The following is a 48,687-nucleotide window of genomic DNA, read 5'->3' on the forward strand; positions in this document are numbered from 1 at the left end:
ACCCAGAGCGGCGGCAGGAAGGGCAGCACCTGCCAGGGCTCGATCCGCTCGGGGGTGAAGAACAGCAGGATCAGCGCGGGCAGCGGCACCGCGAAGACGTTCACCGCGCTGCTCAGGTAGCCGAGGATGCCGTTCCAGAAGCACAGCCTGGCCCCCTTGGGCAGCGGGCTGCGGTGGAACTCGGGGTCGCGCAGCAGCGCGAGCGAGCCCAGGCACCAGCGGTACTGCTGGCTGATGAAGGCGGACAGCCCGGTCGGCGACAGGCCCTTGGCCAGCAGGGTGGGCAGGTAGCGGGTGCGGAAGCCGTGCCGTCCGAGCGCCAGCCCGGTGTACAGGTCCTCGCTGTGGTCGGCCTCGTAGAAACCGCCCGCGAGTTGCAGGGCGCTGCGCCGGTAGAGCGCGTTGGTGCCGCAGCAGACGGTGCCGTCCCGGGCGTCCCGGGAGGGCTGGATCCAGCGGTAGAAGATCTCCTGGGTGGCGCCCGCGCCACGTTCCAGCCAGCCCATCGAGGCATCGGTGTCGAAGCACTGCGGGCTCTGCACGATGCCGGTGGCCGGCTCGTCGAAGTACGGCACCAGGTGGTCCAGGAAGTCCGGGCGCGGGCAGAAGTCCGCGTCCAGCACCGCGACCAGGTCGGAATCGCCGTTCGCCAGACCGAAGTTGAGGTTCCCGGCCTTCTTGAACCGGCCCAGGTCGGGGCGGGTGTGGTAGCGGAAGCCGTACGACTCGGCGAGTTCCCGCACCTCGGGGCTGGCCGCGTCGTCGAGCACCCGGACGGTGAGCTCACCGCGCCAGCGCAGCTCGGCCACGTGCCGGTAGGCGTTGGCCAGCACGTCGAGCGGCTCACCGCAGGTCGGCAGCAACAGGTCCACCGAGGGCACCCGTTCGGGCCGCCAAGCGCGGAGCAGCAGCAGGTGGCTGTCCTGCGAGTACCGGCGCTGGCGCTGGCCGTCGCCGATGCCGAGCAGCCAGGTGGCCCCGTTCAGCACTACCAGCAGCAGGAACGGCCAGAGCAGCGGACGGCTGAGCGCGAACAGACCCAGGGTCACGGTGGCCCCGGCGTAGGAGAGCGCGGAGCAGAGCAGCACCCAGCGGCGCTGCGGCCCGAAGTACCAGTAGAGCTCCCGGTCGTCGGGTGGCTCGGGCAGGACGGGCGCGGACGGGTTCAGTTGGCGTGCGGGCATGCGGAAGGAAGCCCCCCTGGGCTCGATGTGAACGAACCGTGCTCGCGCCAGCCTGCCACATTGGTCTGGACCAATCGTGAACGGTGCATGAATCAGGCCAGCGGATACGGCTCTTGACGCCACGTCAGCCAGGGGGGATTGTCCGCTCAGATCCCCTTGATCAGCTTTTCGAACCGCAGATCCGGGCGGCGCGGGACCCCGAACCGCTCGTCCCCGTACGGGAATGGCGAGAACTCGCCGGTCCGCCGGTAGCCCCGCCGCTCGTACCAGGCGATCAGGTCCTCGCGCTGCACGATCACCGTCATCTCCAGCCCGGTCACGCCCCAGCGCTCCCGCGCCACCGCCTCGGCCCGCGTCAGCACCGCCCGCCCCAGTCCACCGCCCTGCCGGTTCGGCCGCACCGAGAACATCCCGAAGTACGCCGTCTCACCCCGGTGCTCCAACTGGCAGCAGGCCAGCAGCTCACCGTCCCGCTCGGCCAGCAGCACCACGCCCGCCGGCGCCGCGATCGCCGCCGCCACCCCCTCGGCGTCGGTGCGCTGCCCGTCCAGCAGATCCGCCTCGGTGGTCCACCCCACCCGGCTGGCGTCACCCCGGTACGCCGACTCCACCAGCTCCACCAGCGCGGCCACATCGTCCGGCCCGGCCGGACGGAAGATCAGCTCGGAGGTATCCGACGTCATCGCCCACTTCTCACTTCCCGGGCCGACCACCGGCCCCGCCCGCATCGTGCCACAGCCCACCACCCGCCCTTCGGCATGGTGTGGGGCCACATCCACTGACCGTTCGTCATGTGTTCTACGCGCCATGGCGACCATGTCCGGTGCATGACTAGGGTCGTGCCCGGCAAGGTTCGCCCCTGGCCTGCTCCTCCACACCGACTCGAAGGAGTGCCCGTGCCCACCTTCCGTCTCCTCCACCGGGCGGCCCTGGCCGCCGCCACCGGCGCGCTGCTGCTGGGCGCCGCCGCCGTCCCGTCCCACGCGGACGCCGGACGGCCGCCCGCCGGCTTCCACCCCGAGCTCGACTTCGCGGGCTCCACCGTCGCGGCCCACGAGGGGAGATCAGGCACTCCCCTCCAGAGCCTGGCCGTCACCCAGACCAAGGGCGCCGACGTCTCCAGCTGGCAGGGGAACGTCAACTGGAGCAACGCCGCCGCCAACGGCGCCCGCTTCGCCTACGTCAAGGCCACCGAGGGGACCGGCTACACCAATCCCTACTTCGCCCAGCAGTACAACGGCTCCTACAACGCCGGGCTGATCCGCGGCGCCTACCACTTCGCCCTGCCCAACGCCTCCACCGGCGCCGCCCAGGCCACCTGGTTCGTCAACCACGGCGGCGGCTGGTCCGCCGACGGCAAGACCCTGCCACCCGCCCTGGACATCGAGTACAACCCGTACGGCGCGACCTGCTACGGCCTCAGTCGGGCCGCCATGGTCAGCTGGATCCGCGACTTCAGCACCACCGTGCACAGCCGCACCGGCCGCTACCCCGTCCTCTACACCACCACCGACTGGTGGACCACCTGCACCGGCAACAGCAGCGCCTTCGGCACCACCAACCCCCTCTGGATCGCCCGCTACGCCTCAGCCGTCGGCACCCTCCCGGCCGGCTGGACCTACCAGACCATCTGGCAGTACGCCGACTCCGGCCCCCTCCCCGGCGACCAGAACTACTTCAACGGCGCCTACGACCGCCTCCAGGCCCTCGCCAAGGGCTGACCCCCCGTCAACAACGGTGCGGGGGCCACCACCAACGGTGCGCCCCGCACCACTCCTCCCCTCCGCACGGCGACATCACCTGCGACCGACTCCGACGCGGCCGTGCACCCGTCCCGCTCCAGCTGCCGGGTGCACTGGCAACCACGCCCACCACCCTGCTCGCCTCCACCCGGACGAAGTAGCGGCCTACGCCACGCAGCCGGCACGGCTGACCATCCACCACACCCAAGGGCGCACTGTCCGCACCGGCCGCTAACCTGCAGCCGTGAACAGGACCGATGAGATCGTGATCGACTTCGCCGACGGCTCCCGGCTGCTCCGACCGGAGCGCGACGAGCTGACCTGGGCCGTCCAGGAGCGGACATCCGAACAGCACCCCTGGCTGTGCATCCTCCGCGACGGGCAGCAGCATGATCCGCAGCTCTACATCCAGGCGTACTCCCACGGTCCGGACACGTGGCAGGTGGAGCACCGTTTCGGGACGTCGAGCGAGCACTACGAGGCCGTCGGCCACCAGAGCTGGGCCGTGACCGAGCAGCTCCTCTGGGGCTGGACGGCAGCCGAGCCGGGCTGGCGGGACCTGGTCACGTGGCAGCAGCTGGATTTCCCCGCCCGCCAGGTCCCCGTCGCGTACGAGCCGCGCGCCCGCACCCGCTGGATCGGCACCTGCGCGGAGGGCCAGTTCTTCGGCGACGTCACCGGAGCACCGAACCTCCCCGGCATCATGGCACTGCTGCACCGCTTCGACCCGGACGGGAACCACCTCGTTACCGACTTCAGCCAGGTCACCGACGTCGACGTGGCCCACGACGAACTGGCGAAGCTGCTGGACACCCTGACCGCCGTGGCACCCGGCCCGATCCGGATCCGCCCGTTCGAGGTCGAGGCGTACGGGGTGCGGTGGGGCCTGATCGACCACACGGTCGATCACGACGGGCGCGAGCACTACGAGCTGCTGCCCCAGTGGCTCGGCTTCGGGGCCCCCTTCGACGGCCTGTACTCCACCTGACCCCCGCGCGACAGGGAACGACCCTCCATGGCCCTCGGCGTTATCGTGCTGGCAGCCGGACTGCTGGCCCTCCTGGCCGTGGTCTGCACGGCCTTCTTCTTCCTGGCCTCGGGCTCCGGCTGGCGACGGGCCTGGGTCAGCCTCGGCGGCGCCTGCGCGGTGATCCTGCTCCCGCTCGCCGTCCTGGTCGTCCCGCTGCTGTTCATGCGCTGACGACGCGACACCCGCCCGGTACGTCTGCGGCCCGACCACCCTGAGAGGGTGGTCGGGCCGCAGACGTACCGGGTCACCGCCCCAGCGAGCGCTCCGCCTCCGCCAGCAGCTCGACCACCCGCAGCCCGAAGGCCGCGTCGCACGGGTGCGCCGTCCCGTCCGCCGCCGAGGCGAGCAGCGCCGAGACCGCCCGGGCGTAGGCGGCCTGCGGGCTCTCGTTGCGGTCCGGCATCACCAACCGGCCCGCCTCGCCGCGCAGTTCGACCACCACCCCGTCGACGGCCGCCGCCACCGGGGTGGTCAGGCTCAGGGTCAGGGTGCTGGAGGCGCCGCCGACGTGCCGCAGCACCAGGTGCACGGTGTCCAGCGGCCCGGCCACCGCGGTGATCTCCGTCGCGTCGCCGAGCACCGGCAGCAGCATCGAGAGCGCGTGCGGGCCGACGTCCCAGAGCGCGCCCTTCTCCCGCCGCCAGGGCGAGTCCGCGTACGGGCTGCCGCTGTCGGCCGCGAAGACCGAGCCGAACCACTCCGCCCGCGCCGTGAACCAGCCGCCCCGGGCGGCCTGTTCGGCCAGCCAGTCGGCCTGGTCCGCACCGAACCGCAGGGTGAAGAACACCACCGAGGCGACCTTCGCCCGCTCGGTCGCCTCGACCACCCCGCGCGCCTGCTCCACCGTCAGCGCCACCGGCTTGTCCAGCAGCAGGTGCTTGCCGGCCCCGGCGGCCCGGACCGCGTACTCTGCCTGCACCGCCGGGGGCAGTGCGATCGAGACCGCGTCCACCTCGGCGAGCAGCCGCTCGACGTCGGCGAACGCGGGCACGCCGAACTCGTCCGCCAGCGCCGCCGCCGCCTCGGGCCTGCGGCCCCACACCCCGGCGAACTCCGCCTCGGGGTGGGCGGCCAGCGCCGGTGCGTGCACCCGCTGCGCCCAGGGGCCGGTGCCCAGCAGTCCGATCCGCATTCCCTGCTCCTTAAGCACTACCGCTGCTCTACCGCTCCACCCGGATCAGGGTGAAGCCGTCGTACCCCTTGGTGCCGACCGTCTGGACCGAGGTCGCCGTCACCCGGTCCGAGGCCGCCAGTTCGTCGTGCAGCCGACGGGTGCCCAGCACGCTCGGGTCGGTGCTGTCCGCATCGGCCACCGCACCGCCGCGCACCACGTTGTCCACCACGATCAGGGTGCCCGGGTGTGCGTGCTCGATCGCCCAGACCACGTAGTCCGGGTTGCTCACCTTGTCGGCGTCGATGAAGTAGAAGTCGAACGGCTCGACCCCCTCGGCGTCGAGCGCCGCCAGCGTGTCGGCGGCCCGCCCGAGCCTGACCTCGGCCTGCTTGCCGAGGCCGGCCAGTTCGAGGTTCTGCCGGGCCACCTCGGCGTGCCGGGGGTCGATCTCCAGCGAGATCAGCCGCCCGTCCGCCGGCAGCGCCCGCCCGAGCCAGATCGTGCTGTACCCGCCGAGCGTGCCGATCTCCAGGATCCGCTTCGCCCCGGCCGTCCTGGCCAGCAGGTGCAGCAGCTTGCCCTGGTTCGGCGCCACCGCGATCTGCGGCAGGCCCGCCCGGTCGGCCGCCGCCAGCGCGGCCGACAGCACCTCGTCCTCGCCGATCAGCTGCGCGCTGAAGTACTCGTCGACCGTCGTCCACTGTTCCTGGCCCACTGTGATCCTCCGGGTCCGTCGGGTCCGCCACATCGGTGATCAGCCACACTTTAGTACTGGAATGCGAACCGCCGGTGACCCGTACGAGGGTCACCGGCGGCTGCAACGCAGCTGACCGGGGCTCAGTCGGCCACCGGGGCGGACGCGGGCTCGGCCTGGCCCGCGACCTTCACGGTGCCCACCGCACCCGACTCGACAACGGCCTCGGACTCGGCCCCGGCCGCGCCCTCGACCGGCTGCCCACCGCTGGTCTCCGGGTGCTCGGCCCGGTGCTTGGCCGCCCGCCGCTTGAGCACCCAGGCGGACCCGGCCCCGAACACGGCGGCCAGGATCAGGCCGACCCAGGAGAAGCTCTTCAGCCACTGCTCGGCGGCCTTGCCCACGGTGTAGATCAGCCAGGTGGTGCCGCCGGCCCAGATCACGCCACCGAGCACGTTGGCGATCAGGAACTTCCAGTACGGCATCCGCAGCGAGCCCGCCAGCGGCCCGGCGAAGATCCGCAGCAGCGCGATGAACCGACCGAAGAAGACCGCCCACATGCCCCACTTCTGGAACGCCCGCTCGGCGGTCGCCAGATGGTCGGGGCCGAAGTGCTTGGGGAACTTCCGGCCGAGTTTCTCGAACAGCGGCTTGCCGCCCTTGCGCCCGATCGAGTAGCCGATCGAGTCGCCGACGATCGCACCGGCGATCGCGCACGCCGCCACCAGCCACGGGTTGACCACGCCGCTGGCGGCCAGCACCGAGGCCGTCACCAACGCGATCTCGCCGGGCAGCGGGATGCCCAGGCTCTCCAGCAGGATGATCGCGCCGACGAGCGCGTACACCGCGTTCGGTGGCACGCTCTCCAGCCATACGTCGATGTGCAAGGTCGGATACCTCCGGGGCAGGACACTCCCGCCGCGAGGTCGGCGAGCGTCGGCAAGGGTCGGTCGGGAAGGACAGGAGAGCCGGGCAACGTCGCGAACGCACCGCAGCGCCTCCGCGACCCGGGACGGCCGAGGGCAGCCTAACCCGCTCGGCCGGCCCGCCCGGTAACACGCCCGGGAGCCCCGGTCAGTTCCCGCCGCCGGCCAGACCCCGGTGCAGCAGGGTGGTCAGGGTGTCGACGATCTGCCCGTCACCGGCTCCCGGGCCCAGCTCACCCGCCGTCAGCAGCGCGTAGCCGGACATCGAGAGCATCCCCCCGATCGCGGCGGCCACCAACTCCGGCTCGCCCGGCAGCCGGTGGCCCTGCTCACGCATGTACTCCAGGTGGTCCCGGAGCACGGCGGTCTCGGCGGTCAGCGCGGCCCAGGCCCGACCGGAGCCGGGCGGCTCGGCCAGCGTCGACTGGGTCAGCGCGATCACCACCGGGAGGTGGTCGCGGAACACCTGCCAGGAGACCGCCACGTGCTCGCGCAGCTGGCCCGCCCGGCTGGCCGACCTGTACCGGCACGAGTCACTCCCGCTCGCCCTGCTCCGGGCCACCACCGAGGTGCACCGCCCGACCCTGAGGCACACCCTGCCCGCCGTCCCCGCCCGGCACGGCCGCCGGACCGTCCTGGTCGGCGACGCCGCCCACCCGGTCGGCGCGGGCCAGGGCGCCTCGATGGCCCTGGAGGACGCGGTGGTGCCGGCCCGGGTCCTGAGCCGGGCCGGCTCGCTCGCCGACTACGAGCAGCTCCGCCGGGCCCGGGTCGGCCGGATGCTCAAGGCCGCCGCCGCCAACCGGGACGCCAAGAAGGCCGGCCCGGTCGGACGCCGGGTCGACGACCTGGTCCTGCCGCTGGTGTTCCGGCACTTCTACCCCCGGTCCACCTCCCGGCTCTACACCCACGAACTCGGCTCGCTGACCTGACCGATCGACTGCCGTTCCCGCCGGTCAGCGGATCAGCGGGTCAGCTGTCGGCCGGACTCCAGGACTGCGGTGAGCAGCGGCAGATACTCGGGCGCGCAGGCGAACAGGACGGTGTCCTCGCCGTCGCGGCACTCGGTCACCTTCCACCCCCTCGGAATGCCGACCGGGTCCGTGCCTTCCCGATCGCGCACACGGACGGGTTCCACCTGCGACAGCGGGATCGGCCGGCTGTTCAGTCCGGGCGCCTCGGTGGGCGAGGTGGCCAGCGTGGTGGGGGAAGCGGTCAGGAAGCCGAGCACGGGGCGGCAGTACGGGCGCATGCCGAAGACGCACCCCGCGAAGGTCACCGCCTCCCCCGCCTCGAACGCCTTGGTCAGCTTCCGCACCTTGCGCTTGGCCGCCCCGAAGCCCGGCGTCAGCACGGAGGACACCAGGATCTGCAGCAGTACGTCCACCATGATTCCGCCCCCGGCACGTCGTGTTTCCAGATGAAGGACGGCCCGCCCGGCTCCCCGGTTCCGGGGCCGGCTCGCCCGTCGCGGCGTGCTCGAACCGGTGCACCGGGCAGTGCTCCCTCCGCAGAGGTGGCAGGTGCGCTTGTACGGCGCTTGAACTTCGCGAGGGAGCGGGACCCTGGGGGCCGGCCTGCGGTGGGAGGATGTGGCCATGGCCGATTTCCGGATTTCCGAGCGTCACGCCCAGCTGCTGGCGTATGCCCAGAGCCTGACCCCGCCATCGGGTTGGAAGATCGAAGTGTCGGGCGACGAGATCATCATGATGGCCGGGCCGTCAGTGATCCACCAGCGCAACCTGCTGGTGGTGCGGGAGCAGTTCGACGCGCACCGGCCGGCCCATCTGATGCCGAGTGAGAACACCGACCTGGCCTCACCGAATGTTGGCAAGCTCCGTAATCCGGACCTGACGTACATTCCGGTCTCCGTGATCGAGCTGGGTGGCAACGACGTCCCGGCGGAGCTGGCGGCGATCGCGGTGGAGATCGTCTCGCCGTCGAACCCCGAGAACGACCTGGTGGGCAAAGTCCGCGACTACCCCATGATGGACATCCCGGTGTACCTGCTGATCGACCCCCGTGAGGGGACGGTGACCCTGTATTCCGAGCCGGGTGGCGGGGTCTACCACCGGCAGTGGAACGGGAAGTTCGGCGACACCGTACCGATCCCGGAACCCTTCACCTTCGACCTGACCACCAAGGACCTGATCCGCTACCCCGCCTGACCACCACCCCACCCAGCAGTCAGCTGGCGTGCTTCACCGCGACGGGGCCCTCCCTGCCCATGCGGGGGCCAACTGGCGGAAGGCGAGCAGCGGCCCCTTCCGGAGACGTCCTCCCCGCACACGCGAGGTCAGGCGAAAGCCGCTGCCGCTGGCGGAAAATCCGGTGCCGCCGCCACCGCGCCCGGGCCATCATGTCCGGATGACCGACGAACCGACCGCGGAGCCCGACCCGGCCCTGCTGGGGATCGGCATCACCGCCAACATCGTCCAGCGGACCGTGCAGGGCCACGGCGGCCTGGAGGTCCGCCGTGGGACGAAGCACTTCGCCCCGGGCGCCAAGGTCTGGTTGGTGCCGCCGCGCTGGGACTGGAGCGAGCGGCTGTACGTGGTGGGGCGGCACCGGGGCCGGTTCAACCGCTACATCGCGGTCGTGATGCGCCGGGACTTCCTGGAGAACCCCCGGATCAAGGGCGTCTACAGCCCCGCCCTGGCGCAGGCGCTCGCCGAGGTCGTCGGCCGCCCGTTCTGGGACGGCGTCGAGGAGGCCCAGCTGATGCCGGACCGGTGGTGATCACCGTCGGCGCAGCGCCTCCGCCAGGCCGACCGTCCCGACGATCCGGGCCCGCTGGTCGGGCAGGTCGAGCGCCAGCACCCGGAACAGCCAGCCGTACCGGGCGGTCAGCGGCACCGTCCGGGCGTCCCGCAGCAGCTCGTGCGAGCCGACGCCCCACGGCATCGGGGGCACCTGGTACCCGCGCCGGGCGGCCCGGCCGGACCTGGTCATGCCGGAGAACCAGCGCGGGACGACGTCGAACAGCAGCGTCCCGCCCGGGAAGCGGTCGGCGCAGCGGGTGAACAGCTCGCGCACCTCGGCGGGCTGAAGGTACATCAGCAGGCCCTGCGCGACGATCAGTACGCCGAGCGCCGGGTCCACCTCCGCCGGCCAGGCCGGATTGGTCGCCGAGCAGGCCAGCAACCGCTGCCGGGGGCCGGGCGGGAGCAGCCGTTCGCGCAGGGCGACGGCCTCCGGCAGGTCGACGGTCAGCCACTGCGCCCGGCCGTTGTCCACCCGCCAGTACTGGGTCTCCAGGCCGTCGCCGAGACAGACCACCGTGCCGCGCGGGCAGCGCAGCAGGAAGTCGGCCACCTCCTGGTCGAACAGTCCGCAACGGGCGCCCTGGAGCCGGCTGCCGAAGCCCTGCCCGCTGCCGAACCGCTCGACGAACGGGTAGTCCAACGCCTCGACCAGCTCGACCGCCTTCGGATCGGGGTACGGGGTCCCGGGCCGCCGGGCCTCCACCGCCCGGTGGTACAGCGTCCACAGCGCTGTTTCGGGAATCGCGGAGAGCTCTTCCACAGCAGGTCCCTTCGCCGAGCCGACCCCCACCGCATTCTGACACCGCGTCGGGTCCCGGGCGCCGAGGCGCAGCGGGCGTTTGCCATCCTGGACCGATGGCAGACTTCCCGCAGCACGGCCCGGTCCGGCACAGCTACGACACGGTGGCCGAGGAGTACCGGAGCCGGATCGGCGACGAACTCACCCACAAACCGCTCGACCGGGCCCTGCTCACCGCCCTGCTGGAGCAGACCGAACCCGGCACCCCGATCGCCGACCTCGGCTGCGGGCCCGGCCACGTCAGCGGCTGGCTGGCCGCCCGGGGCGCCCGCCCGGTCGGCGTCGACCTCTCCCCCGCGATGGTGGCGCTGGCCCGCCGCGACCACCCGGACCTGGACTTCCGCGAGGGCGACCTGCTCCGTCTCCCGGCGGCGGACGGCGAGTTCGGCGCGGCGGTGGCCCTCTACTCGGTGATCCACCTAACGCCCGCCGAACTCCACCCGGCCTTCACCGAGATCCGCCGCACCCTCCGCCCCGGCGGCCTGCTCCTGCTCGCCTTCCACCTCGGCACCGAGGTCCGCCACCTCACCGAATGGTGGGGCCACCAGGTCGAGGTCGACTTCCACTTCCTCGACCTCACCACCGTCGAGGACCTGCTCACCACCACCGGCTTCACCGTCGAGGCCCGCCTGGAGCGCACCCCCTACCCCCAGGAGGCGGACACCCGCCGCGGCTACCTGCTGGCTCGCCGCCAGGACGGCTGAGCCGCAGAGGTCACAGCCCGGCGGTGTCGATCTCCAGCTCGAACGGCGCGGGCAGCCGCATCGGCGTGCCGAACGGGTGCGGCCCGTCCACGCTCTCGTAGCCCAGCCGCCCGGGCTCGGTGAACAGCGTGCACTCGCGCTGCTGACGATCCACCAGCAGGTACACCGGGGCGCCGTACTGCCCGTACCTGCGCCGTTTGACCGTCCGGTCCGTCTCCCCGTTCGACGGCGAGGTCACCTCCACCACCAGCAGGGTCTGGTCCGGCAGCAGCGCCCCCTCGGTCTTCGCGAGCTCCGCCGGTACCACCGCCAGATCCGGGATGTACCAGTTCTCGGAGCCGGGCAGGTCGAGGTTCCCCGACCCGACCACCAGGTTCAGCTCCTGCAGCCTCGGCGAGAGCTGACGACGCACCAGGTCCGACGCGCTCTCGTGCGCCCATGACGGCGACATGGGTGTGATGACTCCTTCGATGATCTCGGCGCGGTCCCCCGCGACGTGCTGGATCGCGTACTTCAGCGCCCGCTCCGGGTCGCTGACGCTGTAGTCCCCGGGGACGTGAGCTGCCGTACTCATGGGCGTACCTCCTCCGCTCTCGGCTGATTCTCCACCAGCCGAGTACATCGGCAACGCCTGCTGTGGAGCAACCGAACGGCTCACCGTCACCCGGCCGAGCGATGACCCATCACTCTCGCCACGGCCACGGCGAATCGGACGGCGGGTGGATCGGTCCGAGGACGGAGGTGCATCAACTCTCCAGGTGTGCGGGCTCGGCGACGTCCCACCCAGCCTGGCTCAGGAAGTGCCCTCCGAGCCATTTGATACATTGAGTCATTCAATCAAATGGTGACTTCATCGATTAAATGAGAGTCGAGATCGTGACCCAGACCTCGCGGCGCGGACGGCCCTGGACTCCGCTGCCGTCCGACCTCGACGCCGACACCACTGAACTCCTGCGGGTGCTGCGCGGGCTCATCGACGAGAGCGGGATCGGCCTCAAGGGACTCAGTCGCGCACTCACCAGCAGCCACTTCAAGGGTGTGGACCCACCCGGCTACAACACAATCTCCCGACGCCTTAGGGGAGAAGGCATCAGCAACGACACCAACCTCATCGAGGCCGTGGTGCAGATCTGCGCGCAGCCGGAGCAGCGCCGGGCCAGAACCACCGAGGTCCGACGGCTTCGGGAAGCGGCCCTGAACTCGTCCGCCCAGGAAGCCCGCCGACGCGCCGACGCAGTCCCGGAGCAGCCGCAGCCGGACGAGCTGGCGCAGGCCCGGCGCCGCATTGCCGAGCTCCAGGACGAGCTGGCGCAGGAACGCCTCCGTGGTGACGAGAGCCGACAGACCATGGCGTTCCTTCTCGGGGTGCTCGGGCGTTCCGCGGTCGGGCTCGCCGCTCCCCTGCAGTCCTTCCTTCCTGCCCCGTCCCGCCCCCCGGCGGATCCCGTCGTGTCGCACCCCTCGCCTCTGCTCTCCCCAGCCGATGCCGGGGGGATCGACGCCGTGGCGGCCCATCTGCGGACGCTCGATCCGACCGGTGAGCGGTTCGCCGGGGCACTACGGACGGCAGTGGACGAGATGCTCGACGGTCAGCGCACCGGCCGCTACGACATCGGGCAACTGCACAAGACCGAAAAGACCCACCTCCGCACCAAGGTCGAGACCGTCCTCTCCTCGGCCCTGGGTCTCGAGCCCGGCAAACAGATGGACCTCTCGATCGCCGACCACGAGGTCGACCTGAAGTTCAGCCTGACCGGCAACTGGATGATCCCGGCCGAATCCGTCGGTCACATCTGCCTCCTCGTCACTCTCGACGATGCCCGCTCGGAGTGGAGCGCAGGACTGTTGCTGGCCGAGGACCACCTGCTGACCCGGGGGGGGAACAAGGACGGGAAGCGAGGCGTCTCCCGCGTCGGCCGGGAGGCCATCCGGTGGCTGTTCCGCAAGGCGCCACTGCCGCGCAACACGCTCCTGGCCCTACCCCGGGAGGACATCACGGCGATCATGTCGCACCGCAGCGCCCAGCAGCGGGTGAACGAGCTGTTCCGACGGGCACAGCGCGTCCGGGTCAGCTCCACCGCAGTGGCCACCGTAGCGATGCAGGGCGACCCGATGAAGCGGCTCCGGGATGCCCGGGCCATGCTCGCCAGGGAAGGTATCGCCGCCCTCACCTGGCAACAGGGCTGGTCCGCCCAGGCGCTCGGTCTTCCCGTCCCCAGGTCCGGCGAGGCCGTCGCGGCCCGGCTCGCTCCGCTCCGGGACGACGAGACCGACACGCCCTTCATCGAGCTCGAAGGTCAACGCTGGGCCGTCGCCCGACCTGGCGATCCCGTCGCGCCGCTACCGGCGCGCCCCTGGCCCGACCGGCCCTGAGAGTAACGGCGGCTACGCCCGCTGCACCAGCTGGATCAGGTTGCCGCAGGTGTCGTCCAGGACGGCCGTGGTGACCGGGCCCATCTCCGTGGGCTCCTGGGTGAAGCGCACGCCGAGCGCCCGCAGCCGCTCGAACTCGGCCGGCACATCGTCCACGGCGAAGGAGGTGGCCGGGATGCCGTCCTCGACCAGTGCCGTCCGGTAGGGGCCCACGGCCCGGTGGCCGGCGGGCTCCAGCAGCAGTTCGGTGCCATCCGGTGCCTCCGGCGAGACGACGGTGAGCCAGCGGTCCGCGCCGCCCAGCGGGACGTCGTGCTTCTTCACGAAGCCCAGCACGTCGGTGTAGAACCGCAGCGCCTTCTCCTGGTCGTCGACGAAGACGCTGGACAGGTGGATCCTCATGAACGGCGCTCCTGGGGTCGGTTCGTGGAAGCTGATCGCCCGGCAGCGACAGTACCGCCCTACCCCTTACCCCACGCTGAACGCGCCCTCCGGCGGTGGCGGCGAGTCGGTGGCGGTCGCGTCGGTCACCAGGGCGGTGCGGCCGACCAGGCGGGTGAGTTCGGCCTCGGCGCAGAGCCGGGCCGGGAAGACGTCACCGGCCAGGCTGCGGGTCAGTTCCGCTTCCGGGAGCGGCCGGTCGGAGCCGATCAGCAGCACGTTGCCGTAGCGGCGGCCGCGCAGCACCGAGGGTTCGGCGGCCAGGCAGACGTAAGGGAAGACCGCCCGGACGGTGGCGGCCTGGGCCTTGGCGAAGGCCAGCGGCGGGCCGTCCGCCAGGTTGGCGGCGTAGCAGCCGCCGGGGCGCAGCGCGGCGGCCACCAAGCCGACGAACTCCACCGAGGTCAGCCGGGCGGGGGTCCGGGAGCCGTGGAAGACGTCGGCGACCACCGCGTCCACCGAACCCGGGGCGACGGCGGCCAGCGCCTCGCGGGCGTCGCCGACCTGCACCGTGATGCCGTCCGGCCACGGCAGTTGATCGGCGATCAGCTCCACCAGCGGGCCGTCCACCTCGACCACCCGCTGCCCGGAACCGGGGCGGGTGGCGGCCAGGTAGCGCGGCACGGTGAGCGCCCCGCCGCCCAGGTGCAGTACGTCCAGCGGCTGCCCGGCGGGGGCCGTCGCGTCCAGCAGGTGGGCGATCCGCCGGGTGTACTCGAACTCGAGGTGGGTCGGATCGTCGAGGTCGACGTACGACTGCGGGGTGCCGTCCAGGGTCAGCAGCCAGCCGCCGTCGCAGTCCAGATCGGGCATCAGCTTCGCCGTACCGAGCCCGACCGTCCGCTCGACCGGCAGCCGGTCCTCGGGGCTCGTCGCGGTTCCTCCGGTCGGGGTGTCTGTGGGCATGGCCGCAGCATAAGCGGAGCGTCGGCTCGGGCCGTGCCGGGCTACCGGCCGGTAGAGTCGGTGGTCGCGGATCGGTGGTCCTGCCACGGCAGGCCGGAGCAGAGGTTGGGTGCGGCAGTGGAGTTCCGAGAAGACATCCTGGGGGCGCCGTACGAGGCGGCCGAGCTGCCGCTGACGCCCGACGAGGAGGGGCCGGTCAGTGCGACCCTGGTCCGGCGGCTGGTCCCGGGGTCCCAGCGGGCGGTGCTGTACCTGCACGGCTACACCGACTACTTCTTCCAGACCAACCTGGCCGACCACTTCGTCGCGGCCGGCTTCTCCTTCTACGCACTGGACCTGCGCAAGTACGGCCGCTCGCTGCGGGACCACCAGTCGCCGAACTTCGTCCGCGACCTGGCCGCCTACGACGAGGAGCTCGACGCCGCGGTCCGGATCATCCGGGAGCAAGACGGCCACACCCGGCTGCTGCTCAACGGCCACTCCACCGGCGGACTGATCGGCGCCCTGTGGGCCTCCCGACGGGCCGGCCGGCAGCTGGTCGACGGGCTCTTCCTGAACAGCCCGTTCCTGGCCATGCCCACCGCCCCCGCGCTGCGCACCCTCGGTGCACCGGCCGTCGAGGCGCTCGGCCGGTTCGCCGCGCTGCGCAAGCTGCCCGCACCGCTCAACCCGCACTACGTGCACAGCCTGCACCGCGACCACCGGGGCAGCTGGGACTTCGACCTGGCGCTCAAGCCCGCCGAGGGCTTCCCGCTGTACGCCGGCTGGCTGGCCGCGATCCAGCGCGGCCACCGCCAGGTCCGGCAGGGCCTGGCGGTGGACTGCCCGGTGCTGATGATGGCCTCCACCGCCTCCACCGTCACCGGCAAGTGGGACCCGGCGCTGCTGCACACCGACGCGGTGCTGCGCGCGGACGACATCGCCGCGCTCGCGCCCCGCCTGGGCCGGCACGTCACCACCGTCCGGATCGACGGCGGCATGCACGACCTGGTGCTCTCCGGCGAGAGCGCCCGCGCCCAGGTCTTCGCCGAGCTCGACCGCTGGATCGGCGCCTACTTCCCCTCCCCCGCCACCGTCGGCTGACCCGGCGCCCGGACCAGCCCGGCGACGTGATCGGTGACCAGGTCGAGCACCTGCACCGCCGCACCTGCGTCGCCGAGCACCAGGTGGTTGACCGTCAGCCCGTCCGTCATCGCCGCCAGGTAGCTCGCCAACACCCCGACCGGGGCCAGGAGTTCGGCGCCGGTCCGGCGGCACAGCTCCTCGATCAGCTCCCGGTAGGTCTCGGTGTACAGCTCGTACTGCCGCCGGGCCAGGTGCTCGAACCCGGGCTGGCGCAGGGCGTACTGGGTCAGTTCGTAGGTCAGCATGTGCTCGGCCGGATTGGCCACCACGTGCTCCCAGTAGGCCCGGAAGCCGGCCCGGACGGTCTCCCGCAGGGTGGCCCGGGGCCGGATCGCGTCCCGCACCATGGTGACCGAGTGCTCGGTGATGGTGGTGATGACGGACTCCAGCAGCGCCTGCTTGGAGTCGAAGCAGTAGTGGAAGACGCTCAGTGACAGACCCGCCTCGGCGGCGATCGAACGGGTCGTGGTCCGGGCCACGCCGTCCCGGGTCATCGCCCGGATCGCGGCCTCGGTGAGCTGCCGACGCCGGTCGGCGGACGGCATCCGTGCCATCGGTAGTGCTCCCTCCGTGCTCCGTGCTCCGTGCCCTGTGCCCTGTACCCCGCAGTCCGTACCCCCGGCCCCGTTCCGGACCGAACGACGTGCGGCCGGACCGGGGTGATCCGGTCCGGCCGCACGCTACCCCGGCCGTCAGGTGCTGTACACGCCCACCTCGTGCAGCGAGTAGCCCCACTGCGTACCGCGCTGCACCCCGTGCACCCTGATCTGACGGGCCGGAACCCCGGCGAACTGCGCGGTGTCCAGGCCGCCGTCACCGGTCGTGGTGGACCAGACGGACCGCCAGGTGGTGCCGTCGGTGGAGACCTCGATCCGGTACGCCTTCCCGTACGCCCGCTCCCAGGCCAGCGTGACCCGCTTGACCAGGTGTTCGGAGCCGAGGTCGATCTGCAGCCACTGGTCGTCGCTCCAGTCGCTGGCCCAGCGGCTGCCCGCGTCACCGTCCACGGCCCGGCCGGGCGCGAAGCTGGTGAACGGGTTCCACTCGGCGGAGCTGGCCGAGGCGGTCGAGCCGGCGGCCAGGTTCACCCCGGCCCGGTGCTGCTCGGCGGCGCCCCAGGTGCGCAGGTAGGACTCGGCGCCCTTGAACAGGTCGTCCACCACGCCCTGGCCGCCGACCAGCCGGATGTCCTCGATCCAGTCCGGCACCAGGCCGTAGTGCGCGGCACCGTCGGTGTTGATGTCCCAGGTGCGCTGCCCCGCCGTCTGACGGTCGATCACCGAGCCGCCGTCGACGCTCCGGAACGGGTACCGCACCGGGTTGGCCGTGTCGGCTCCGCGCGGGCCCGGCCAGCCGCCGACCCCGTTCATGTCGGTGCCGTAGCCGTAGCCGACGTTGTACTTGTCCCGCAGCGCGTCGGTCCGCTTGGCCTCCGCACTGAACGCCTCGGCGCCGTTCATGTACTGGGCGACGAAGCCGCCGAGCTTGTAGACCCGCTCGATCCAGTCCAGGTCCATCCAGCTGTGCGAGGAGAGCGCACCCGGGTAGGACTGGGACTCCATCAGGTCGAACGCCTGCCCGGCCGCCTTGACGCTCATGTGGTCGAGTTCCAGCATCATCTTGCGTTTCATCATGCCGCGCACCGCGTACTCACCCAGCTCGGTCAGGCCACGGGTGTTGCACTGCGCGTCGGCCGCGTAGGAGGGGACGGCCACCCCGGCCGGCAGCTCCTGCTGGGCGACCGGCGCCGGCGCCAGGCCGATCGGGTTGTCGTGCTGCGGGCCGGCGCACTTCTCGGTCTGCCAGAAGGTGCCGGTGGACAGGAACTGCCCGACGTTGATCGCGGTGCCGAGCGCGCCCTCGTCGAACCGGACCCCGCACAGCGCGTTGTCCAGCTTGTGGCAGAGGAACATGCTGCGCACCCCGAGCCCGTACAGCTCGTCCAGGCCCCGGTCGATGTCCGCCTTGCTGCACTGGGCGACGTCCAGGATCTGCTTGCAGCCGAACGGCTCGGAGGTCTCGACCCCCAGCACCACCGCCAACTTGCCCTGCTGGACCACCTGTCGGGCCTGCGCGGTGTCGGTGACGATCCGGAACCAGCCCTTGCCCGGGCCGCCGTACATGGTGTCGATGTACGCCTGCATCTCGTACGTCTTCTGCGCCTGCAGCCGGATCGAGGTCATCTCGTCGCAGCTGCGGTCCTTGAAGAAGTACACCGAGCAGATCACGCCGTTGGTGACCAGGTCGTTGACCAGCACCCGCTCGCCGCCGCGCCAGGCCCGCTCGACCCAGGCGTAGTAGTTCTGCTGGTGGGTCATCGAGTCGTGTGCGGGCCAGTCCTTGAAGGTCGGCCAACCGACCGGGTCGTGCCGGCCGTCACCGCCCTTGGTGATCATGTCGAAGACCGCCAGCGAGCCGTCCGGGTAGTGCTCCGGACAGTCCTTCAGCGCGTCGGCGACGCCGAGTTGGGAGAACGGCTTGCCGCAGATCAGCCGGCCGCCGAACGCCTCGTTGGACATCAGGTGGTCGTGCGCGTCGACGAATCCCCGGACCTGTCCGTTGGCGTCCGTGCCCTGGAAGGGCGCGCCGGTGACGTTGATCCCGGAGTCGGGGGCCGGACGTGCGGTCGGGGTCCACCAGTCGGACTGGGCCGCCGCCCCGGGGACCGGGACCAGCGCCATCGCAACCAAGGCGAGGAGCAGCGAGAGGACCGCCAGGAGTCTGTGCCTGCTGTGCGCGTGTCTAGTCATGATCACCACTCAGTCGGGTTCCGCGTGCACGGTGTGACGAGAATCCCGGCTGTTGGACTCCGAGTCAACAGTCCGGGACAACTGACCTGATAACTCGTCACCAACCCCAACTCGGCTGCGGTCAGGCCCTGCTGGGAACCCCTACCGCTCGGCCCCTACCCGGCGCGGGTGGCCGTCGGTGCCCCGGAGGACCGACACGATGCCCAGCGCCGCCGCGCTGACCGGCACGGCCAGCAGGGCGCCGATGATGCCCGCCACCCCGGAGCCCGCGACCACCGCGAACATGATGGTGGCCGGGTGCAGCTCCACCGTCCGGCTCTGGATCACCGGCTGCAGGATGTTGCCCTCGATCATCTGCACCGCCAGCACCACGCCCAGCGCCCAGAGCGCGGTGGCCAGTCCGCCGTCGGCCAGCGCGACCAGCACCGCGACGGTGCCGGAGAGGAAGGCGCCGATGAACGGGATGTAGGCACCCATGAAGACCAGCGCGCCCAGACCGGGCGCCCCCGGCACCCCGAGGATCAGCAGGCCGATGGTGATGAAGGTGGCGTCGATCAGGGCGATCAGCGTGGTGCCGCGCATGAAGCCGGCCGTCGCCTTGAACGCCTGCTGCCCACAGGCGATCACCGTCTCGGCCTTCGGGCCCGGCACGATCGAGCGGACCAGGTCGGGGCTGCGGTGGCCGTCCCGGAGGAAGAAGAACACCAGGGCGAGCGACAGCACCGCGCCGGTGATCGCCTGGGTGGCGAGGCCGAGCCCGGAGAGCACCCCGCTGGCCACCGAGCCGGCCAGCGAACTGCCGCTGCCAGCCGACTGGGAGAGCGCGAACTGGAGCTTCTCGCCGACCGGGCCGAGCCAGTCGGCCAGCTGGTCGCCCGCGTCGCGCAGCGCCGCCGCGATCTGCGGGGCGCTGTGCACCAGCGAGTTGGTCAGGATGCCCAGCACCCCGCAGACCACCAGCACCAGTACCACGCAGGTCAGCCCGGCCGCCGGGCCCCGCTTGACGCCGTGCCGGACCAGCCAGGGCATCACGGGATAGAGCAGCGCGGTGGCCAGCAGCGAGAGGATCATCGGGATGGTGGCGGCGCGCAGCGCGACGAAGGCGTACACCACCAGGGTCGCCACCGCGATGAACAGGATCACCGCGAGCGACCAGGCGGCGGTGGCCCGGACCACCGGGGGGAGCATCAGGTGCCCCGGGCGGCGGTCCTCGGGACGGGCCTCCGTCGGTTGCGCCGCCTGCCCGGGCTCCGCTGACATGCCGTCTCCGTCCTGGCGCTGCTGATGATCAGCTCATCTCAGCACAGGATCTGATGAAATGTCCGTTTCGACGCGGCTACGCCCGGCCGTCCAGCACCCGGCGCAGCAGGGCGACCCGGTTGCTGGTCACCGAGGCCACCCCGGCCCGCAGCAGCCGGGTCATGGTGCGGCGCCGGTCCGCCGTCCAGGCGCTGACGGCCAGTCCGGCCGCCGCGGCCTCGGCCACGTACTCCGCGTCCACCAGGCCGAACGGCGGGTTGAGGTAGCGCGGCCCGAGGTCGGCCAGCAGGGCCGGGACGGGCATCCTCGGCAGCTTCCAGGTGAGCGACAGCTCGGCCGCCGGGTCGAGCGCCCGGACCGCGAGCATCGCGCCGACCGGGCCGCAGTAGCCGACCAGCCGCTCGGCACCCAGCCCGGCCACCACGGCGTGCGCGGCGGCCGCCGGCCCCGGCTCGTCCAGGTCCACCAGCAGCCGGGCACCCGACCGTTCGGCCACCGCCTTGACCGCCTCGGCCAGGGTCGGCACCCGCAGCCCCGGCCGGCCGACCTGCTCCAGCTCGGCCAGGGTGACCCGGCCGACCGGGCGCGGGTCGTCCCAGAGCCGCTGCAGCGTCAGGTCGTGCAGCAGCACCGGGACGCCGTCCCGGGTGAGCTGGACGTCCACCTCGACGGCGTCGGCCCCGGCGGCGAGCGCGGACTCGACCGAGGCCAGGGTGTTCTCCCGGTGGCGGTACGGGTCGCCCCGGTGGGCGACCGCGAGCACGTGCTTCGGCATGGCGCTCCGTCAGCTCCGCTCGACCACGACGTTGGTGGACTTGATCACCGCGGTGGCCGCGGCGCCCGGCACCAGGTTCAGCTCCTCGGCCGACTCCCGGCTGATCAGCGAGACCACCCGGAACGGGCCGGCCTGGATCTCCACCTGGGCGGCGACGTCGCCGAGCACCACGTTGGTGACGATGCCGGGGAAGCGGTTCCTGGCCGACGAGGGACGCCCCTCCGCCTCGGCGTTCTCCGGCTTGGCCAGCTCGCGCGCGAAGGCGGCCAGCTCGGCCCCGGCGACGATCCGGTGCCCGTGCTCGTCCCGCTCGGCGACCAGCCGGCCGGCGTCCACCCAGCGCCGCACCGTGTCCGCGCTGACGCCCAGCATCGCGGCGGCCTCGCCGATTCGGTACGGATTGACCGGCCGGTCCGCCTGGCCCATGAGCTGCTCCTGTGCTGGGACTGTGCGCTGCTGCTGTCGCGGCCATCCTGCCGTATCGGGGGGTCGGCCAGCTAACGGCCGGTCAGCCATTTTTCGGCATTAAACTGAACGAATCGGGCATGCTGCGATAGGTCGGGCCACGGCCCGAACCGACCGGCGCCGACCGGTACCGACCCCAGGAGGAGCAGCCCCATGGCACCCGAGCCCGTCCCGTTCTCGTTCATCGCCGAGGCGGAGCGGTACCAGAGCAACGTCGCCCCGCCCCGGCGGGAGCGCCGCTCGGTCAGGGCGGTCTGCGGCGGGGTGCTGGTCACCGTGGTCCTGATCGCCGGCCTGGTGGCCGCCGTGGCGCTCGGCATGCCCGCCCTCCGGCCGCCCAGCAGCTGACCGGCCGTCAAGCCCGGCGCCGTCCTAGGGCCTGTCGTCAGGCTCCCGCCTGCCCCACGACGCCTGGCACGCACTCGCACCGCACCGGACGAAAGCCCGAGGACGACCCAGTACGCGGGCTCCCGCCCGGCACGCCGAGAGCACGCACCGGACGCCGCAGGGCCGCCCTCCGGGCGACGACCGGAGTTCGACCACAGGCCCTACGGCTCGCCGAACAGGTCCCGCCGGACGGCGTCGCCCGCCGTCAGCACCGCGCCCGCGAGCACCGCACCGCCGCCGGCCGACCCGGCCCGCACCTCGGTCAGGAACGGCGACAGCTCGGCCAGCCGGCGCTCCACCAGCGCGGCCAGCGCGGCACCGCCGGCCCGGCCGATCTCGCCGCCGAGCACCACGCAGCCCGGGTCGATCACCACGCAGACGGCGGCCACCCCGATCGCGATCCGGTCGGCCAGTTCCGCCAGGAAGGCGGTCGCGCCGGTGGCCAGCGCCGACCGCAGCACCTCCTCGGCCTGCTCGACCGGGCCGCCGTCGGCGACGGTCAGTCCGTGCGCCCGGGCCAGCTCGCAGACCGCCGCGCTGGCCACCAGCGAGTGGAAGCCGCCGTCGCAGCCGATCGCGTTGGGCAGCGTGCCGGTGCCGGGCACCGGCAGGAAGCCGATCTCCCCGGTCCCGCCGGACGCCCCCCGGCGCAGCCGCCCGTTCAGCACCACCGAGGCGCCGACGCCGTGGCCGAGCCAGAGCAGCACGAAGTCCTCCCGGCCCTGCGCGGCGCCGATCCGGTGCTCCGCGATGCCCGCCAGGTTGACCTCGTTCTCCAGGATCACCTCGGTCTCCGGCTGGGCCCGCAGCGCCGCCAGCAGTTCGGCGTGCCAGCGCGGCAGCCGGCCGGAGTTGTTCAGGACGCCGGTGGCCGGGTCGACCACCCCGGGGGCACCCACCGCGACGGTGTGCAGGTGCCGGACCCCGACCTGCTCGGCGGTGCTCAGCAGTGTCCGCACCGTCCGCTCCGCCAGGTCATCGCCGTGCTCGGGGCCGGCCGGGATCTCGGCGGTGGCCAGCGTCCGGCCGGTCAGGTCGGCGATCACCAGCGAGACCCCGGTGGAGCGGACGTCGATGGCGCCCAGGTGTGCCCGGTCGGCCACCAGGGCGTACAGCCGGGCGTTCGGACCACGGCGCTGCTCGCCGCTCTCGCCGACCACGGCCACCAGGCCGCCGCGCTGGAGGCGTTCCAGCAGGTCCGCCACGGTGGGGCGGGACAGGCCGGTCAGGTTCCGCAGTTCGGGTGCGGTGAGCGGGCCGTGGGCGAGCAGCAGTTCCAGCGCCAGGCGATCGTTGATGGCGCGGGCGGTGCTCGGTGTGGCCGTGCGCGCGATGGTCATGGAGCAGCATCCTTCCAGAGCTATCTATCAGGGTACCTGCCTGATAGTTTGTCCGGCAGTCCGCCGGAAGGGGAATCCACGTCATGGACAGTGACCAGCAGGCCCGCCGGGCCAGGGTGCGGATCGCCCTGGTCTTCGCCGTGCACGGGTCGGTCACCGGCAGCTTCGTCACCCGGATCCCGTGGATCCAGGACCACCTGGACCTGAGCGCGGGTCAGCTCGGCCTGGCCCTGGTCGCCCCGGCGATCGGCGCCTCGCTGGCGATGCCGCTGGCCGGGCGGGTGGTCCACCGCTACGGCGAGCGGGCGGCCGTCCGGGGGCTGCTGACGCTCTGGTGCCTGGCGCTCGCCCTGCCCGCGCTCGCCCCGAACCTCGCCGTGCTCTGGCTCAGCCTGCTCGCCTACGGGGCCGCCGCCGGCATGGCCGACGTGGCGATGAACGCCCAGGGCGTGGAGGTCGAGCAGCGACTCGGCCGCTCGATCATGTCGGGCCTGCACGGCATGTGGAGCGCGGGCGGGTTGATCGCCTCCGGCTTCGGCGTGCTGGCGGCCCATCAACAGCTGGACGCCCGCGCCCAGTTGGCCGCCACGGCGGCGGTCCTCACGGTGCTCGGCTGGTCGGTCTGCGGCGGGCTGATCGACATCCGGCCGGCCGAGGACGAGGATGCGCCGCCGCGCTTCGCCCTGCCGCCGCGCTCGGCGCTGGCGATCGGCCTGGTCGGCTTCTGCGCGGTCTTCGCCGAGGGGGCCAGCATGGACTGGGGCGGCGTCTACCTGCGGGACGTCACCGGCGCCTCGCCGACCGTCGCGGCGGCCAGCTTCACCGCCTTCGCCGCCACCATGACCGCGGCCCGGCTGGCGGGCGACCTGGTGGTCCGTCGGCTCGGCCCGGTCCGCGCCGTCCGGGTCAGCGGCGGGGTCGCCACCCTGGGCGGGCTGCTGGTGGTCCTCGCCGACTCGCCCCACCTGGCCATCCCCGGCTTCGCGCTGATCGGCATCGGCATCGCCGTGGTCGTCCCGCTCGCCTTCGCGGCAGCCGGACGCACCGGCAGCAACCCCAGCCGCTCGATCGCGGGCGTCGCCACCATCACCTATACCTCGGGCCTGATCGCCCCCGCCGTGATCGGCCTGATCGCCCAGACCACCTCACTGACCGGCTCCTTCACCGTGGTCACCGCCCTGACCGCCGCCCTGGTCCTCAGCGCGGGCGCCCTCCGGCAGACCACCTCCACCTCCGCCTCCACCTCCACCTCCGCACCGAGCGAGGAGCCCGCGACCAGCGGAGCGTGAACACGGCGCAGTGCACGGGCGCGGGGCCTCGGCCCCACGCCCTCTGTGTTTCCGGCACCGGACTCCCCGCCCGGCACCGCTCCCGGCTACCGCATCCCCCGGTCCAGCCGCAGCCGTTCGCCGTCACCGGCCCGGATCGGGCAGTCCGGCATCGGGCAGCCGCACTCGCCGAAGGAGAGCGCCGAGCCGGAGACGTACTCGGCCCGGTCGAATCCCCGCCGCTCGCCCGCCGTCCGGCCGGGCCGGGCCCGCTCCTCGATCCGTTCCGCCAACTCGCTCATCGCCGTCCTCCGCTGTCGCGCTTTGCCTCGTTGCCCCGCCGACCGTGATCCCGATCGACTAGCTTGGTAACAGGATCGACACGGAGAGCGACCGCGAACAGAGTTGACGGTCCAACAGTCCAGCCGACAGACCCGGCCGCCCTCACCGGCCGGGCCAGCCGACCCGGGGGAACCACGGACAGATGCCCAACCCACGCGAACTCGACCCGTCCGAGTCCATGCTCGCCCTCTTCGGCTGCGAGCTGCGCGAACACCGCTCCCGGGCCCGGCTCAGCCAGGAGAACCTGGGCGAGGTGCTCGGCTACACCGGATCACTGGTCGGCCAGATAGAGACCGGCCGCCGCACCCCGACCCGGGAGTTCGCCGAGCGGCTGGACGGGGCGCTGGAGACCGGCGGGATCTTCTCCAAGCTCTGGCCGCACATCACCCGCGGCCAGTTCCCCGGCTTCTTCAAGTCGTACGCCGAACTGGAGCCCCGGGCCTGCCAGATGCTGGAGTACGGCGGCGAGCTGATCCCCGGCCTCGGGCAGACCGAGGGGTACATGCGGGCGGTCTTCGAGGCCGGGCTGCCGCTGGCCCCGCCGGAGACCATCGAGGAGAAGGTGGCCGCCCGACTCGGCCGCCAGGAGCTGCTCCGTGGTCCAACACGTCCCTTGTTGTGGTGGCTTCTGGCGGAAAATGCCATTCGTCGCCCGGTGGGCGGATTCGGCACGATGGCTGATCAGTTGGGGCACCTTGTTGATCTCGTCCGGTCGCGGATGGTTGTGATCCAGGTGCTGGAGACCTCCCGGGGTGCCCACGCGTTGCTGGAGGGGTCCATGACGCTAATGTCCTTTGCGGACGGGATCCCCGACACGGGGTACGTCGAGGCGCCGCACGCCGGTGTGCTGATCGAACACCCGGACACGGTAAGAGAGTTGAGGCTCTCCTATGACCTGGCACGGGCTGACGCCCTGTCACCGGAAGCGTCGCTGAACCTCGTTGAAAAGGTAGCGAAGGAGCACCAACACCATGCTGACGAGCACCGAGCTGAACCGGGCTGACTGGCAGTCGTCCAGCTACAGCGGGGCCTCCGGAGGCAACTGCGTCCAGCCGGCCCTGAACCTCGCCGCCGCGCACGGCGTCGTGCCGGTCCGTGACTCCAAGAACCCGACCGGCCCGCACCTGGAGTTCCCGGTCGGCGCCTGGGCCGCGTTCGCGAGCTGGGCCGCCGGCCAGCAGGTCTGACCCGGCAGGTCCGGCCTCCCCGGCCGGCCTCCGCCGGACGGCCACGACGGTTCCCCCGCTACCCTCGTGGCCATGAACACCGCAGCTCAGCCGCCCGTTCCCGCCACCCGCAACCCCGTCGGCGCCCATGTGCCGGTGGCCGGTCGCGGGCTGGTCGGCACCGGCCTGGCCTACGCGGAGCGGGTCGGCGCGGAGGCCGTCCAGGTCTTCGTCGCCAACCCGCGCGGCTGGGCCACCCCCGCCGGGACACCCTCCCGGGACGCGGAGTTCCGGGAGGCGTGCGCGACCTCCGGCATCCCGGCGTACGTGCACGCACCCTATCTGATCAACTTCGGCTCCGACTCCCCCGCCACCCGCGAGCGCTCCGCCGAATCGCTCTGGCACTCCCTGGCGCGCGGGCACGAGATCGGCGCGCTCGGCGTGGTGGTGCACACCGGCTCCGCCGTCGGCCGGTCCGCCGACGGCGGCTCCCGCTACGCCGAGGCGATGGCACAGGTCCGCGCGGACGTCCGGCCGTTGCTGGACCAGCTGGACGCGCTCGGCGAGGACGCGCCCTGGCTGCTGCTGGAGCCCACCGCCGGGCAGGGCAGCTCGCTCTGCTCCCGGATGGAGGACCTGGCCGCGTACGTCGAGGCGCTCGACCACCACCCCCGGGTCGGCGTCTGCCTGGACACCTGCCACGCCTTCGCCGCCGGGCACGACCTGGCCGCCCCGGACGGCGTCACCGAACTCCTCGACACCCTGCTCGCCGCCGTCGGCCCCGGACGCCTCCGCCTGATCCACGCCAACGACTCGATGGACGTGGCCGGCGCCCGCAAGGACCGCCACGCCAACATCGGCTCCGGCCACATCGGCGCTCCCGCCTTCGCCGAGCTGCTCGCCCACCCGGCCACCGAGGGCGTCCCGCTGATCATCGAGACCCCCGACGGCCGGCACGACCCGGCCCGCGTCGAGGGCGCCCGCCACGCGGCGGACATCACCCTGCTCAAGCAGCTCCGGAGCGCACCCCGGACCGGGAACTGATCCGGCGGGCCACGCACGGGTGGTGCGGCTCGTAGGTGGGCGGAGAGGTAGGTGCCACTGCTCGGAGCCGGCCTGACGCCCCGTCACCCGACCCCAACGCACCCGGCCCGTCCGGGGTCCGACCCGCACGACCAACCGGGGGCCGGGTCCCCGGCCTGACGGCCGACCGTCAATACTGGCTCCCGCCCCACCCACCAGGACGGACGAGGAGCACCAGTGACCGACGACACCCGGATCGGCCCCCCGAACTTCGGCAGCGAGCGCGAGATGCTGCGGGCCTTCCTCGAGTACCAGCGGGCCACCCTGGCGATGAAGTGCGCGGGTCTCACCGACGAGGAGCTGCGGCAGCAGTCGAGCCCGCCCTCGACCCTCTCGCTGCTCGGCCTGGTCCGGCACCTGGCCGAGGTGGAACGCGCCTGGTTCCGCCGGGTGTTCGAGGACCACGACGCCCCGATGGTCTGGTCCGAGAAGATCGACTTCCAGGCCGCGTACGACGCGAGCGGCTCCACCCGGGAGGAGGCCTTCGGCGCCTGGGAGGCCGAGGTGGCGAACTCCCGCCGGATCGAGCAGGCCGCCGAGTCGCTGGACCTGGCCGGGTACCAGCCGAGGTGGGAGGAGGAGGTCTCGCTCCGGATGGTGCTGGTGCACGTGCTGCTGGAGTACGGCCGCCACAACGGGCACGCGGACTTCCTCCGCGAGGGCATCGACGGCACCGTGGGCGCCTGACCTGCGAAAACATCTGGCGCTGCACCGGGAGCGATGCGATCATCCGCAGATGATCACTCTTGCCGACGACCTCGGCCACCTCTCGTACACCGTCACCGGAGCGGGCACCCCCGTCCTCTTGGTGCACGCCGGCGTCACCGACCACCGGCTCTGGGACCCGATCGTGCCCGCGCTCGCCGAGCGGCACACCGTCATCCGGTACGACCTGCGCGGCTTCGGGGAGTCCGCTCCCCCGTCCGGTCCGTTCAGCGAGACCGAGGACCTGTGCCGGCTGCTCGACCACCTCGGCCACCGGCGGGTCGACCTGGTCGGGGCCTCCTGGGGCGGCCGGATCTCGACGGCCTTCGCGCACGCGCACCCGGAGCGGGTCAGGTCGCTGACCCTGCTCGCCCCGGCGATCGGCGGCTTCGACTGGTCGGCGGAGATGGTCGCGTACGACGAGGCCGAGACCGCCGCCCTGACGGCGGGTGACCTGGACGCCGCCGTCGCGGTCAACCTCGACATGTGGCTGCGCGGCCCGGACCGCGGCTGGGCCGAGGTCGCTCCGGGCCTGGCCGAGCAGGTCCGCGGCCCGCTCCGGGCCTCGCTGGTGCACCAGGACACCGTCGGCGGGCACTCGCGGGGCGTCCCGGGCGTCGACCTCACCACCCTCACCGCCCCCACCCTGGTCGGGATCGGCCTGCTGGACGTGGCGGACTTCCGGACCATCGCCCGCCGGTACGCCGCCGAGATCCCCGGCGCCCGCCTGGTCGAGTTCCCCGGCGCGGCCCACCTGATCGCGCTCGACGCTCCCGGTGAACTGACCGCCGCCCTGCTCCCCTTCCTCGACGCGGTGTGAGCCGCCGCCCGCCCGGACCGTAGACTCACCCGGTGCCTGTCGTGTCGCGCGTGCTCCGGTCCCCGTGGTTCCGTCTGGGGGCGCTGCTCGCGGTGCTCGCGGCGGCGGCCGGATCACTGCTGCTCTGGAGCCCGACCGAACTGCTCCGGGACGGCGTCCCGATCCCGGTCTTCCTGCTGGTATACGCCGTGGCCACGCTCGCCTTCGTGCCCAAGCCCGCGCTGAACGGCGCGGCGGGCATGGTGCTCGGCACCGCTCAGGGCGTGCCGGTGGCCGTCGCGGCGACCACGCTCGGGGCACTGCTCGGGTTCTGGCTCGGGCGGGCGCTCGGCCGGGACGCGGTCCGGCCGCTGCTGCGCGGGAAGATCGCCACGGCGCTGGACCGGCGGCTCAGCGAGCACGGCTTCCGCAGCATGCTGCTGGTCCGGGTGATCCCGGGGGTGCCGTTCCAGGCGGCGAACTACGGCGCCGCCTTCTCCGGCGTCCGGGTGCTGCCGTACACCCTCGCCACCGCACTGGGGGTGGCGCCCGGCACGGCCGCGTACGTGATCGCCGGGGCCAGCGCCGGCCACCCGGGGTCGCCGGCCTTCCTGATCTCGGCCGCGCTGATCGTGCTGATGTGCCTGTACACCGTGGTGGCCGGCTGGCGCGCGTACCGCCGCTCCCGCCGCCCGGCCCCCGAACCGGCCGCCGACCGCGCCCCGGAGCTCTCCACCGTTCCCCCGTCCGGCCGCTGACGCACCGTCGAATTCACTGGGAACTGTCGGTGCGATCCGCCAGGATGCTGTCCATGAGCAGCGCGCCCGGCTCGCTCGCCCGACACGACGGGTGCGCGAATCCGGCCAATCCGTTACAGGACTGTTGACGAACAGTCAACTGTGGTCTGACGCACACCGATATGGTCTACGCGCGGAACCGTCCGGCGAGCTGCGGCGTCGCAGGAGATGCCCGGAAAATCCGGGTTGTCCCGCGAGCCACGCCCCACCCGGCGGTCACGAACGGGCACCGAAGCGGTGATCAGTGCGATACTCGGACAGTTCCGACGGATGGATGACGCGTCAGCTGGCGTGGTCACCGGGGGGACGCGTACGGGACGAGAAAGGGAGGCGCGGCAATGGGAGCACTTCGCGACGAGCACCACAACGGGTGGCTGATGCCCTCCGGTAACTACCCCGCCGCGGTCTACGAGGATTCGTGGGCCACCCAGGAGTCGGCCGTGGCCGTCCCCGCCCCGGCGAAGATCGTCTCCCTGAAGCCGACCGGCTTCGAGGCGGCCCGCACCGTCGGCGAGCACATCCGCGCAGCCGTCCCGGTGGTGATGGACCTGACCGAGATGACCGACGCCGAGGCCAAGCGGATGGTGGATTTCGCCTCCGGCCTGGTCTTCGGCACCCAGGGCGGGATCGAGCGGATCGCCCGCCGGGTCTTCCTGCTCACCCCGGCCGACGTCGAGGTGATGGTGATCGACCGCCCGCTCGACGAGACGGGCTTCTACAACCAGAGCTGACCGACAACCAGACCTGACCGCACGGCCGGAGCCCGGGCCCACCGTCGAGGTGTCCCCGGGCTCCTCGCCGTCCGGCCCCGGTCACCCGGCCGGGCCGGTCAGGTAGCCGTCCAGGGTGGCGTTCAGGTCCGCCACGAAGTCCTCGAACCGCGCCAGCAGTTCCGGCGGGTAGTGGGCCATCACCGCGTCCAGCCGGCCGGCCGGCGGGCCGAAGAACTCGTCGGCCTGCTCCTGGATCCGTCCGCCGGCGCGCAGTGTGACGATGCGTCGGTCGGAGTCCTCGCGGCTGCGGACCACGTGGCCGCCCGCCTCCAGGCGGTTCAGCAGTGCGGTGGTGGCGCCCGAGGAGAGCGCGATGCGCTCGCTGAGGCGGGCCGGTGACAGCGGGGTGCCGCGCTCCTCGGCCGCCGCGATCTCCAGCACGGCGACCGCGTCGGTGGAGTGCAGGCCCAGCCGGGCGGCGAACCGGCGGCTGAGCTCCGCGTAGTGGCCGCCGTAGCTCCGCAGCCCCTGCATCAGCCGCTCGCGCTGCGCCGCGAGATCCTCTTCCGCCATCGAGCATGCCCCTTCCGCTCCGCCCGGCGACCCGCGTCCGCGACTCGTCTTTGACAACCTACCGGCGCCAATTCTATCTTCATCGTGGAATTACTTCACCATGGAGGCATCTCGATGCACAGCCCACCCGTCACCACCGAGCCCTACCGCTGGCGTTGGCTGATCCTGGTCGTGATGCTGGTCGCCGAGGTCATGGACCTCCTCGACGCCTCGATCGTCAACGTGGCCGGCCCGGCCCTGGAGGAGTCCCTCTCGGTCGGCCCGGTCGGCCTGCAGTGGGTGATCGGCGGCTACGCCCTCACGCTCGGCGCCGGGCTGGTGCTCGGCGGGCGCCTCGGCGACCGCTACGGCCGTCGCCGGATGTTCCTGCTCGGCCTGGCCGCCTTCACCGCCACCTCCCTGCTGTGCGCGCTGGCCCCGGAGATCGGCTCGCTGATCGTCTTCCGGCTGCTCCAGGGCACCGCCGGGGCGATGCTGCTCCCGCAGGGCCTCGGCCTGCTGCGGGAGAACTTCTCCGGCCCCGAGCTGACCAAGGTGTTCGGGATCTTCGGGCCCGTCCTCGGGCTGGGCGGGATCGTCGGGCCGGTGCTCGGCGGCGGGCTGATCGAGGCCGACCTCTTCGGCCTGGGCTGGCGCTCGGTCTTCCTGGTCAACCTGCCGATCGGCCTCGCCGCCCTGCTCGTCGCCGCGAAGGTGGTGCCCCGGAAGCCGGGTGACCGCACGGTACGGGTCGACCTGACCGGCGCCGCACTGGTCGCGGCCTCCTGCGCCCTGCTGGTGCTGCCGCTGAACCAGGGTCAGCAGGACGGCTGGCCGCTCTGGACCTGGCTGTCGATGGCCGGCGCCCTGCTCGGCTTCGCCCTGTTCGCCGGCCGGCAGCGCCGGACGGCCGCCGCCGGGCGCGAGCCGCTGGTGACGCCCGCTCTGCTGCGCAAGCCCGCGTTCACCGTCGGGCTCGGCGGCATCGCGCTGTTCTTCAGCGGGCTGGTCGGCACCCAACTCGTGCTCACGCTCTATCTGCAGATCGGCCGTCAGTTCACGGCCGGTCAGGCCGGGCTCGGCAACCTGCCGCTCGCCGTCGGGACCGCGATCGGCGGTGCCGTCAGCGGTGCGTTCCTGGCCGACCGGATCGGGCGCCGGGTGCTGCAGATCGGCCCGCTGGTCCAACTGGCCGGCGCGGCCCTGCTCTGGCTCGAACTCGACGGGCTCGACCCGTCCTCGTTCTCGGTCTGGGACGTCACCCCCGGCATCGCCGTCTGCGGGGTCGGGGCGGGCCTGGTGATCGCCGCCCTGTTCAGCTTCGTGCTGGCCGCCGTGGACGACCGGGAGATCGGCTCGGCCTCCGGGGTGCTGTCGGCCGTGCAGTCGATCGGCGGCTCGATCGGCGTCGCCGTCTTCGGCTCGGTCTTCTTCGCCTCGGCGGAGACCGGCGACTTCACCGCCGGCTTCCGGCACGCCCTGCTCGTCCAGGCGGGCCTGCTGACGGTCTTCCTCGCCGTCACCTTCCTGCTGCCCAGGCGGGGCCGCCCCGAGGAGGAGCAGCACGGCGTCACCGACGCCGCACCCGCCGTCGGCGTCTGACCGGGCGTCCGGAGCCCCTGGTGGGACCGCCGTTCACCCCGGCGGCGGCCCCTCGGGCCGCCGCCCGGCGTCGGCCACGGTCAGCCGGGGCAGCGCCTGCGGATGGTGCTCGCGCAGGTAGCCCACCAGCCGCTCGCGGACGTGGCAACGGAGGTCGAAGGCGTCGCCCGCGTTCCGGGCGGTCATCAGGGCACGGACCACGATGGTGGAGGGCGTGGTGTCGACCACCTGCAACGCACTGCCCTCGCCGTCCCAGAGCTCGGACTTGGCCAGCAGGGCGTCGAACTCCACCCGGAGGTCGTCCATCGGCGTGCGGTGGTCCAGGTGCAGCACGGCGGTCCCGGTGATCCGGGCGTCGTTGCGGGACCAGTTCTCGAACGGCCGGCCGGCGAAGTACGAGACCGGCATGACGATCCGTCGCTGGTCCCAGGTGGCCACCACCACGTAGGTGAGGGTGATCTCCTCGACCGTCCCCCACTCGCCGGCCACCACCACCTCGTCACCGATCCGCACCATGTCGCCGAAGGACATCTGGATCCCCGCGACCAGGTTGCCCAGCGTGCTCTGCGCGGCCACCCCGGCCACCACGCCGATCAGCCCGGCGGAGGCCAGCAGGCTGGCACCCAGGGTCCGGACGGCCGGGAAGGTCATCAGCATCGCGGCGAACGCCACCACCGCGATCACCGCCTGGCAGACCCGGCGCAGCATGCCCGCCTGGGTGCGCGCCCGGCGGATCCGGCCGGCGTCCTGGCGGCGGACCGACAGCCGTACGCCGGTGTCGATCAGCAGCGCGACCAGCCGGGCGGCCAGCCAGGCGCAGGCGGCGACGCAGAGCAGGACGAGCCCGTGCCGCACGGCGTCGCGGAGCGTGGCGGGCAGCCCCGCCGACGCCTCGCCGGCCAGCATCAGACCGGCGGTCGCCGCACACAGGAACGGTCTGCGGCAGCCGCGCACCAGCGGCGACGCCCCGTTCCAGGGACGTCGCGCCGTCAGTCGGCGGACCGTCCACTCGGCCACCCGGACCACCACGAAGGCGGCCAGCGCCGAGGCGGCGGCCAGCACCAGCAGGCGCAGGATGCTCCACAGCACCACGGACGGTTCCCCTCTCCGCACGGCCCGGCGCCGCGCGCCCTCCGTCTCACCCTTCGCCGCCCGGCCAAACCACGGCGGACCGCCGCCCGACCGGACCGGGCCTGGCTCCGACTGAGGCATTTCCGATTCAGATGAGACATCGACGTCTCATCTGATCTACACTCGACTCATGGCCACCGACCGTGACTCCGTTCTCGAAGCCGCCGTCGGCGTGCTCTCCCGCCGACCCACCGCCCACCTGGACGAGATCGCCCGCGCCGCCGGGATCAGCCGGGCCACCCTGCACCGGATATTTCCCGGGCGGGAGGCGCTGATCCGCGAGGTGGGCGCGCTGGGCCTGCGCAAGTTCGCCACCGCGCTGGACACCGCCGCGATAGACGACGGCGACGCCCAGGCCGCGCTGCGCCGCCTGGTCGACGCCGTGGTGCCGGACGCGGCGCTCTGCGCCTTCCTGGCCGGTGAGAACCAGCTCTTCGACGACCCGGAGATCAACGAGCTCTGGGAGATCCAGGACGAGCGGGTCCGCGCCCTCTTCCTCCGTGGCCAGCAGCAGGGAGTGTTCCGGATCGAACTCTCGGCCGGCTGGCTCAGCGAGGCGTTCTTCGACCTGGTGGCCGGCGTCGGCTGGGCCGTCCAGGACGGCCGCCTCGCCCCCCGTGACAGTGCCTACTCGCTCGCCGAGCTCTTCCTCGGCGGCGCCCTCAGGAGCCCTGACCAGTCATGAGCACCACCCTCGACCGACCCGCCTCCCGGCAGCGCTGGGTCGGCCTCGCCGTCCTGGTGCTGGCGGTGACCCTGGTCGCGCTCGACGCGACCGTCCTCTCGCTCGCCCTGCCCTCGATCAGCGAGACCCTCCACCCCAGCGGCACCCAGCTGCTCTGGATCGGCGACAGCTACTCCTTCGTGCTGGCCGGCCTGCTGGTCAGCATGGGCGCGCTCAGCGACCGGATCGGCCGCAAGAAGCTGCTGCTGATCGGCTCCAGCGCCTTCGGCGCCGCCTCCCTGCTGGCCGCGTACGCGCCGAGCGCCGGCTGGCTGATCCTGGCCCGGGCGCTGCTCGGGGTCGCGGGCGCCACCATCATGCCCTCCACCCTCTCGCTGATCCGCAGCCTCTTCCCGGACGCCCGGGAGCGGGCCACCGCGATCGGCATCTGGGGCGCCGGCGCCACCGCCGGCGCCGCGCTCGGCCCGGTGGTCGGCGGCATCCTGCTGGAGCACTTCTGGTGGGGCTCGGTCTTCCTGCTCAACCTGCCGATCCTGGCGCTGCTGCTGGTGCTCGGCGCCTGGCTGCTGCCCGAGTCCAAGGACCCGGACCCGGGCCGCTGGGACGTGCTCAGCGTGCTGCTCTCGATGTCCGGCGTGATCGGCGTGGTGTACGCGATCAAGGAGGCCGCCGCGGGCGGGCTCGGCCACTGGCCGGTGCCGGTCACCTTCGCGCTCGGCGCCACCGCGCTGGCCGTCTTCGTCCGTCGCCAACTCCGGCTGCCCACCCCGCTGCTGGACGTCCGGCTGTTCACCGACGCGCGCTTCACGGCGGCCGTGCTCGGCTCGCTCACCTCGCTGATCGGTCTGTCCGGCGTGATCTTCTTCATGTCGCAATACCTCCAACTGGTGCGCGGGTACTCCCCGTTGACGGCCGGTCTGGCCGAACTCCCCGCCTTCGTCGGCGCGGTGGTCGGCGGCCTGCTCACCGCCCAGCTGGCCCGCCGCACCGGCGCCCGGGCCACCCTGGTCGGCGGGCTGCTGGTGATGGGCCTGGGCATCGCGGTGCTCGGCTGGGTCCAGCAGGACACCGGCTACCTGGTGCTCGGCTGCTCGTTCCTGGCCGTCGGCACCGCCGAGGGCATCGTCTACACCCTCTCCGCCGACCTGGTCCTGACCGCCGCCCCCGCCGACAAGGCCGGCGCCGCCTCGGCCGTCTCGGAGACCGCCTACGAGCTCGGCACCGCCCTCGGCATCGCCCTGGTCGGCTCCGTGGTCACCGCGATCTACGCCGCCACCCTGGTCGCCCCGGCCGGCGTCGACCCGGCCCTGGCCGCCCGGGCCGACGAGTCCCTCGGCAACGCGGTCGAGGCCGCCGGCACCCTCCCCGCCGAGCTCGGCGACCAGCTGCTCACCGCGAGCCGCACCGCCTTCGTCCACGGCATGAACATCGCCGCCTTCATCGCGGCGGCCCTGCTCCTCGCCTCCGCCGCCTTCTCCTGGCACCTGCTCCGCCGCCGGGCGGGTGACGACCGGTCGGCGGAGCAGCCGTCCGAACTGGTCCACTGACCCTTCGTCGGCCCCGCCGCACCCCAGGGCCCGTCTGCCCTAGAAGCCGAAGGAGTTGTGCGGTTCGGGGTCGGTCCGGAACATCCGGGCCAGCTGCCCGACCGCGCCCTCGGTGTGCGGCACGAGGTGGCCCGCGTACGCCAGGTCGTGCGCCGACGCCCCGCCGAAGTAGAGCGAACCCAGCGCCTGCACCGTGACGGTGAGGTCCGCCGCCCGCTCGGTGGGGACACAGGTCACCTCGGCACCGTCCGCCCGGAGCAGCCAGGTCCCGTTGTTCGCCGGGCACATCCGGTCGCCGTCGACGGTGAACGCGAGCGTGCCCGCCGTGTCGTACGAACGCTGGGTCAGGGCGAGCGGGACGTCGAGGAGCCGGGCCCACAGGTTGTCCGACTGGCGGGTGACGCGCATCGCCCGGGGGTTGGCGAGCATCCACCGCAGTGGTTCGTCACGCGGGCGGCCGGGCGCCACCACCGTCCTGGTGAGGTCGAAGTCCACCAGCAGCGCCCACAGGGCGCGGTAGGCCGCCGGGCGGGTCGCCTCCAGCGCCTCGACGACCAGCGTCCCCGCGCCGGCCGCGGTCGGGGACCACGGCAGCCGGAAGTTCGCCAGACCGTCCGGCTCTCCGTGCTCGTCCCGGTGCACCAGGTACCGCAGCGGTCCGTCCGTACCGTCCGCCTCGTCGGACAGCCCGTCCCAGTGCCCCGGCGGCGGGGTGAGCTCACCGACCCGGTGGGCCCGCACCTCGGCGTGCAGCTCCGGCCAGAACTGCCGGGCCCGCGCGGCGTCGACGAGCTCCAGCGATCCCGGGTCGGGCGCGGCCGGGAGGAGCGCCGCCTCGTGCCGAGCCAGCTCCCAGCGGACCCGGTGGGTCGCGGGCGAGAACCCGTACCGGCCGTAGATGCCGCCCTCGCTCGCGCTGAGCATCGCCACCGGCTCCCCCCGCTCCAGCGCCGCGTCGAACATCGCCTGCATCATCCCGCGCAGCCGGCCCTGCCGACGATGGGTGGCGGCCACCGCCGTGGAGGTGACGCCGGCGATCCGGACCGTCCCCCCACCGGGGACCGTCACCGCGAACGAGAGGGCGGCCGAGGCCCCGACGCACACCCCGTCGGCGAAGGCCGCGATCGGGTGGAACGACGCGTCCCCGGCCGCGGCCGCCGCCCACTCCCCGATCTGCTCGGCGGTCGCCGGGGAAGGCTGCGGTGGCCACGGCTCCGGTCCCCCGTGCCACGCGGCCTCGGCCGGCTCCCACTGCGGGAGCCCGTTCACGTACGGCAGCAGCCGGTAGTAGGCGTCCGTCTCTTCGCGCCGCGGCGGGCGGATCTGAGTAACCATCAGGCCATTCCATCCGCTGCGGTCGCCGCCGGGCAACCGGTATATCCGGGCGGACGGCGCTCAGCGGTACCGGTAGTCGAGCTCCATCTCGGCCCAGACCACCTTGCCGTCCTTGGTCTGCCGGGTGCCCCAGCGGTGGGCGAGTTCGCTCACCAGGTGCATGCCCCGGCCGCCCTCGTCCTCCTCGGCGGAGGCCCGCAGCCGGGGCGCCTGGGTGCCGGAGTCGGCCACCTCGACGGTGAGGGTACGGTCCCGGAACAGCCGCAGCCGGCGCGGGGCGTCGGCGTGCAGCAGGGCGTTCGTGACCAGTTCGCTGACCAGCAGCTCGGCGAATTCGGAGAGGGCGGTCAGGCCCCACTCCTCCAGGGTGCGACGGGTGAAGCGGCGGGCCCGGCTGGGGGCCGGTCCCTCGCCGTCCAGCTCCAGGGTGGCGATCCGGTCGGCGGGGATCGGCAGGGCGCGGGCCATGATCATGGCGATGTCGTCCTCGGTGCCGTCCCGGACCAGGGCGGCGAGCACCGCGTCGCAGCTCTCCTCCAGCGTCCGGCCGTGCCCGGCCAGGGTCTGCGCCAGCACGCCGATGCCGTGGTCGATGTCCTCGCCCCGGCGCTCCACCAGGCCGTCGGTGTAGAGCGCCAGCAGGCTGCCCTCGCGCAGGGTGAACTCGGTGCTCTCGAAGCTCACTCCGCCCACCCCGAGCGGGACGCCGGGCGGCAGCACCAGCGCCCGCGAGGTGCCGTCGGGGTCGACCCGGACCGGCGGCAGGTGGCCGGCCGAGGCGATCGTGCAGGTGCCGTCCATCGGGTCGTAGACCGCGCAGATGCAGGTGGCGAACTGGCCCTCGCCGATGCCCGTCGCGGTCTCGTCCAGCCGGGTCAGCACCTGGTCCGGCGGCATGTCCAGGGTGGCCAGGGTCCGGGCCACGGTGCGCAGTTGACCCATCGTCGCGGCGGCCCGGATGCCGTGGCCCATCACGTCGCCGACCACCAGCGCGACCCGTCCGCAGGACAGCGGCACCACGTCGAACCAGTCCCCGCCGACCTCGCTCACCACGCTGCTCGGCAGGTACCGGTAGGCGATCTCCAGGCCGATGGTGCGGTGGATCTCCTGCGGCAGCAGGCTGCGCTGCAGGGTCAGCGCGGTCTCCCGCTCCCGCCGGTAGAGCCGGGCGTTGTCGAGCGCGATCGCCGTCCTGGCCACCAGCTCCTCGGCCAGCGCCACGTCGGCCGCCGTGAACGGCTCCGGGTTGCGCATCCGGACGAACTCCGAGCCGCCGAGCACCATCCCCCGGGCCAGGATCGGCACCATCAGATACGAGTGCACCCCCGCCCGGACGCCGGGCGCGACCCGGGACTGCTCGTTCACCAGGGCCGCCAGCACCTGCTCGTCCACGTGCGGCCGCAGCAGCGGGCGCCCGCTGCGCAGGCACTCGGTGTAGACCCGCTTGGAGTCGTACTCCGAGGTGGCCCCGACCGCGTCCGCCGCGATGGTCATCCCCGACTCGTACGCCTCGCCGACCGCCACCGCGCGCAGCATGACACCCCGATCCGGCTGCAGGTATGACGGTTCCTCACCGCGCAGCACCGGCTCCAGCAGGTCCACCGTGGCGAAGTCGGCGAATCTGGGGATCACCGCCTCGACCAGCTCCTCGGCGGTGCGCTGGAGGTCCAGCGTGGTGCCGATCCTGGCGGTGGCCTCGGCCAGCAGGGCCAGCCGCTCCTGGGCCCGGGAGGCCCGGGCCTCGGCCTGGAAGCGCTCGGTCACGTCGATGATCGAGGAACTCACCCCGAGCACCCGGCCGGTGGAGTCCTCCAGCCGGAAGTACGAGGCCGACCAGGCCCGCTCCCGGCGCGGGTCACCGGGGGTCCGGCCGTGCGAGCGGGCGTCCACCACGGGCTGGCCGGTGGCCAGCACCTGGCGCATCACCGCCTCGATCTCCGAGCTGTTGATGCCCGGCAGGATGGTGCTGATCCGCCGTCCGAGGTGCTCGGCCACGGTCAGGCCGTTGATCCGGGCCAGCGCGTCGTTCAGCCGGACGTAGCGCAGCTCGGTGTCGTAGACCGCCATCCCGATCGGCGACTGGGTGAAGATCCCGTCCAGCACCGCGAGGTCGCCCTCGACCTGGCGCAGCGATCCGAGGTCGGAGGCGGTGGCCAGCAGCAGCCGGACGCCGCCGGGGCCGACCACGGGGTAGGTGTGGAACTCCAGCTCCACCAGCCGCCCGTCCCGGTGCCGGATCGGGAACACCCCGGACCAGCCCTTGCCCGCCATGATCCGCTCGAACAGCTCGAAGGCCCGGCCGCGGGACTCCTCCGGCACCAGCAGCCTGGCCGCGTACTTGCCGACCGCCTCGCCCGCCGGGTACCCGGTGAGCGCCTCGGCGTCCTCGCTCCAGTGCAGGATCCGGCCGTCGCCCTCCACCAGGGCGGTCGCCAGCGGCACCAGCCGGTGGCCCTCCGACCCGTGCCCCTCCGGACGCGGCGGAGCGGCACCCGCCACTGGGCCGGTGCCGTCCGGGACGTTGCGCTCGCTGCCTTGCATGATCAGGGGATCACCTGTCAGATACCTTCCCCGGCGGGGCCGGGGCGAATCGGCTTCCACCAGACTGCACGGCGGTGGAGAGTGCGGCTACTGCTGGTCCGTCAGGTGGGGTACACCGTCGGGACGGCTGAGCTTTTCAGGTGATCAGCACGGCGTCCAGAGTTCTGGCCCACTGACGTACCACTCCGGCCCGGCGCGGGCCGTCGTCGGTGAGCAGATTGGCCAGTCCCAGCCCCCTGGCGAGGTCCAGGGTGGCCTGAACGGTCTCCCTGGCACCCGGGTGCGACTCGTCGGCGCCGAGGAACTCGACCGCCGCCCGGTGGGCCTCCCGGCCGAGGTGGTTCTCCAGCGCGACGATCCGCTCCCGCAGCGCCTGCTCGGTGGCGGCGGCCACCCACAGGTGCAGCGCGGCCCGGAACAGCGGCCCGGTGTAGAGCCGGACGATCAGCTCGACCACCGCCTCGGTGCGCGCCTCCCCGGGCGGCGGCAGCGTCCCGGTGTCGGCCCGGACGGCGGCCAGCCGCTCGTCGGTGACGTACTCGACGGCGGCGGTGAAGAGGTCCTCCCGGGTCGGGAAGTGGTGCTGGGCGGCGCCGCGGGTGACCCCGGCCCGCTCGGCCACCACGGCGACCGTGCTGCCGTTCCAGCCCAACTCGGCCAGGCACTCCACGGCGGCCTCCAGCAGCCGGCGCCGGGTGGCCCGGCTGCGGTCCTGCTGCGGGGTACGAGCGGCTTGGGTCGACATCCCGGCGTTCCTCCGTTGCCTGCGGTCGGACTGCGCCGGCGGTCCCTACCATCCGTACGGCCGGCCGCGGTCCCGCCGATCCTGCCAGACCGGCGGGCCCGCGTGCGGTTCAGGTGCGGCTCAGGTGCGGTCGCGCAACTGGCGGCGGAGGATCTTCCCGGCTGCCGACTTGGGCACCTGGTCGATGAACTCGACCGCCCTGACCTTCTTGTACGGTGCCACCTGCCCGGCCACGAAGTCGCCGACCTGTTGCTCCGTCAGCCCGCTGCCCGGGGTGCGGACCACGAACGCCTTCGGGCGTTCCTCGCCGTCCGCCCCGGTCACCCCGATGACGGCGGCGTCGGCCACCTCGGGGTGGGTGAGCAGCAGCGCCTCCAGTTCGGCGGGCGCGACCTGGTAGCCCTTGTACTTGATCAGCTCCTTCACCCGGTCCACCACGAACAGGTACCCCCGCTCGTCCACCACCCCGACGTCGCCGGTGTGCAGCCAGCCGTCCGGGTCGATCATCGCGTCGGTCTCGCCCTTGCGGCCGAAGTACCCCTGCATCACCTGCGGCCCCCGGATCAGGAGTTCGCCCCGCTCGCCGGCCCCGAGTTCGTCGCCCGAGCCGTCCAGCGCGGTGACCCGCAGCTCGGTGGAGGCCACCAGCCGGCCGACCGTCCCGGCCGGCGGGTTCGGGTCGTCCAGCGGCACCACGTGGGTGACGGGCGAGAGTTCGGTCATCCCGTAGCCCTGGTGGATCCGCTCCAGCCCGAGCCGGCGGGCGGCGGCCGCCGCCAGGTCGGCGTCCAGCGGGGCGGCGGCGCTCAGCACGTACCGGACCGAGGAGAGGTCGTACTGCTCCACCAACGGGTGCTTGGCCAGCGCCAGCACGATCGGCGGCGCGACGAACACGCCTTCGATCCGCTGGTCCTGGATGGTGCGCAGGAACTGCTCCAGGTCGAACCGCGGCAGCACCACCACGGTGGAGCCGGACCGCAGCGGGTGGTTCAGCAGGGCGGTCAGCCCGTAGATGTGGAAGAACGGCAGCACCGCCAGGATGCGTTCGCCCTGCCCGGTGGCGTGCACCGAGTCGGTCTGCAACAGGTTGCTGCTGACGTTGCGGTGACTGAGCATCACGCCCTTGGGCAGGCCGGTGGTGCCGCTGGAGTACGGCAGCACGGCGATGTCGGTGGCCGGGTCGATCTCCGGGGTGGGCTCGGGTGCGGTGGAGGCCAGCAGGTCGGCCAGCGAACGGTGGCCCTCGGCCTGGTCGCAGACGAAGATCTCCTCGATCGGGCTGCCCTCCGCCGCCAGCGCGGCGGCGGCCTCGGTGGCCACCGGGAGGAACAGCGCGATGGTGACGATCCAGCGGGCCCCGCTGTCCCGGAGCTGGCCGGCCAGCTCGGCGGCGGTGCTGAGCGAGCTGACCGTGGTGACGGTGGCGCCCGCCCGGGTGGCTCCGTAGAAGACGACCGGGTAGGCGATGGTGTTCGGACTGAACAGCGCGATCCGGTCCCCCTTCCGCACCCCGGCCTCGGCCAGGCCCGCCGCACAGCGACGGCTGGCGCCGTCCAGCTGGGCGTAGCTGACGGACTGTCCGGTGAGACCGTCGACCAGCGCCGGGGTGTCCGCGTGCCCGGCGTGGTCGCCGAGCACCGCGTCGTGGATCGGCAGGTCGAGCGGCTCGATGTCGGGGTAGTCGCTGCGGAACGCCATAGGTGCCTCCTGGGCGGACGCTGGGTGGAGCGGGACTTCCTAGAGTGGCGGCTGACGGGCGGGGCGGACAGAGCGCCGACGTCGTTCGGACTCCTCGGGCGGAGTTGAACGCCTGCGGGTGGACGAACGCGACGCGGGCTTGGCCGGGCCCATCGAACAGGGCAGCTCCGAGGCCGCTTCACCGGGCCCGCGCCGACCAGCAGCAGCGCGACCGGCGGCCCGGCGCGGCCGCGCCGCTGCTGGCGCCGACCCTGACCTCCCGTCAGTAGGACCTGGGCAGCCCCAGGGTGTGCTGGGCGACGTAGTTGAGGATCATCTCCCGGCTGACCGGGGCGATCCGGCTGACCCGGGTGGCGGTGAGCAGCGCGGCCAGCCCGTACTCCTGGGTGAGCCCGTTGCCGCCCAGGGTGTGCACCGCCTGGTCGACCGTGTGGCACGCCGCCTCGGCGGCCGCGTACTTGGCCATGTTGGCGGCCTCGCCGGCGGCCACGTCGTGCCCCTGGTCGTAGAGCTGGGCGGCCTTGAGCATCATCAGCCGGGCGAGCTCGATCTCGATCGCGCACTGGGCCAGCGGGTGCGCGATCGCCTGGTGGGCACCGATCGGGGCGTCCCAGACGGTCCGGGTCCTGGCGTAGTCGGTCGCGGTGCCGAGCGCCTGGCGGGCCAGACCGAGGGCGAAGGCGGCGGTCATCACCCGCTCCGGGTTGAGCCCGGCGAACAGCTGCTCCAGGCCGGCGTCCTCGCTCCCCACCAGGGCGTCGGCCGGCAGCCGGACCTCGTCCAGGAAGACCTGGAACTGCCGCTCGGCGGTGACCAGTTCCATCGGTATCGCCCGGTACTCGAAGCCCGGCGTCTCGCGCGGCACCACGAACAGCGCGGGCTTCAGCCGCCCGGTGCGGGCGTCCTCGGTCCGGGCCACGAAGAGCACCGCGTCGGCGTGGTCGACGCCGGAGATGAACACCTTGCGCCCGGTCAGCAGCCAGTCCCCGCCGTCCCGGCGGGCGGTGGTGGTCAGCCGGTGCGAGTTGGAGCCCGCGTCCGGCTCGGTGATGCCGAAGGCCATCCGGCGGCTGCCGTCGGCGAGGCCGGGCAGCCAGCTCTGCATCTGCTGCTCGGTGCCGTAGCGCGCGATCACCGTGCCGCAGATCGCGGGCGAGACGATCATCATCAGCAGCGGGCAACCGGCCGCGCCGAACTCCTCCAGCACGATGGCCAGTTCGGTGATCCCGGCGCCCCCGCCGCCGTACTCGACGGGCAGGCTGACCCCGAGGTAGCCCGCCTTCCCCGCCTCCGCCCAGAGCTCGTCGACGGGCTCCCCCGCCCGGGCCTTGCGACGGAAGTACTCGGGGCCGTAGCGCCGGGCGAGGTCGCCGACGGCTCGGCGCAGGGCCTGGTGTTCCTCGGGTTCGACCGGGTTGAGCAGCGGTGCGGACATGGCGAAGGTCCCTTCCGTGCGGTGGGTTTCGGTGGGTCGGGTGTCAGTCGTGCGGCCGGACGACCGCCAGCAGGGCGCCCGGCTCGACCTGCTGGCCGGCGGCGACCCGCAGCTCGGTGAGCACGCCGTCGGTCGGCGCGCTCACCCGGTGCTCCATCTTCATCGCCTCCAGCCAGAGCAGCGGCTGGCCTGCGGTGACGTGGTCGCCGGGTGCGGCGGCCGTCCGGGTGACGGTGCCGGGCATCGGTGCGAGCAGCGCGCCGGGGGTCGGTTCGACCTCCGGTTCGGGCAGCAGTGGCAGGGCCGTGAGGGTGGCGGCGCCGGTGGGCCCGTCCAGGTGCAGGGTGCCGCCGTACCGGGCGATCCGGTAGGTGTGGGTCCGGCCTTCGGCTCGCAGGGTGACCAAGTCCGGCCTGGCTTCGACCAGTTCGATCCCGGGATGCCCCTGGAGGCCGTCCCGGGTGAGCCGGTGGCTCACCTCGTACTCGGTGCCGTCGGCCGCCCGGTAGCGGTTGGTCTGCGGCTGCGAGGGCAGGTTGCGCCAGCCCGGCGGGAACGGCGAACCGCCCGCCTCGGCGAGCGCGGCGGCGAGCGCCGGCCGGGCCAGGCTCTCACCCTTGCCGCCGAGCTCGTGCTCGTGCTCGGCGAGGAAGCCGGTGTGCAACTCCCCCGCCAGGAAGGCCGGGTGGCGCAGCGCCGCGACCAGCAGCGCCCGGTTGCTGCCCGGGCCGTGGATCCGCGACCGGCTCAGCGCGGTGGCCAGCAGCCGGGCGGCGGCGGCCCGGGTGGGTGCCCAGGCGATCAGCTTGGCGAGCATCGGGTCGTAGTGCGGGCCGATCTCGGTGCCGTCGGTCACCCCGGAGTCCAGCCGCAGGCCGGTGTCCCGGGCGCCGGTGTCGAACTCGACCGACACACCGGGCACTTCGAGCAGGTGCAGGGTCCCGGTCCGGGGCTGCCAGTCCTGTTCCGGGTCCTCGGCGTACAGCCGGGCCTCGATCGCGTGGCCCCTGGTCGGCGGCGGCTCGGCGGGCAGCGCCTCGCCCTCGGCGATCCGGAGCTGGAGGGCGACCAGGTCGAGGCCGGTGACGCACTCGGTGACCGGGTGCTCGACCTGGAGGCGGGTGTTCATCTCCAGGAACCAGCACCGCCCGTCAGGGGTGACCAGGAACTCGGCCGTCCCGGCGCCCCGGTAGCCGATCGCCCGGGCGGCGGCGGTCGCGGCCCGGTGCAGCTCGGCCCGGAGCGGCTCGGCCAGACCGGGCGCCGGGGCCTCCTCGATCACCTTCTGGTGCCGGCGCTGCAGCGAGCAGTCCCGGTCGCCGACCACCCAGACCGTGCCGTGCGCGTCCGCCAGCAGCTGCACCTCGACGTGCCGCCCGTTCGGCAGATAGGGCTCGCAGAACACCTCGTCGTCCCCGAACGCGCTCGCCGCCGCCGCCCGGGCGGCGGCCAACGCGCCCGGCAGCTCGGCGAGTTCGCGGACGATCCGCATCCCCCGGCCACCGCCACCGGCCGCTGCCTTGACCAGCAGCGGCAGGTCGTCGGCAGTCGGCTCGGCCGGCACCGCGAGCACCGGCACGCCGGCCGCCGCCATCAGCCGTTTCGCCTCGGTCTTGGATCCCATCGCGGCGATCGCGGCGGCGGGCGGACCGATCCAGGTCAGTCCGGCCCGCTCCACCGCCGAGGCGAACCCGGCGTTCTCGGACAGGAACCCGTAGCCCGGGTGGACCGCGTCCGCCCCGGCGGCGAGCGCGGCGGCGACCAGCAGGTCGGCCCGCAGGTAGGTGTCGGCGGGGGCGGCCCCCGGCAGCCGGACGGCGCTGTCGGCCTCCCGGACGTGCGGGGCACCGGCGTCCGGGTCGGAGTGCACCGCCACCGTGGCGATGCCCAGGTCCCGGCAGGTCCGGAAGACCCGGCGGGCGATCTCGCCCCGGTTGGCGACCAGTACGGAGGTGATCATCGGTCAGGTCCCTTACATCCGGAAGACGCCGTAGCCGCGCGCGCCCTCGACCGGGGCGCTGTGGATCGCGGACAGGCAGATACCGAGCACCGTGCGGGTGTCGCGGGGGTCGATGACCCCGTCGTCGTAGAGCCGGCCGGAGAGGAAGACCGGCAGCGACTCGGCCTCGATCTGCTGCTCCACCAGGGCCCGGATGGTGGCGTCGGCCTCCTCGTCGTACGGCTGCCCCTTCGCCGCCGCCGACTGCCGGGCCACGATCGACAGCACCCCGGCCAGCTGCTGAGGGCCCATCACCGCCGACTTGGCGCTCGGCCAGGCGAACAGGAACCGCGGCTCGTACGCCCGCCCGCACATCCCGTAGTGCCCGGCCCCGTACGAGGCGCCGACCAGCACCGAGAGGTGCGGGACCTTGCTGTTGGAGACCGCGTTGATCATCATCGCGCCGTGCTTGATGATGCCGCCCTGCTCGTACGCCTGGCCGACCATGTAGCCGGTGGTGTTGTGCAGGAAGAGCAGCGGCCGGTCGCGCTGGTTGGCGAGCTGGATGAACTGGGCGGCCTTCTGCGACTCCTCGCTGAACAGCACGCCCTGCGCGTTGGCCAGGATGCCGACCGGGTAGCCGTGCAGCTCGGCCCAGCCGGTCACCAGGCTGGGCCCGTAGCGCGGCTTGAACTCGTCGAAGTCCGAGCCGTCGACGATCCGGGCGATCACCTCGCGCGGGTCGAACGGCACCTTGAGGTCACCCGGCACCAGGCCGAGCAGCTCCTCCTCGGCGTACCTGGGCGGCGCGGCGGTCGGGTCGGGTCCCGGCCCGGCCTTGCGCCAGTGCAGGCGGTGCACGATCCGGCGGGTGATCCGCAGCGCGTCGTGCTCGTCCTCGGCCAGGTGGTCGGCCAGCCCGGAGACCCGGGCGTGCATCTCGGCGCCACCGAGCGACTCGTCGTCGGCGTCCTCCCCGGTGGCCATCTTCACCAGCGGCGGGCCGCCCAGGAAGACCTTGGCCCGCTCGCGCACCAGCACGGTGTGGTCGGACATCCCCGGCACGTACGCGCCGCCGGCGGTCGAGTTGCCGAACACCACCGCCACCGTCGGCACCCCGGCGGCGGACAGCCGGGTGAGGTCGCGGAACAGCGCTCCGCCGGGGATGAAGATCTCCTTCTGGCTCGGCAGGTCGGCCCCACCGGACTCCACCAGGCTGACCAGCGGGAGCCGGTTGTGCAGCGCGATCTCGTTGGCCCGCAGGGCCTTGCGCAGCGTCCACGGGTTGCTGGCCCCGCCGCGCACCGTCGGGTCGTTGGCGGTGATCACGCACTCGGTGCCTTCGATCACCCCGATCCCGGTGACCAGCGCGGCACCGACCGGATAGTCGCTGCCCCAGGCCGCCAGCGGGGAGAGCTCCAGGAACGGCGACCCCGGGTCGACCAGCAGCTCGATCCGCTCCCGGGCCGGCAGCTTGCCCCGACTCCGGTGGCGCTCCAGGTACTTGGGGCCGCCACCGGCCAGCGCCTTGGCGTGCTCGGCGTCCAGCGCGGTCAGTTTGGCCAGCATCGCGTCCCGGTTGTCCCGGTACTCGGGGCCGGCCGGATCGAGGCGGGTGGGCAGCGTGGTCACAGCAGTTCCTCCGGGAGGTCGACGTGCCGGGCGCGGAGCCACTCGCCGAGCGCCTTCGCCTGCGGGTCGAAGCGGTGCTGGGCGGCGACGCCTTCGCCGAGCAGCCCGGTGATCACGAAGTTCACCGCGCGCAGCTCCGGGAGCAGCTGACGGTCGATCGGCAACTCCGCCGTCTCCGGCAGGAGTTCGCGCAGGCGTTGCACGGTCAGTCGATGGGCCAGCCAGCGCCAGCCGTCCTCGCTCCTGGCCCAGACCCCGAGGTTGGCGTCGCCGCCCTTGTCGCCGCTGCGGGCGCCGAAGGCGAGACCGAGCGGCACCCGCCGGGTCGGGCCCTCGGGCGGCGGGGGCGGCAGCGGCGGGTCCTCGACCCGCACCGGCGGGCGGGTGACCGGGGCCGGGGCGATTGTCCGGTGGGTGCCGTCCGGGAGTTGGGCCCGGTGCGGGACGCTCGCCGCTGCGACGTACGCGGTCTCGAAGACGCCGTACGGGGCGGCCGGGCCGGGTGGGGCGGTGAGGTGGAACCCGGGGTAGCCCGCCAGGCCGAGCTCGACGACGGCCGTGGTGAACGCCCTCCCCACCGCCTCCTGGTCGCGGTCCTTGACGGCGAGCCTGAGCAGCGCGGAGGCGGTCTCCTCGGTGCCGGCGTCCGGGTGGTCGGTGCGGGCCAGTGTCCAGCGCACCTCGGACGCCTGGACAACGCCGGCCAGTTGACGCCGGATCAGCTCTGCCTTGCGCTCGATGTCCAGCCCCGTGAGCACGAACACCACCTCGTTGCGCCACCCGCCCAGCCGGTTCAGCCCGACCTTGAGGGTCGGCGGCGGGGCCTCGCCACGCACCCCGCTGATCCGCACCCGGTCGGGCCCGTCCTCGGTCAGCCGGACACTGTCCAGCCGGGCCGTCACATCGGGGCCCGGGTAGCGGGCACCCGAAGTCTCGTACAGCAGCTGGGCGGTGACCGTCCCGACCGTGACGGCACCGCCGGTGCCCGGGTGCTTGGTGATCACGCTGGAGCCGTCCGCGTGCAGCTCCGCGATCGGGAAGCCGGGGTGGGTCACGTCGTGTTCGTGGAAGAACGCGTAGTTCCCGCCGGTGGCCTGCGCCCCGCACTCCAGCACGTGACCCGCCACCACCGCCCCCGCCAGGGCGTCGAAGTCCTCTGCCTCCCAACCGAAGTGGGCCGCCGCCGCCCCCGAGACCAGCGCCGCGTCCGTGACCCGCCCGGTCACCACCAGGTCGGCACCGGCTCGCAGGCACTCGGCGATCCCCTGTCCCCCGAGGTACGCGTTGGCCGCCAGCAAGCCACCGGGCAACTCCGGCCGCCCGAGCAGATCGTCCCCGTCCACCACACCCAACCGGACCGGCACTCCCTGCTTGGCCGCCAACTCCCCGATCGCCTCGCCCAGTCGACCCGGGTTCAGCCCCCCGGCGTTGACCACGATCCGCACCCCCCGGTCCACCGCCAGCCCGAGGCACTCCTCCAACTGCCGCAGAAACGTCCGCGCATACCCCAGCCCGGGGTCCTTCAGCCGGTCCCGCGCCAGGATCAGCATGGTCAACTCGGCCAGGTAGTCCCCGGTGAGCACATCCAGCGGCCCACCCGTCAGCATCTCCCGCATCGCCCCGAAGCGGTCCCCGTAGAACCCCGCCGCATTCCCGATCCGCAGCACCCTGGCCTCCCAGCCGGCTCCGCCCCGTCCACGGGCAGCAGCGTGACAGGACGTCAGGAACAAATCAAGCACGCATGCTTGTTCTGTTGCCCGCCCCCTCCGATCCGGTGCACAGCCCTTTGTGACTGGCAGCCGTAGTTGGCAGTTGGCACCGATAGTTGGCGGTCGGGGTCCTTCCGCGCCTGCGACCAGCGGATTTGTGCGTGGGGGCGTGCCTCCTCGGCGTCTCGACGCCAACTATCGCTGCCAGAATCCGCCAACTAGTACTTCCGGCTCACGTCGTGACCTGCGCAGATGTCGGGCCGGACCGCCAACTTCGTCTGCCAGTCACACCCTTGAGACCGGACACGATGGTGGCGAGAATGGCGACCGATGACGAGCGGTAGTGGTGTGACTCGGTAAGCCGCCCGTTGTGTCAATGCGGAATCTGCAGGGCTCGGTCATGGTCCTTGACCAAGTGTGGTGGAGTCGTTGGGGTTGCGGTGGCAGGCTGGGCAGCGCCAGAGGGCGGTGATCAGTGCGATC

The 48,687-nt window shown here is 72.8% G+C and carries 49 protein-coding genes (1 of these 49 running past the window's edge); 21 read left to right on the plus strand and 28 right to left on the minus strand.

Going from position 1 to position 48,687, the window contains the following annotated elements:
* Together ACIRPK_RS10255 and ACIRPK_RS10260 are read right to left on the minus strand one after the other, a co-directional pair.
* Nucleotides 1–1,184, minus strand: partial view of a glycosyltransferase family 2 protein gene (locus tag ACIRPK_RS10255; RefSeq protein WP_403035707.1) — the 5' portion only. The gene continues 484 nt to the left of window position 1, outside the view; 1,184 of the gene's 1,668 nt are visible here — the first part of the coding sequence; its start codon is at nt 1,182–1,184; its stop codon lies beyond the left edge, outside the window.
* A gap of 146 nt (nt 1,185–1,330) precedes the next feature.
* Complete coding sequence (locus ACIRPK_RS10260; RefSeq protein WP_403035710.1) at nt 1,331–1,867, minus strand: GNAT family N-acetyltransferase; 537 nt, start codon at nt 1,865–1,867, stop codon at nt 1,331–1,333.
* A gap of 207 nt (nt 1,868–2,074) precedes the next feature.
* Here ACIRPK_RS10260 and ACIRPK_RS10265 point away from each other — a divergent pair, with 207 nt between their 5' ends.
* The 3 genes from ACIRPK_RS10265 to ACIRPK_RS10275 all read left to right on the plus strand — a co-directional run bounded on the left by ACIRPK_RS10265 (nt 2,075) and on the right by ACIRPK_RS10275 (nt 4,127).
* Nucleotides 2,075–2,905 carry a lysozyme gene (locus ACIRPK_RS10265; protein ID WP_403035713.1) on the plus strand — a complete coding sequence of 277 codons (831 nt, stop codon included), beginning with the start codon at nt 2,075–2,077 and terminating at the stop codon, nt 2,903–2,905.
* 265 nt (nt 2,906–3,170) lie between these two features.
* Entirely contained in the window at nt 3,171–3,914 is a 744-nt protein-coding gene (locus tag ACIRPK_RS10270) for a hypothetical protein (protein WP_403035716.1), read from the plus strand.
* A gap of 27 nt (nt 3,915–3,941) precedes the next feature.
* Nucleotides 3,942–4,127 carry a hypothetical protein gene (locus ACIRPK_RS10275; RefSeq protein ID WP_403035718.1) on the plus strand — a complete coding sequence of 62 codons (186 nt, stop codon included), beginning with the start codon at nt 3,942–3,944 and terminating at the stop codon, nt 4,125–4,127.
* A gap of 73 nt (nt 4,128–4,200) precedes the next feature.
* On the opposite strand, the gene ACIRPK_RS10280 is transcribed toward ACIRPK_RS10275, so the two are convergent.
* The 4 genes from ACIRPK_RS10280 to ACIRPK_RS10295 form a co-directional block, all read right to left on the minus strand.
* Nucleotides 4,201–5,088 (minus strand): Gfo/Idh/MocA family protein, encoded by an 888-nt coding sequence (locus ACIRPK_RS10280; protein ID WP_403035721.1) that lies wholly within the window; start codon nt 5,086–5,088, stop codon nt 4,201–4,203.
* Between the two features lie 28 nt (nt 5,089–5,116).
* On the minus strand, nt 5,117–5,818 hold the full coding sequence (locus ACIRPK_RS10285; protein ID WP_403035724.1) for an O-methyltransferase: 702 nt from the start codon (nt 5,816–5,818) through the stop codon (nt 5,117–5,119).
* 89 nt (nt 5,819–5,907) lie between these two features.
* A complete protein-coding gene (locus ACIRPK_RS10290; protein ID WP_403035726.1) occupies nt 5,908–6,651 on the minus strand; it encodes a DedA family protein in 744 nt (247 codons plus the stop codon).
* A gap of 187 nt (nt 6,652–6,838) precedes the next feature.
* The gene (locus ACIRPK_RS10295) at nt 6,839–7,174 is read right to left on the minus strand and encodes a hypothetical protein (protein ID WP_403035729.1); all 336 of its coding nucleotides are present in this window, start codon (nt 7,172–7,174) and stop codon (nt 6,839–6,841) included.
* Nucleotides 7,175–7,259: 85 nt separating this feature from the next.
* Here ACIRPK_RS10295 and ACIRPK_RS10300 point away from each other — a divergent pair, with 85 nt between their 5' ends.
* The gene (locus tag ACIRPK_RS10300; protein ID WP_403035732.1) at nt 7,260–7,622 is read left to right on the plus strand and encodes an FAD-dependent oxidoreductase; all 363 of its coding nucleotides are present in this window, start codon (nt 7,260–7,262) and stop codon (nt 7,620–7,622) included.
* A 32-nt stretch (nt 7,623–7,654) separates the two neighbouring features.
* Here ACIRPK_RS10300 and ACIRPK_RS10305 read toward each other — a convergent pair whose 3' ends face one another.
* On the minus strand, nt 7,655–8,080 hold the full coding sequence (locus ACIRPK_RS10305) for a hypothetical protein (protein WP_403035735.1): 426 nt from the start codon (nt 8,078–8,080) through the stop codon (nt 7,655–7,657).
* 208 nt (nt 8,081–8,288) lie between these two features.
* Here ACIRPK_RS10305 and ACIRPK_RS10310 point away from each other — a divergent pair, with 208 nt between their 5' ends.
* Both ACIRPK_RS10310 and ACIRPK_RS10315 read left to right on the plus strand, forming a co-directional pair.
* Complete coding sequence (locus ACIRPK_RS10310) at nt 8,289–8,858, plus strand: Uma2 family endonuclease (RefSeq protein ID WP_403035738.1); 570 nt, start codon at nt 8,289–8,291, stop codon at nt 8,856–8,858.
* 199 nt (nt 8,859–9,057) lie between these two features.
* The gene (locus ACIRPK_RS10315; protein ID WP_403035741.1) at nt 9,058–9,429 is read left to right on the plus strand and encodes a hypothetical protein; all 372 of its coding nucleotides are present in this window, start codon (nt 9,058–9,060) and stop codon (nt 9,427–9,429) included.
* Here the strand turns inward: ACIRPK_RS10315 and ACIRPK_RS10320 are convergent, their stop codons facing one another.
* Nucleotides 9,430–10,215, minus strand: coding sequence for a class I SAM-dependent methyltransferase (locus tag ACIRPK_RS10320; protein WP_403035744.1), 786 nt, complete (start codon nt 10,213–10,215; stop codon nt 9,430–9,432).
* A gap of 95 nt (nt 10,216–10,310) precedes the next feature.
* On the opposite strand from ACIRPK_RS10320, the gene ACIRPK_RS10325 reads away from it, so the two are divergent.
* On the plus strand, nt 10,311–10,958 hold the full coding sequence (locus tag ACIRPK_RS10325; protein ID WP_403035747.1) for a class I SAM-dependent methyltransferase: 648 nt from the start codon (nt 10,311–10,313) through the stop codon (nt 10,956–10,958).
* 10 nt (nt 10,959–10,968) lie between these two features.
* Here ACIRPK_RS10325 and ACIRPK_RS10330 read toward each other — a convergent pair whose 3' ends face one another.
* Nucleotides 10,969–11,532 carry a Uma2 family endonuclease gene (locus ACIRPK_RS10330; RefSeq protein ID WP_403035749.1) on the minus strand — a complete coding sequence of 188 codons (564 nt, stop codon included), beginning with the start codon at nt 11,530–11,532 and terminating at the stop codon, nt 10,969–10,971.
* Nucleotides 11,533–11,834: 302 nt separating this feature from the next.
* Here ACIRPK_RS10330 and ACIRPK_RS10335 point away from each other — a divergent pair, with 302 nt between their 5' ends.
* Complete coding sequence (locus tag ACIRPK_RS10335; RefSeq protein WP_403035752.1) at nt 11,835–13,331, plus strand: NaeI family type II restriction endonuclease; 1,497 nt, start codon at nt 11,835–11,837, stop codon at nt 13,329–13,331.
* 12 nt (nt 13,332–13,343) lie between these two features.
* Here ACIRPK_RS10335 and ACIRPK_RS10340 read toward each other — a convergent pair whose 3' ends face one another.
* Together ACIRPK_RS10340 and ACIRPK_RS10345 are read right to left on the minus strand one after the other, a co-directional pair.
* Nucleotides 13,344–13,733: a VOC family protein gene (locus ACIRPK_RS10340; RefSeq protein WP_403035755.1), complete on the minus strand. Its 390-nt coding sequence runs from the start codon at nt 13,731–13,733 to the stop codon at nt 13,344–13,346.
* 66 nt (nt 13,734–13,799) lie between these two features.
* Nucleotides 13,800–14,678, minus strand: coding sequence for a spermidine synthase (locus tag ACIRPK_RS10345; RefSeq protein ID WP_403035757.1), 879 nt, complete (start codon nt 14,676–14,678; stop codon nt 13,800–13,802).
* A 117-nt stretch (nt 14,679–14,795) separates the two neighbouring features.
* Here ACIRPK_RS10345 and ACIRPK_RS10350 point away from each other — a divergent pair, with 117 nt between their 5' ends.
* Nucleotides 14,796–15,761 (plus strand): alpha/beta hydrolase, encoded by a 966-nt coding sequence (locus tag ACIRPK_RS10350; protein ID WP_403035759.1) that lies wholly within the window; start codon nt 14,796–14,798, stop codon nt 15,759–15,761.
* Here the strand turns inward: ACIRPK_RS10350 and ACIRPK_RS10355 are convergent.
* From ACIRPK_RS10355 to ACIRPK_RS10375, 5 genes are all read right to left on the minus strand, one after another.
* Nucleotides 15,731–16,357 (minus strand): TetR/AcrR family transcriptional regulator, encoded by a 627-nt coding sequence (locus ACIRPK_RS10355; protein ID WP_403035761.1) that lies wholly within the window; start codon nt 16,355–16,357, stop codon nt 15,731–15,733. The two genes, ACIRPK_RS10350 and ACIRPK_RS10355, sit on opposite strands and share 31 nt — an antisense overlap.
* Before the next feature lie 138 nt (nt 16,358–16,495).
* Entirely contained in the window at nt 16,496–18,553 is a 2,058-nt protein-coding gene (locus tag ACIRPK_RS10360; RefSeq protein WP_403035764.1) for a discoidin domain-containing protein, read from the minus strand.
* 141 nt (nt 18,554–18,694) lie between these two features.
* On the minus strand, nt 18,695–19,813 hold the full coding sequence (locus ACIRPK_RS10365; protein WP_403035766.1) for an AI-2E family transporter: 1,119 nt from the start codon (nt 19,811–19,813) through the stop codon (nt 18,695–18,697).
* 76 nt (nt 19,814–19,889) lie between these two features.
* On the minus strand, nt 19,890–20,588 hold the full coding sequence (locus tag ACIRPK_RS10370) for a glycerophosphodiester phosphodiesterase (protein ID WP_403035769.1): 699 nt from the start codon (nt 20,586–20,588) through the stop codon (nt 19,890–19,892).
* Nucleotides 20,589–20,597: 9 nt separating this feature from the next.
* Complete coding sequence (locus ACIRPK_RS10375) at nt 20,598–21,014, minus strand: molybdopterin-binding protein (protein ID WP_403035771.1); 417 nt, start codon at nt 21,012–21,014, stop codon at nt 20,598–20,600.
* A 192-nt stretch (nt 21,015–21,206) separates the two neighbouring features.
* On the opposite strand from ACIRPK_RS10375, the gene ACIRPK_RS10380 reads away from it, so the two are divergent.
* Nucleotides 21,207–21,401, plus strand: a complete 195-nt coding sequence (locus tag ACIRPK_RS10380; RefSeq protein WP_403035773.1) for a hypothetical protein — start codon at nt 21,207–21,209, stop codon at nt 21,399–21,401.
* Nucleotides 21,402–21,601: 200 nt separating this feature from the next.
* Here the strand turns inward: ACIRPK_RS10380 and ACIRPK_RS10385 are convergent, their stop codons facing one another.
* Entirely contained in the window at nt 21,602–22,780 is a 1,179-nt protein-coding gene (locus tag ACIRPK_RS10385; protein ID WP_403035776.1) for an ROK family transcriptional regulator, read from the minus strand.
* An 83-nt stretch (nt 22,781–22,863) separates the two neighbouring features.
* Here ACIRPK_RS10385 and ACIRPK_RS10390 point away from each other — a divergent pair, with 83 nt between their 5' ends.
* On the plus strand, nt 22,864–24,069 hold the full coding sequence (locus ACIRPK_RS10390; RefSeq protein WP_403035779.1) for an MFS transporter: 1,206 nt from the start codon (nt 22,864–22,866) through the stop codon (nt 24,067–24,069).
* An 86-nt stretch (nt 24,070–24,155) separates the two neighbouring features.
* Here the strand turns inward: ACIRPK_RS10390 and ACIRPK_RS10395 are convergent, their stop codons facing one another.
* On the minus strand, nt 24,156–24,350 hold the full coding sequence (locus tag ACIRPK_RS10395; protein WP_403035782.1) for a hypothetical protein: 195 nt from the start codon (nt 24,348–24,350) through the stop codon (nt 24,156–24,158).
* Between the two features lie 182 nt (nt 24,351–24,532).
* Here ACIRPK_RS10395 and ACIRPK_RS10400 point away from each other — a divergent pair, with 182 nt between their 5' ends.
* The 7 genes from ACIRPK_RS10400 (at nt 24,533) to ACIRPK_RS10430 (ending at nt 29,671) form a co-directional block, all read left to right on the plus strand.
* Nucleotides 24,533–25,393 (plus strand): Scr1 family TA system antitoxin-like transcriptional regulator, encoded by an 861-nt coding sequence (locus ACIRPK_RS10400; RefSeq protein WP_403035785.1) that lies wholly within the window; start codon nt 24,533–24,535, stop codon nt 25,391–25,393.
* The gene (locus ACIRPK_RS10405; protein WP_403035788.1) at nt 25,362–25,577 is read left to right on the plus strand and encodes a DUF397 domain-containing protein; all 216 of its coding nucleotides are present in this window, start codon (nt 25,362–25,364) and stop codon (nt 25,575–25,577) included. The genes ACIRPK_RS10400 and ACIRPK_RS10405 overlap by 32 nt, the downstream gene beginning before the upstream one ends.
* A gap of 72 nt (nt 25,578–25,649) precedes the next feature.
* Nucleotides 25,650–26,600, plus strand: a complete 951-nt coding sequence (locus tag ACIRPK_RS10410; RefSeq protein WP_403035791.1) for a deoxyribonuclease IV — start codon at nt 25,650–25,652, stop codon at nt 26,598–26,600.
* Between the two features lie 216 nt (nt 26,601–26,816).
* Nucleotides 26,817–27,326, plus strand: coding sequence for a DinB family protein (locus ACIRPK_RS10415; RefSeq protein ID WP_403035794.1), 510 nt, complete (start codon nt 26,817–26,819; stop codon nt 27,324–27,326).
* Nucleotides 27,327–27,375: 49 nt separating this feature from the next.
* Nucleotides 27,376–28,164 carry an alpha/beta fold hydrolase gene (locus ACIRPK_RS10420; protein WP_403035797.1) on the plus strand — a complete coding sequence of 263 codons (789 nt, stop codon included), beginning with the start codon at nt 27,376–27,378 and terminating at the stop codon, nt 28,162–28,164.
* A gap of 32 nt (nt 28,165–28,196) precedes the next feature.
* Nucleotides 28,197–28,901: a TVP38/TMEM64 family protein gene (locus ACIRPK_RS10425; protein ID WP_403035800.1), complete on the plus strand. Its 705-nt coding sequence runs from the start codon at nt 28,197–28,199 to the stop codon at nt 28,899–28,901.
* A gap of 377 nt (nt 28,902–29,278) precedes the next feature.
* Nucleotides 29,279–29,671 carry a cell division protein SepF gene (locus ACIRPK_RS10430; RefSeq protein WP_184910950.1) on the plus strand — a complete coding sequence of 131 codons (393 nt, stop codon included), beginning with the start codon at nt 29,279–29,281 and terminating at the stop codon, nt 29,669–29,671.
* 81 nt (nt 29,672–29,752) lie between these two features.
* Here the strand turns inward: ACIRPK_RS10430 and ACIRPK_RS10435 are convergent, their stop codons facing one another.
* Nucleotides 29,753–30,226: a MarR family winged helix-turn-helix transcriptional regulator gene (locus tag ACIRPK_RS10435; protein ID WP_403035803.1), complete on the minus strand. Its 474-nt coding sequence runs from the start codon at nt 30,224–30,226 to the stop codon at nt 29,753–29,755.
* Between the two features lie 114 nt (nt 30,227–30,340).
* Here ACIRPK_RS10435 and ACIRPK_RS10440 point away from each other — a divergent pair, with 114 nt between their 5' ends.
* Entirely contained in the window at nt 30,341–31,807 is a 1,467-nt protein-coding gene (locus ACIRPK_RS10440) for an MFS transporter (RefSeq protein ID WP_403035806.1), read from the plus strand.
* A 33-nt stretch (nt 31,808–31,840) separates the two neighbouring features.
* Here ACIRPK_RS10440 and ACIRPK_RS10445 read toward each other — a convergent pair whose 3' ends face one another.
* The gene (locus ACIRPK_RS10445) at nt 31,841–32,899 is read right to left on the minus strand and encodes a mechanosensitive ion channel family protein (RefSeq protein ID WP_403035809.1); all 1,059 of its coding nucleotides are present in this window, start codon (nt 32,897–32,899) and stop codon (nt 31,841–31,843) included.
* Between the two features lie 169 nt (nt 32,900–33,068).
* On the opposite strand from ACIRPK_RS10445, the gene ACIRPK_RS10450 reads away from it, so the two are divergent.
* A complete protein-coding gene (locus ACIRPK_RS10450) occupies nt 33,069–33,623 on the plus strand; it encodes a TetR/AcrR family transcriptional regulator (protein ID WP_184910954.1) in 555 nt (184 codons plus the stop codon).
* Nucleotides 33,620–35,170 carry an MFS transporter gene (locus tag ACIRPK_RS10455; protein WP_403035812.1) on the plus strand — a complete coding sequence of 517 codons (1,551 nt, stop codon included), beginning with the start codon at nt 33,620–33,622 and terminating at the stop codon, nt 35,168–35,170. Before ACIRPK_RS10450 ends, ACIRPK_RS10455 begins: the two co-directional genes overlap by 4 nt.
* A 39-nt stretch (nt 35,171–35,209) precedes the next feature.
* On the opposite strand, the gene ACIRPK_RS10460 is transcribed toward ACIRPK_RS10455, so the two are convergent.
* The 8 genes from ACIRPK_RS10460 to ACIRPK_RS10495 form a co-directional block, all read right to left on the minus strand.
* Nucleotides 35,210–36,505 carry a GNAT family N-acetyltransferase gene (locus ACIRPK_RS10460; RefSeq protein ID WP_403035816.1) on the minus strand — a complete coding sequence of 432 codons (1,296 nt, stop codon included), beginning with the start codon at nt 36,503–36,505 and terminating at the stop codon, nt 35,210–35,212.
* A gap of 60 nt (nt 36,506–36,565) precedes the next feature.
* Nucleotides 36,566–39,046 carry a SpoIIE family protein phosphatase gene (locus ACIRPK_RS10465; RefSeq protein WP_403035817.1) on the minus strand — a complete coding sequence of 827 codons (2,481 nt, stop codon included), beginning with the start codon at nt 39,044–39,046 and terminating at the stop codon, nt 36,566–36,568.
* 136 nt (nt 39,047–39,182) lie between these two features.
* A complete protein-coding gene (locus ACIRPK_RS10470; protein ID WP_403035818.1) occupies nt 39,183–39,791 on the minus strand; it encodes a TetR/AcrR family transcriptional regulator in 609 nt (202 codons plus the stop codon).
* A gap of 120 nt (nt 39,792–39,911) precedes the next feature.
* On the minus strand, nt 39,912–41,489 hold the full coding sequence (locus tag ACIRPK_RS10475; RefSeq protein ID WP_403035820.1) for an AMP-binding protein: 1,578 nt from the start codon (nt 41,487–41,489) through the stop codon (nt 39,912–39,914).
* 262 nt (nt 41,490–41,751) lie between these two features.
* On the minus strand, nt 41,752–42,924 hold the full coding sequence (locus ACIRPK_RS10480) for an acyl-CoA dehydrogenase family protein (protein ID WP_403035821.1): 1,173 nt from the start codon (nt 42,922–42,924) through the stop codon (nt 41,752–41,754).
* A 43-nt stretch (nt 42,925–42,967) separates the two neighbouring features.
* The gene (locus ACIRPK_RS10485) at nt 42,968–44,884 is read right to left on the minus strand and encodes an acetyl/propionyl/methylcrotonyl-CoA carboxylase subunit alpha (RefSeq protein WP_403035823.1); all 1,917 of its coding nucleotides are present in this window, start codon (nt 44,882–44,884) and stop codon (nt 42,968–42,970) included.
* Nucleotides 44,885–44,896: 12 nt separating this feature from the next.
* Nucleotides 44,897–46,495 carry an acyl-CoA carboxylase subunit beta gene (locus tag ACIRPK_RS10490; protein ID WP_403035825.1) on the minus strand — a complete coding sequence of 533 codons (1,599 nt, stop codon included), beginning with the start codon at nt 46,493–46,495 and terminating at the stop codon, nt 44,897–44,899.
* Entirely contained in the window at nt 46,492–48,162 is a 1,671-nt protein-coding gene (locus ACIRPK_RS10495) for an acyclic terpene utilization AtuA family protein (protein ID WP_403035827.1), read from the minus strand. Before ACIRPK_RS10495 ends, ACIRPK_RS10490 begins: the two co-directional genes overlap by 4 nt.
* Nucleotides 48,163–48,687 lie beyond the last annotated feature (525 nt).

This window comes from Kitasatospora sp. NPDC101801 (assembly GCF_044766665.1).
GTDB lineage: Bacteria > Actinomycetota > Actinomycetes > Streptomycetales > Streptomycetaceae > Kitasatospora.

Excerpts from the sequence above, each read along its gene's own strand:
- ACIRPK_RS10455 (WP_403035812.1), top strand. The coding sequence starts at position 33,620 with ATGAGCACCACCCTCGACCGACCCGCCTCCCGGCAGCGCTGGGTCGGC.
- ACIRPK_RS10310 (WP_403035738.1), top strand. The coding sequence starts at position 8,289 with ATGGCCGATTTCCGGATTTCCGAGCGTCACGCCCAGCTGCTGGCGTAT.
- ACIRPK_RS10365 (WP_403035766.1), bottom strand. The coding sequence starts at position 19,813 with ATGTCAGCGGAGCCCGGGCAGGCGGCGCAACCGACGGAGGCCCGTCCC.
- ACIRPK_RS10450 (WP_184910954.1), top strand. The coding sequence starts at position 33,069 with ATGGCCACCGACCGTGACTCCGTTCTCGAAGCCGCCGTCGGCGTGCTC.
- ACIRPK_RS10355 (WP_403035761.1), bottom strand. The coding sequence starts at position 16,357 with ATGGCACGGATGCCGTCCGCCGACCGGCGTCGGCAGCTCACCGAGGCC.
- ACIRPK_RS10275 (WP_403035718.1), top strand. The coding sequence starts at position 3,942 with ATGGCCCTCGGCGTTATCGTGCTGGCAGCCGGACTGCTGGCCCTCCTG.
- ACIRPK_RS10280 (WP_403035721.1), bottom strand. The coding sequence starts at position 5,088 with ATGCGGATCGGACTGCTGGGCACCGGCCCCTGGGCGCAGCGGGTGCAC.
- ACIRPK_RS10340 (WP_403035755.1), bottom strand. The coding sequence starts at position 13,733 with ATGAGGATCCACCTGTCCAGCGTCTTCGTCGACGACCAGGAGAAGGCG.
- ACIRPK_RS10330 (WP_403035749.1), bottom strand. The coding sequence starts at position 11,532 with ATGAGTACGGCAGCTCACGTCCCCGGGGACTACAGCGTCAGCGACCCG.
- ACIRPK_RS10470 (WP_403035818.1), bottom strand. The coding sequence starts at position 39,791 with ATGTCGACCCAAGCCGCTCGTACCCCGCAGCAGGACCGCAGCCGGGCC.
- ACIRPK_RS10460 (WP_403035816.1), bottom strand. The coding sequence starts at position 36,505 with ATGGTTACTCAGATCCGCCCGCCGCGGCGCGAAGAGACGGACGCCTAC.
- ACIRPK_RS10360 (WP_403035764.1), bottom strand. The coding sequence starts at position 18,553 with ATGACTAGACACGCGCACAGCAGGCACAGACTCCTGGCGGTCCTCTCG.
- ACIRPK_RS10315 (WP_403035741.1), top strand. The coding sequence starts at position 9,058 with ATGACCGACGAACCGACCGCGGAGCCCGACCCGGCCCTGCTGGGGATC.
- ACIRPK_RS10390 (WP_403035779.1), top strand. The coding sequence starts at position 22,864 with ATGGACAGTGACCAGCAGGCCCGCCGGGCCAGGGTGCGGATCGCCCTG.
- ACIRPK_RS10465 (WP_403035817.1), bottom strand. The coding sequence starts at position 39,046 with ATGCAAGGCAGCGAGCGCAACGTCCCGGACGGCACCGGCCCAGTGGCG.
- ACIRPK_RS10370 (WP_403035769.1), bottom strand. The coding sequence starts at position 20,588 with ATGCCGAAGCACGTGCTCGCGGTCGCCCACCGGGGCGACCCGTACCGC.
- ACIRPK_RS10440 (WP_403035806.1), top strand. The coding sequence starts at position 30,341 with ATGCACAGCCCACCCGTCACCACCGAGCCCTACCGCTGGCGTTGGCTG.
- ACIRPK_RS10325 (WP_403035747.1), top strand. The coding sequence starts at position 10,311 with ATGGCAGACTTCCCGCAGCACGGCCCGGTCCGGCACAGCTACGACACG.
- ACIRPK_RS10435 (WP_403035803.1), bottom strand. The coding sequence starts at position 30,226 with ATGGCGGAAGAGGATCTCGCGGCGCAGCGCGAGCGGCTGATGCAGGGG.
- ACIRPK_RS10405 (WP_403035788.1), top strand. The coding sequence starts at position 25,362 with ATGCTGACGAGCACCGAGCTGAACCGGGCTGACTGGCAGTCGTCCAGC.
- ACIRPK_RS10285 (WP_403035724.1), bottom strand. The coding sequence starts at position 5,818 with ATGTGGCGGACCCGACGGACCCGGAGGATCACAGTGGGCCAGGAACAG.
- ACIRPK_RS10475 (WP_403035820.1), bottom strand. The coding sequence starts at position 41,489 with ATGGCGTTCCGCAGCGACTACCCCGACATCGAGCCGCTCGACCTGCCG.
- ACIRPK_RS10380 (WP_403035773.1), top strand. The coding sequence starts at position 21,207 with ATGGCACCCGAGCCCGTCCCGTTCTCGTTCATCGCCGAGGCGGAGCGG.
- ACIRPK_RS10410 (WP_403035791.1), top strand. The coding sequence starts at position 25,650 with ATGAACACCGCAGCTCAGCCGCCCGTTCCCGCCACCCGCAACCCCGTC.
- ACIRPK_RS10375 (WP_403035771.1), bottom strand. The coding sequence starts at position 21,014 with ATGGGCCAGGCGGACCGGCCGGTCAATCCGTACCGAATCGGCGAGGCC.
- ACIRPK_RS10480 (WP_403035821.1), bottom strand. The coding sequence starts at position 42,924 with ATGTCCGCACCGCTGCTCAACCCGGTCGAACCCGAGGAACACCAGGCC.
- ACIRPK_RS10395 (WP_403035782.1), bottom strand. The coding sequence starts at position 24,350 with ATGAGCGAGTTGGCGGAACGGATCGAGGAGCGGGCCCGGCCCGGCCGG.
- ACIRPK_RS10385 (WP_403035776.1), bottom strand. The coding sequence starts at position 22,780 with ATGACCATCGCGCGCACGGCCACACCGAGCACCGCCCGCGCCATCAAC.
- ACIRPK_RS10260 (WP_403035710.1), bottom strand. The coding sequence starts at position 1,867 with ATGACGTCGGATACCTCCGAGCTGATCTTCCGTCCGGCCGGGCCGGAC.
- ACIRPK_RS10345 (WP_403035757.1), bottom strand. The coding sequence starts at position 14,678 with ATGCCCACAGACACCCCGACCGGAGGAACCGCGACGAGCCCCGAGGAC.
- ACIRPK_RS10420 (WP_403035797.1), top strand. The coding sequence starts at position 27,376 with ATGATCACTCTTGCCGACGACCTCGGCCACCTCTCGTACACCGTCACC.
- ACIRPK_RS10485 (WP_403035823.1), bottom strand. The coding sequence starts at position 44,884 with ATGATCACCTCCGTACTGGTCGCCAACCGGGGCGAGATCGCCCGCCGG.
- ACIRPK_RS10430 (WP_184910950.1), top strand. The coding sequence starts at position 29,279 with ATGGGAGCACTTCGCGACGAGCACCACAACGGGTGGCTGATGCCCTCC.
- ACIRPK_RS10400 (WP_403035785.1), top strand. The coding sequence starts at position 24,533 with ATGCCCAACCCACGCGAACTCGACCCGTCCGAGTCCATGCTCGCCCTC.
- ACIRPK_RS10305 (WP_403035735.1), bottom strand. The coding sequence starts at position 8,080 with ATGGTGGACGTACTGCTGCAGATCCTGGTGTCCTCCGTGCTGACGCCG.